This window comes from Dialister sp., from assembly GCF_036343215.1.
GTDB lineage: Bacteria > Bacillota > Negativicutes > Veillonellales > Dialisteraceae > Dialister.
Genome location: NZ_JAZASU010000001.1, coordinates 1 through 57,671 on the forward strand (window position 1 = coordinate 1; position 57,671 = coordinate 57,671).

General features: G+C 44.8%; 55 protein-coding genes and 1 other annotated feature (1 of these 56 running past the window's edge). Of the genes, 52 read left to right on the top strand and 3 right to left on the bottom strand.

Annotated elements, in window-relative coordinates; genetic code table 11:
* From VZT47_RS00005 to rplT, 18 genes are all read left to right on the top strand, one after another.
* Positions 1 to 1,409, top strand: a 1,409-nt coding sequence (locus VZT47_RS00005; protein ID WP_330222932.1) for a cobaltochelatase subunit CobN, incomplete at its 5' end; no start/stop codon positions are given.
* The gene (locus VZT47_RS00010) at positions 1,387 to 2,460 is read left to right on the top strand and encodes a radical SAM/SPASM domain-containing protein (RefSeq protein ID WP_330222933.1); all 1,074 of its coding nucleotides are present in this window, start codon (positions 1,387 to 1,389) and stop codon (positions 2,458 to 2,460) included. The genes VZT47_RS00005 and VZT47_RS00010, both read left to right, overlap by 23 nt.
* Entirely contained in the window at positions 2,457 to 3,485 is a 1,029-nt protein-coding gene (locus VZT47_RS00015) for an ATP-binding protein (protein WP_330222934.1), read from the top strand. Before VZT47_RS00010 ends, VZT47_RS00015 begins: the two co-directional genes overlap by 4 nt.
* The gene (locus VZT47_RS00020; protein ID WP_330222935.1) at positions 3,475 to 5,403 is read left to right on the top strand and encodes a VWA domain-containing protein; all 1,929 of its coding nucleotides are present in this window, start codon (positions 3,475 to 3,477) and stop codon (positions 5,401 to 5,403) included. The genes VZT47_RS00015 and VZT47_RS00020 overlap by 11 nt, the downstream gene beginning before the upstream one ends.
* A gap of 217 nt (positions 5,404 to 5,620) precedes the next feature.
* Positions 5,621 to 7,249 carry a hypothetical protein gene (locus tag VZT47_RS00025; RefSeq protein WP_330222936.1) on the top strand — a complete coding sequence of 543 codons (1,629 nt, stop codon included), beginning with the start codon at positions 5,621 to 5,623 and terminating at the stop codon, positions 7,247 to 7,249.
* A complete protein-coding gene (locus VZT47_RS00030) occupies positions 7,246 to 8,895 on the top strand; it encodes an ABC transporter ATP-binding protein (RefSeq protein ID WP_330222937.1) in 1,650 nt (549 codons plus the stop codon). Before VZT47_RS00025 ends, VZT47_RS00030 begins: the two co-directional genes overlap by 4 nt.
* Positions 8,864 to 9,736: an energy-coupling factor transporter transmembrane component T family protein gene (locus VZT47_RS00035; protein WP_330222938.1), complete on the top strand. Its 873-nt coding sequence runs from the start codon at positions 8,864 to 8,866 to the stop codon at positions 9,734 to 9,736. Before VZT47_RS00030 ends, VZT47_RS00035 begins: the two co-directional genes overlap by 32 nt.
* Entirely contained in the window at positions 9,733 to 11,148 is a 1,416-nt protein-coding gene (locus VZT47_RS00040; RefSeq protein ID WP_330222939.1) for an outer membrane protein assembly factor BamB family protein, read from the top strand. The genes VZT47_RS00035 and VZT47_RS00040 overlap by 4 nt, the downstream gene beginning before the upstream one ends.
* A 57-nt stretch (positions 11,149 to 11,205) precedes the next feature.
* A complete protein-coding gene (locus VZT47_RS00045; RefSeq protein WP_330222940.1) occupies positions 11,206 to 12,918 on the top strand; it encodes an ABC transporter ATP-binding protein in 1,713 nt (570 codons plus the stop codon).
* Positions 12,919 to 13,029: 111 nt separating this feature from the next.
* On the top strand, positions 13,030 to 14,679 hold the full coding sequence (locus VZT47_RS00050) for a phospho-sugar mutase (RefSeq protein ID WP_330222941.1): 1,650 nt from the start codon (positions 13,030 to 13,032) through the stop codon (positions 14,677 to 14,679).
* A gap of 151 nt (positions 14,680 to 14,830) precedes the next feature.
* Entirely contained in the window at positions 14,831 to 15,562 is a 732-nt protein-coding gene (locus VZT47_RS00055) for an amino acid ABC transporter ATP-binding protein (RefSeq protein WP_330223151.1), read from the top strand.
* A 15-nt stretch (positions 15,563 to 15,577) separates the two neighbouring features.
* Positions 15,578 to 16,270: an amino acid ABC transporter permease gene (locus VZT47_RS00060; RefSeq protein ID WP_330222942.1), complete on the top strand. Its 693-nt coding sequence runs from the start codon at positions 15,578 to 15,580 to the stop codon at positions 16,268 to 16,270.
* A 104-nt stretch (positions 16,271 to 16,374) separates the two neighbouring features.
* The gene (locus VZT47_RS00065; RefSeq protein ID WP_330222943.1) at positions 16,375 to 16,896 is read left to right on the top strand and encodes a hypothetical protein; all 522 of its coding nucleotides are present in this window, start codon (positions 16,375 to 16,377) and stop codon (positions 16,894 to 16,896) included.
* Positions 16,897 to 17,044: 148 nt separating this feature from the next.
* Positions 17,045 to 17,248, top strand: a binding site (T-box leader).
* Positions 17,249 to 17,333: 85 nt separating this feature from the next.
* The gene (gene thrS, locus VZT47_RS00070; RefSeq protein WP_330222944.1) at positions 17,334 to 19,241 is read left to right on the top strand and encodes a threonine--tRNA ligase; all 1,908 of its coding nucleotides are present in this window, start codon (positions 17,334 to 17,336) and stop codon (positions 19,239 to 19,241) included.
* A gap of 1 nt (position 19,242) precedes the next feature.
* A complete protein-coding gene (locus tag VZT47_RS00075) occupies positions 19,243 to 19,677 on the top strand; it encodes a HutP family protein (RefSeq protein ID WP_330222945.1) in 435 nt (144 codons plus the stop codon).
* A gap of 91 nt (positions 19,678 to 19,768) precedes the next feature.
* A complete protein-coding gene (infC, locus tag VZT47_RS00080; protein ID WP_330222946.1) occupies positions 19,769 to 20,350 on the top strand; it encodes a translation initiation factor IF-3 in 582 nt (193 codons plus the stop codon).
* A 15-nt stretch (positions 20,351 to 20,365) separates the two neighbouring features.
* Positions 20,366 to 20,563, top strand: coding sequence for a 50S ribosomal protein L35 (gene rpmI / locus VZT47_RS00085; protein ID WP_008858952.1), 198 nt, complete (start codon positions 20,366 to 20,368; stop codon positions 20,561 to 20,563).
* Positions 20,564 to 20,581: 18 nt separating this feature from the next.
* Positions 20,582 to 20,932, top strand: coding sequence for a 50S ribosomal protein L20 (rplT, locus tag VZT47_RS00090; RefSeq protein WP_330222947.1), 351 nt, complete (start codon positions 20,582 to 20,584; stop codon positions 20,930 to 20,932).
* A 135-nt stretch (positions 20,933 to 21,067) separates the two neighbouring features.
* On the opposite strand, the gene fba is transcribed toward rplT, so the two are convergent.
* Complete coding sequence (gene fba, locus VZT47_RS00095; protein WP_330222948.1) at positions 21,068 to 22,000, bottom strand: class II fructose-1,6-bisphosphate aldolase; 933 nt, start codon at positions 21,998 to 22,000, stop codon at positions 21,068 to 21,070.
* Between the two features lie 316 nt (positions 22,001 to 22,316).
* On the opposite strand from fba, the gene VZT47_RS00100 reads away from it, so the two are divergent.
* From VZT47_RS00100 to VZT47_RS00150, 11 genes are all read left to right on the top strand, one after another.
* A complete protein-coding gene (locus VZT47_RS00100) occupies positions 22,317 to 22,808 on the top strand; it encodes a YajQ family cyclic di-GMP-binding protein (protein ID WP_330222949.1) in 492 nt (163 codons plus the stop codon).
* A 9-nt stretch (positions 22,809 to 22,817) separates the two neighbouring features.
* Positions 22,818 to 23,933 (top strand): cobalt-precorrin-5B (C(1))-methyltransferase CbiD, encoded by a 1,116-nt coding sequence (gene cbiD, locus VZT47_RS00105; RefSeq protein ID WP_330222950.1) that lies wholly within the window; start codon positions 22,818 to 22,820, stop codon positions 23,931 to 23,933.
* Positions 23,918 to 24,544 carry a precorrin-6y C5,15-methyltransferase (decarboxylating) subunit CbiE gene (gene cbiE / locus VZT47_RS00110; RefSeq protein ID WP_330222951.1) on the top strand — a complete coding sequence of 209 codons (627 nt, stop codon included), beginning with the start codon at positions 23,918 to 23,920 and terminating at the stop codon, positions 24,542 to 24,544. Before cbiD ends, cbiE begins: the two co-directional genes overlap by 16 nt.
* 1 nt (position 24,545) lies before the next feature.
* Positions 24,546 to 25,130, top strand: coding sequence for a precorrin-6Y C5,15-methyltransferase (decarboxylating) subunit CbiT (gene cbiT, locus VZT47_RS00115; protein WP_330222952.1), 585 nt, complete (start codon positions 24,546 to 24,548; stop codon positions 25,128 to 25,130).
* Positions 25,130 to 25,906, top strand: a complete 777-nt coding sequence (cobM, locus tag VZT47_RS00120; RefSeq protein WP_330222953.1) for a precorrin-4 C(11)-methyltransferase — start codon at positions 25,130 to 25,132, stop codon at positions 25,904 to 25,906. Before cbiT ends, cobM begins: the two co-directional genes overlap by 1 nt.
* 38 nt (positions 25,907 to 25,944) lie before the next feature.
* Positions 25,945 to 26,997 carry a cobalt-precorrin 5A hydrolase gene (locus VZT47_RS00125; RefSeq protein WP_330222954.1) on the top strand — a complete coding sequence of 351 codons (1,053 nt, stop codon included), beginning with the start codon at positions 25,945 to 25,947 and terminating at the stop codon, positions 26,995 to 26,997.
* On the top strand, positions 26,994 to 27,683 hold the full coding sequence (gene cobJ, locus VZT47_RS00130) for a precorrin-3B C(17)-methyltransferase (protein WP_330222955.1): 690 nt from the start codon (positions 26,994 to 26,996) through the stop codon (positions 27,681 to 27,683). Before VZT47_RS00125 ends, cobJ begins: the two co-directional genes overlap by 4 nt.
* A complete protein-coding gene (cobK, locus tag VZT47_RS00135) occupies positions 27,680 to 28,498 on the top strand; it encodes a precorrin-6A reductase (protein WP_330222956.1) in 819 nt (272 codons plus the stop codon). The genes cobJ and cobK overlap by 4 nt, the downstream gene beginning before the upstream one ends.
* On the top strand, positions 28,467 to 29,126 hold the full coding sequence (locus VZT47_RS00140; protein ID WP_330222957.1) for a precorrin-8X methylmutase: 660 nt from the start codon (positions 28,467 to 28,469) through the stop codon (positions 29,124 to 29,126). The genes cobK and VZT47_RS00140 overlap by 32 nt, the downstream gene beginning before the upstream one ends.
* Before the next feature lie 237 nt (positions 29,127 to 29,363).
* Positions 29,364 to 30,368: a FecCD family ABC transporter permease gene (locus VZT47_RS00145; protein ID WP_330222958.1), complete on the top strand. Its 1,005-nt coding sequence runs from the start codon at positions 29,364 to 29,366 to the stop codon at positions 30,366 to 30,368.
* Complete coding sequence (locus tag VZT47_RS00150; protein ID WP_330222959.1) at positions 30,368 to 31,165, top strand: ABC transporter ATP-binding protein; 798 nt, start codon at positions 30,368 to 30,370, stop codon at positions 31,163 to 31,165. The genes VZT47_RS00145 and VZT47_RS00150 overlap by 1 nt, the downstream gene beginning before the upstream one ends.
* A 110-nt stretch (positions 31,166 to 31,275) precedes the next feature.
* Here VZT47_RS00150 and VZT47_RS00155 read toward each other — a convergent pair whose 3' ends face one another.
* Positions 31,276 to 32,202 carry an ABC transporter substrate-binding protein gene (locus VZT47_RS00155; protein WP_330222960.1) on the bottom strand — a complete coding sequence of 309 codons (927 nt, stop codon included), beginning with the start codon at positions 32,200 to 32,202 and terminating at the stop codon, positions 31,276 to 31,278.
* Between the two features lie 120 nt (positions 32,203 to 32,322).
* Positions 32,323 to 33,312 (bottom strand): sirohydrochlorin cobaltochelatase, encoded by a 990-nt coding sequence (locus tag VZT47_RS00160; RefSeq protein WP_330222961.1) that lies wholly within the window; start codon positions 33,310 to 33,312, stop codon positions 32,323 to 32,325.
* Between the two features lie 419 nt (positions 33,313 to 33,731).
* Here VZT47_RS00160 and VZT47_RS00165 point away from each other — a divergent pair, with 419 nt between their 5' ends.
* The 23 genes from VZT47_RS00165 to pheT all read left to right on the top strand — a co-directional run.
* Positions 33,732 to 34,760 (top strand): rod shape-determining protein, encoded by a 1,029-nt coding sequence (locus VZT47_RS00165; protein WP_330222962.1) that lies wholly within the window; start codon positions 33,732 to 33,734, stop codon positions 34,758 to 34,760.
* A 2-nt stretch (positions 34,761 to 34,762) separates the two neighbouring features.
* Positions 34,763 to 35,674: a rod shape-determining protein MreC gene (gene mreC, locus VZT47_RS00170; RefSeq protein ID WP_330222963.1), complete on the top strand. Its 912-nt coding sequence runs from the start codon at positions 34,763 to 34,765 to the stop codon at positions 35,672 to 35,674.
* Positions 35,674 to 36,165 carry a rod shape-determining protein MreD gene (gene mreD, locus VZT47_RS00175; protein WP_330222964.1) on the top strand — a complete coding sequence of 164 codons (492 nt, stop codon included), beginning with the start codon at positions 35,674 to 35,676 and terminating at the stop codon, positions 36,163 to 36,165. The genes mreC and mreD overlap by 1 nt, the downstream gene beginning before the upstream one ends.
* Positions 36,162 to 38,030 carry a penicillin-binding protein 2 gene (mrdA, locus tag VZT47_RS00180; protein WP_330223152.1) on the top strand — a complete coding sequence of 623 codons (1,869 nt, stop codon included), beginning with the start codon at positions 36,162 to 36,164 and terminating at the stop codon, positions 38,028 to 38,030. The genes mreD and mrdA overlap by 4 nt, the downstream gene beginning before the upstream one ends.
* Positions 38,030 to 38,881: an AAA family ATPase gene (locus VZT47_RS00185; protein WP_330223153.1), complete on the top strand. Its 852-nt coding sequence runs from the start codon at positions 38,030 to 38,032 to the stop codon at positions 38,879 to 38,881. Before mrdA ends, VZT47_RS00185 begins: the two co-directional genes overlap by 1 nt.
* A gap of 5 nt (positions 38,882 to 38,886) precedes the next feature.
* A complete protein-coding gene (gene rodA, locus VZT47_RS00190; protein ID WP_330222965.1) occupies positions 38,887 to 40,005 on the top strand; it encodes a rod shape-determining protein RodA in 1,119 nt (372 codons plus the stop codon).
* Positions 40,006 to 40,013: 8 nt separating this feature from the next.
* Positions 40,014 to 41,909, top strand: coding sequence for a TIGR03960 family B12-binding radical SAM protein (locus VZT47_RS00195; RefSeq protein WP_330222966.1), 1,896 nt, complete (start codon positions 40,014 to 40,016; stop codon positions 41,907 to 41,909).
* A complete protein-coding gene (locus tag VZT47_RS00200) occupies positions 41,890 to 42,612 on the top strand; it encodes a TIGR03936 family radical SAM-associated protein (RefSeq protein ID WP_330222967.1) in 723 nt (240 codons plus the stop codon). The genes VZT47_RS00195 and VZT47_RS00200 overlap by 20 nt, the downstream gene beginning before the upstream one ends.
* Positions 42,612 to 44,024, top strand: a complete 1,413-nt coding sequence (locus tag VZT47_RS00205) for an Rne/Rng family ribonuclease (protein WP_330222968.1) — start codon at positions 42,612 to 42,614, stop codon at positions 44,022 to 44,024. Before VZT47_RS00200 ends, VZT47_RS00205 begins: the two co-directional genes overlap by 1 nt.
* A gap of 12 nt (positions 44,025 to 44,036) precedes the next feature.
* On the top strand, positions 44,037 to 44,360 hold the full coding sequence (locus VZT47_RS00210) for a thioredoxin family protein (RefSeq protein WP_330222969.1): 324 nt from the start codon (positions 44,037 to 44,039) through the stop codon (positions 44,358 to 44,360).
* Positions 44,361 to 44,481: 121 nt separating this feature from the next.
* Positions 44,482 to 44,733 carry a type B 50S ribosomal protein L31 gene (locus tag VZT47_RS00215; protein ID WP_008858969.1) on the top strand — a complete coding sequence of 84 codons (252 nt, stop codon included), beginning with the start codon at positions 44,482 to 44,484 and terminating at the stop codon, positions 44,731 to 44,733.
* A 112-nt stretch (positions 44,734 to 44,845) separates the two neighbouring features.
* Positions 44,846 to 45,928 carry a peptide chain release factor 1 gene (gene prfA / locus VZT47_RS00220; protein ID WP_330222970.1) on the top strand — a complete coding sequence of 361 codons (1,083 nt, stop codon included), beginning with the start codon at positions 44,846 to 44,848 and terminating at the stop codon, positions 45,926 to 45,928.
* A complete protein-coding gene (gene prmC, locus VZT47_RS00225; protein WP_330222971.1) occupies positions 45,918 to 46,793 on the top strand; it encodes a peptide chain release factor N(5)-glutamine methyltransferase in 876 nt (291 codons plus the stop codon). Before prfA ends, prmC begins: the two co-directional genes overlap by 11 nt.
* Positions 46,790 to 47,830, top strand: a complete 1,041-nt coding sequence (locus VZT47_RS00230) for an L-threonylcarbamoyladenylate synthase (protein ID WP_330222972.1) — start codon at positions 46,790 to 46,792, stop codon at positions 47,828 to 47,830. Before prmC ends, VZT47_RS00230 begins: the two co-directional genes overlap by 4 nt.
* Positions 47,831 to 47,930: 100 nt before the next feature.
* Positions 47,931 to 48,383, top strand: coding sequence for a ribose 5-phosphate isomerase B (gene rpiB / locus VZT47_RS00235; RefSeq protein WP_330222973.1), 453 nt, complete (start codon positions 47,931 to 47,933; stop codon positions 48,381 to 48,383).
* Entirely contained in the window at positions 48,376 to 48,930 is a 555-nt protein-coding gene (locus tag VZT47_RS00240; protein ID WP_330222974.1) for a TIGR01440 family protein, read from the top strand. The genes rpiB and VZT47_RS00240 overlap by 8 nt, the downstream gene beginning before the upstream one ends.
* A 228-nt stretch (positions 48,931 to 49,158) precedes the next feature.
* Complete coding sequence (glyA, locus tag VZT47_RS00245; RefSeq protein WP_330222975.1) at positions 49,159 to 50,397, top strand: serine hydroxymethyltransferase; 1,239 nt, start codon at positions 49,159 to 49,161, stop codon at positions 50,395 to 50,397.
* Positions 50,398 to 50,574: 177 nt separating this feature from the next.
* Positions 50,575 to 51,669 (top strand): efflux RND transporter periplasmic adaptor subunit, encoded by a 1,095-nt coding sequence (locus VZT47_RS00250; RefSeq protein WP_330222976.1) that lies wholly within the window; start codon positions 50,575 to 50,577, stop codon positions 51,667 to 51,669.
* A 2-nt stretch (positions 51,670 to 51,671) separates the two neighbouring features.
* Positions 51,672 to 52,382 carry an ABC transporter ATP-binding protein gene (locus tag VZT47_RS00255; protein ID WP_330223154.1) on the top strand — a complete coding sequence of 237 codons (711 nt, stop codon included), beginning with the start codon at positions 51,672 to 51,674 and terminating at the stop codon, positions 52,380 to 52,382.
* Positions 52,379 to 53,593 carry an ABC transporter permease gene (locus tag VZT47_RS00260; RefSeq protein WP_330222977.1) on the top strand — a complete coding sequence of 405 codons (1,215 nt, stop codon included), beginning with the start codon at positions 52,379 to 52,381 and terminating at the stop codon, positions 53,591 to 53,593. The genes VZT47_RS00255 and VZT47_RS00260 overlap by 4 nt, the downstream gene beginning before the upstream one ends.
* Before the next feature lie 167 nt (positions 53,594 to 53,760).
* A complete protein-coding gene (locus VZT47_RS00265) occupies positions 53,761 to 54,897 on the top strand; it encodes an acyl-CoA dehydrogenase family protein (RefSeq protein ID WP_330222978.1) in 1,137 nt (378 codons plus the stop codon).
* Between the two features lie 545 nt (positions 54,898 to 55,442).
* A complete protein-coding gene (pheS, locus tag VZT47_RS00270; protein ID WP_330223155.1) occupies positions 55,443 to 56,456 on the top strand; it encodes a phenylalanine--tRNA ligase subunit alpha in 1,014 nt (337 codons plus the stop codon).
* A gap of 19 nt (positions 56,457 to 56,475) precedes the next feature.
* A protein-coding gene (pheT, locus tag VZT47_RS00275) for a phenylalanine--tRNA ligase subunit beta (RefSeq protein ID WP_330222979.1) crosses the window boundary here: on the top strand, positions 56,476 to 57,671 show its beginning. 1,276 nt of this gene lie beyond the right edge of the window; 1,196 of the gene's 2,472 nt are visible here — the first part of the coding sequence; the start codon lies at positions 56,476 to 56,478; its stop codon lies off the right edge, out of view.

Genomic DNA, 57,671 nt, shown 5'->3' on the forward strand with positions numbered 1-57,671 from the left:
AAACTGAGGGTACCGAATCCTGGAGAGCAAAGCTGAAACAACTCCTTGATTTTGTAAGTACTGAAATTTATCCCCGTATTGCAAAGACTACTCAGGAACTTGATCATACACTGGATGCGCTGGATGGCCGCTATGTGGAACCGGGGCCGTCGGGCTCCCCAAATGCCGGTGGGGTCAATCTGCTCCCGTCGGGCAGGAACTTTTATGGCGTAGACCCCAGAACAATGCCTTCACCTGCAGGCTGGCAGCTTGGCGTCAAGCTGGGGGACCGCATGATTGAAAAGTTTATTGCAGATCAGGGGAAATATCCGGAAAATATCGGTATGGTTTTGTGGTCCGGCCCCAATATGCGCTCCTCCGGTCAGGATATCGCCGAATTCCTGTACATGCTTGGCGTGAGACCGGTGTGGCAGAAGGGCAGTCTCCGGATTAACGGTCTTGAAATCATTCCATTGAAAGAACTGAAACGGCCGAGAATCGACGTAACCGGCAGAATCAGCGGTCTTTTCCGTGATACCCTGCCACAGTTGGCAGAACTTATGGATGATGCAGTTCTCCTTGCTGCATCCCAGGATGAATCGGATGAAGACAATTTTGTCAGAAAACATATCAAAGAAGATACGAAACTTATGACCGATGAAGGCGTTGATGCAGATGATGCATGGCGAAATGCGGCATTCCGTATTTTTGGCGATGCTCCCGGAACCTATGGGGCAGGGGTCAATACAGTCCTTGATTCCAAGAACTGGCAGAATGAGAATGATCTGGCCAGCATTTATGTACGCTGGGGCGGACATGTCTTTGGCGGCGGCAACCGGGGTACTTTCAAACCGGAATTGTTCAAAAAACGTCTGGCTTCCCTTGACCTCACTGTCAAGAATGAAGAAAACCATGAAAGCAATATTTTGAGCTCTGATGACTACAATGCTTTCCATGGCGGCATGATTGCTGCGGTCAAGAGCCTTGGCGGGAAGACACCTCAGTCTTATGTAGGCGACAGTACCAATCGTTCTGCGGTAGGTGTAAAAACTGTCCAGGAAGAAATGAAGCGGGTATTCCGCACGGAATCCATGAACCCGAAATATATCGAAGGCCTGATGAAGCATGGATATAAGGGCGCAACAGACTTGGCAAACCGTTTGTCCATCAGTTTCCAGTGGGATGCAACCAGCGGTGTTATGGATGACTGGATGTATGACCAGTATGCGAAGAAATATGCACTGGATCCGAAAATGCAGCAATGGATGAAGAAAGTCAATCCATGGGCTCTTCAGAATATTGCAGAAACACTTCTCGAGGCTGACCAGAGAAAGATGTGGAATGCAAATGATGAAATGAAAGATGAACTCCAGCAGCTTTATCTTTCTGTAGAAGGTGAACTGGAAGATGACGGAGATGACGACGAATAATCTGCCGCCTATCCGGATGCTTGTGCTTACCCTGACCGGACGATGCAATTTTGCCTGTCGCTACTGTTATGCATCTGAAGTGGATCAGGTGGATATGGACGATGATATCGCCTGTAAAGCAGTGCTAATGGCAGGTGAATCAGGAGAGCGTTTCCTCCTCCAGTTTTCCGGTGGCGAACCGCTGTTACGTTTTCCGCTAATCAGGAAACTTGTGAATCTTGTGGAGACCCATCATTTCGATGCACAGATGCAGGTGCAGACGAATGGTTCCCTTTTGACAAAAGATATTGGCCGGTTTCTCTTTGATCACAATGTGGGGATCGGTATCTCCTGTGACGGAAGACCATCAGTCATGGACCGGACAAGGATTATGAAAGATGGCAGTTCTTCTTCCAAGGCAGCTGCTTTCGGCTTTAGAAATCTGGCACAGCAGGGAATTGGGACCGGGGTGACCTGCGTCGTTACTGACGATATGGTCAAAGAACTTCCCGGAATTGCAGATATGGCTCATTTCTATGGTAATGTCCATCAGGTAGGATTTGATATCCTTCGTGAACAGGGGAGAGGAAGTACTCTCCATGAGCCGTCGGCAGAAGAAATGACCAAAGCTCTGGAAGCTGTTTACAAAAGAATGCATATGCTTGAACAGGTAACCGGCAGGCACATTCATTTTACACAGGAAGACCGGGTTTACCGGCTTGCCCATACCGGGAAATATGATTTTCCCCAGTGTTATGCTATGAATGGCGAAGCTGCCTTTATCGATGTACATGGTTATATTTACGCCTGTTCTTCCCTTATGGGAAGGGAAAAATACCTGCTCGGGACTGTCGATTCCGGCAGGGACCCTGAAAAAGTGAGGGAGGTAGGCGCATTTATAAAAACGGCAATGAAAGAGTGCCGCAGTTGTGAATATTTTCCCCTTTGCGGGGGCGGTTGTTTTTCCCGTTGGCTTGATAGGGATGGAAACGTCCGGCTTTCCAAGGCCGAGTGCGCTATGAAGAAATTCTTTATCAGGAAATATCTGGAAAAGCAGAAGGAGGATTTATGAAAAGACAGGGAACATTCCCATTTACTGCCATTATAGGGCAGGACACAATGAAAAAAGCACTGGTTTTAAATGTAGTTAACCCGCGTCTGGGCGGCGTCCTCATTCAGGGGGAAAAAGGAACCGCAAAGTCTACTGCCGTTCGTGCGCTGGCTGATCTCCTTCCACCAAGAAAATGCATAAAAGGCTGCCGTTTCCATTGCGATCCGGATGACAGGGCAAACTGGTGCGATGAGTGTCATGAAAAATACGATCATGAAGAACCACCGGTTGAAATGCTTCCGATGAAAGTGGTAGAACTTCCAGTCAGTGCGACTGAAGACCGTGTTGTTGGTACGCTGGATATCGAAGCGGCTATTCGCGAGGGCAAGAGGTCTTTTGAAACCGGTATTCTGGCTGACGCAAACAGAAACATTCTGTATGTCGATGAAATCAATCTGCTGGATGACCATGTAGTCGATGTTCTTCTGGACTCTGCTGCTATGGGCATCAATACGGTTGAACGTGAAGGTATTTCTTATTCCCATCCGGCTCGTTTCTCCCTGGTAGGGACCATGAACCCTGAAGAAGGGGATATCCGTCCCCAGCTCCTTGACCGCTTTGCCCTTTCTGTAAAAGTAGTGGGCGAACAGGATCCTGAAAAACGCGCTGAAATCATCAAGAGAAGACTGGCTTATGAAGCCGATCCGGAACCGTTCCTGGAACAGTGGAAGGAAGAACAGGCCAAAGAAGTACGTCGTATCGAAAGAGCCATGAAGCTCCTGCCTCAGGTTACCGTCTCCAATGATATCCTTCTTCTGGCTGCCAAGATTTCCATTACCCTTGGCGTTGATGGTCATCGTGCAGATATCACTCTGATTAAAACAGCAGAAACTATTGCCGCAGTTGCCGGTCATACGGAAGTTACAAAAGAAGATATCCGGGAAGCATCCAGACTTGCACTGCCGCATCGTATGAGACGCCGTCCATTTGAAGAACAGACCCTTGACTGGTCTGATGTGGACAAGGTCATTGACGATGAAGCGTAACGTATTTCCTTTTGCTGCTATCTGTGGAATGGAAAAAGCCAAAGAAGCCATATTGCTTGCCTTGATCAATCCTTATGCAGGCGGCCTTCTGCTTTCGGGGGAGAAAGGGACAGGCAAGTCTACACTGGTTAGAAGTGCCCGTGAATTGATTCATACGCCATGGGTGGAAATTCCGATCAGTATCACCGAAGACAGGCTCTTTGGTTCTATCGACACAGAAGAAGCTATCCGCAGCGGCCATAAAAAGCTCCTTCCCGGGCTTATCGACGAGGCGGATCAGGGAGTCATTAATATTGATGATGTGAATCTTTTGAGAGACGATCTTCTTTCGGCTGTTTTAAACATTCGCGAAGCCGGTGGGTATCGTTTGGAACGAGATGGTCTTTCTGAGCAAAGAGATACACAATTTACAGTCCTTGCGGTTATGAATCCGGAAAGCGGTACGCTTTCTGCTTCTTCCCTTGACCGTTTTGGCCTTTTTGCCTCTACCGATGAGGACATGGACGATGATACCAGATTGGAAATCATTCGGAGAGTCCTTGAGTATGAAAGAGATGGCATCGCATTCCAGAAGAAATGGGAAGCCGAAACAGAAAAACTGCGCAAACAGCTTGCGGATGCCAGGGAAGCATTGAAGAATGTAGAAGTTTCTCCGGCCATGATTCAGCTGGCGGCAGTATATACTCTGAAAGCCCATGTGGCCGGACACAGGGCAGATATTTACCTGATTGAAGCAGCTAAATCGGAAGCGGCTCTTCAGGGCAGGAAATATGTGCTTCCAAAAGATCTCGAAAAGGCGGCTGAATTTGTTCTTCCACATCGTATGAGAAAGGCGGAGGACTCTCAGCAGAGTCAGCCGCAGGAAACCGAGCAACCTCAGAATCAGCCTCAGGAGGAAGAAAACAATTCCCGGGAGGAACAGCAGAATCAGCCGGTACCGGAAAATGAATTCAGTCATCCGCCGGAAGCCCAGCCTCCGCAGACGGATACGGAAGATGCTGAAGACGGGAACGATCAGCAGAATCTTGAAAACTCGCAGCTTTCGAATCCTCGTGGACAGAGCCGCGAAAGAATCGATGATGCCGATCTCCGTGTGCAGCTCCCGCCTATGTGGATTGAACCTTCTAAAGACCGGAAACCAAAGAAGGGCAGCGGTAAACGCAGCCTGACCATGACGGACCTCATGCAGGGCCGTTATGTAAGAGCGGAAATGCCGAAAGCAAAAACTTCGGATATCGCTTTCGACGCTACGCTTCGCGCTGCTGCACCATATCAGAAAGCAAGACCCTCTAATGGCTGTGCTGTAGTGATTCGTAAAGAAGACCTCCGGAGTAAGGTTCGTGAGAAACGGACAGGTAACATTTTCCTTTTCGTTGTGGATGCCAGTGGTTCCATGGGCGCAAGGGAACGTATGAAGACGGTAAAAGGAGTTATTTTCAAAATCCTTCTTGACGCTTATCAGAAGCGTGACCGTGTCGGCATGGTGGCATTCAGAAAGAAACAGGCGGAAGTACTTCTTCCTGTCACCCGTTCCGTGGATTTTGCCCAGAAAAAACTGGCGACAATGCCGACCGGTGGCAAGACACCGCTTGCAAAAGGACTTTTGAAAGCGGAAGATGTGCTTGATATGCTTTATCGGCAGGATGCCAATCAGGATCCCGTCATGATCCTGATTACCGATGGTCGCGCTACGAGCCCTCTGAACAAAGGAACCAATCCGGTTACCGATGCCCTGGAGGAAGCAAAACGTATTGGCCGACGGAATATTCCGGTTGCCGTCATTGATACGGAATCCGGATTTATCAAGCTGGGGCTGGCGAAAAAGCTTGCCAAAGCCATGGGGGCCTCTTATTTCCAGGTTGACAAAATTACGGAAGATCAGCTGCTCCATATCTGGAGAACTGCGGCAAATATGTAATTTCAGATGGATATCAGAGTTCCCGGCAATTGTTTTATGACAGGAATTCAATCCGGAATGGTATAATATTTATAAGGTTCATTCCTGAAGTCCATTCATTTTGATACAGCTATCCCGGTACATTACTGTACCGGGAGTTTGCTGTCTTATAATCAGGTTTATTTGATATGTATTTTTAAAAATCCGGAGTCGAAGTATTTCCTGTACTGAGGTAATTATGACCAGAAAATTGATCCTGCTTCTGGCAGCCATAATTTTATATTTCTGCTCTGCTTCGGAAGCAGCCGGGGAGCCTGTACGTCTTAACCTTCAGTATCCTTACAGTTTGAATCCTGAAGAAAAGGTGGAAGTTTATCCGGGAAGTACCCAGCTGCTTTATGTTTCCATAGAAAATTTCAATAATTCTGATGAATTGCCGGTACATACTGTGATTTCTTTGCCGAAGGGACTGACTGCTAAAGACGGAAAGGGGTGGCTCCTGATAGACGGAGGTCACCAGATTGTAGTGAATCGTCGTCTTCCGGCAGATTATGGGCAGGATTTCGAAGCCATTCCCGTTGAGGCATCTCCTGACGTTTCTGATGGCAAGATTACGGCTTACCTCGAAGGGGACAACTTTAAAGTAGCGGCTGAAGGTGAATTTGAGGTCGGTAATCCTGCGAAAGGTATGTCATCTGCCCCCGCAGTTAAAGAATCCTGGTATATTCAGGGAACGGCACTACCGGTGGATGAATCAGGAAATACAGATTCCCGGCAGTCTCCGGGAACTATTGTGGTTCCCGATGTGACGCTGGAAAACATGAAAACAAGGCTGACCGGAGGTTCTGCAGCTGACTGGACGGCCCTGATGGCTAAACCGGTATCTTATATTCTGTTCGATATGCGAAACCCTCAGAAAGATCAGGTCACTGTTCATTTTCGAGCTGAACTTGTCGACCGTGGGACAGGAGAAAAATGTATCGGTCTTATTTCTTCCACCGGTGAGGAAGGTGCGGCATTTAATGACGGAGACAGTCAAGGAACGGAAGCCCAGTTCTTTCTGAATGGAAACAAGATGCAGACCGTGGTCATTCCAATCTATGCAGACCCATTTTCAATTAATGAAGGGGATTATGGTCTCAAAATCACATTGAATGACGGCGATGTGGATAAGGTTACCGAAATACCTCTGACTGTCATAAAAAGCAGAAATGTGGGAATTGTGTCTTTGGGATTTGCATTATTCTGCCTTCTGGTCGTCATTTTTTCGTATAAACGGATCAGACGGACAATTATCCGCATCGGTGCCCGGGGAGATATAGCGGTTTCTCTTTTTGCGGCTATGGCATTTGGGAGCGTAGTCGTTCCGGTCACACTTTTAGGTGATTTTCTTCATGTAATTCTGGGACCATTTTCCGGCCTTGTGACGGGCCTTTTGAGCGGGGTTCTCCAATACCTGCTCCTGATTTCCCTTCTGGTGCTGTTTCGGAAACCCGGGATCGCGGGATTGTTTTACATCATACGGTGGCTATTGTCCGCAATCCTGTTCGGGAGGGTTACGCCGGTCGGCATTCTTTTATGCGCTGTATCTGTGGTAGTCATTGAAACGGTTTTACGGATTTCGGGATTTTACAGGAAACAGGAAATTTCCTTCCGGTTTGGTATTTTCCTGTCTCTTCTGATTGGTATTTGTGATGCAGGTATTACATTCATCAATATGCAGCAGCTTATGCTTTTTTACCGTATGTACTATGCTGACTGGTTTGTCGGATTGTATATGGTAATCAATGGGCTGCTGTACAGCACGATAGGAAGTTTCCTTGGGTTTAAAATGGGAAGCCGTTTGAAACAGGTGATGGGATCATGATGGTTAATATTCGGGATTTTTCCTGCCGGTATGAATCGAGAAAGACCCCTACTCTGTCGCATATAAGCTTTTCAGCAGATGAAGGGGAAATGGTGCTGATCGCCGGACTTTCAGGCTGCGGGAAATCGACTCTGATTAAGGCCGTTACCGGTCTTCTCGATCATGTGCAGACCGAAGGACATATTTATCTTAATGACAAAGATACTGCCAGTCTCAGCGCCGAGGATATCGGCCTCATTGCCGGTACCGTTTACCAGACGCCGGATGATCAGCTTTTTGCTATGACCATTGAGGATGAAGTGGGATTTGCCTTGGAAAACAGGGGAGAAGATAAAGATAAAATCCGTTCAGAAGTCAAATATGCACTGGAAAAGGTAGGACTCGGCGGGATGGAGAAAAAGAGTATCTATGCTCTTTCCGGCGGGCAAAGGCAGCGTCTTGTGCTGGCTTCCATTCTGGTGACTCACCCCAGACTTTTGATCCTGGATGAGCCTGTCAGTCAGATGAATCCCCAGGGAGTTCAGGATTTTATCAGGCTTCTTCTTGAACTGAACCGGAAAGATCATATGACTATCCTTATGGTGGAACACAGGGTAAATGAGCTTGCCCGGTGGTTTCCAAGGCTTTGCGTCATGCATGAGGGTCATTTCATTTATGATGGTCCTGTCGAAGAGGCATGGAACAGGATTGAAAATACGGAGATATATGGACTGAGGGAACCGCAGGCGGTCAAGCTCTGCAGAAAACTTGGTCTCAAACCTGCCACTTCCGATCTGGATCGACTGGCGGACATGATTCAATCTGCGTCCATTCACCTGCTCCCACATATAAAAAAGGAGATTTCCAAGCCTGATCACCCATTTATCTTAGAGGGAAAAAACATTCATTTTACGTATCCCGGTACGGATAATGAAACACTTCATGGTCTTGATTTAAATATTCGCCAGGGAACCATTAACGCACTGATGGGATTTAATGGTGCAGGGAAATCCACGCTCCTTGACATCCTCGCAGGACTTGAAAATCCTACATCCGGACAGATTCTTTTCCGTGGAAAACCGGCGGAAGAGGGTAGAAATCATGTGGGATTTATGAGGCAGGAGGCAGACCTGATGCTGCTTGCTGATACAGTAGAGGAAGAACTGACCTGGAATAACCCCGATTTTTCGGAAGAAGAGCTGGTGGGACTTCTTGAACGGCTACATGTCAGTCAGTATAGAAAAGATTTTCCTCTTGCCCTTTCCAAGGGGCAGCGCCTTCGTGTCGTGTTTGGCGCAATGCTGGCCAGAAAAGATAATGAACTGCTTCTTCTGGATGAACCAACTACGGGGCAGGATCAGAAGAGCCTTCATGAAATAAAAGAAATGCTTTTATATGCGGCTTCTGAAGGAAGGACCATATTTATCTGCACTCATGATATTGAGCTGGCGTCGGAACTGGCGGATGAAGTATTCGTCATGAAGGCCGGAAATTTCATTGCTCATGGTTCGCCGCATGATATTTTTTCAGACAAAAAGTTAATGGAGGAAAGCGGTCTTGCCTTTCCCCCAATGATGGAACTTTCAGAAAAGGTTGGCATAGAACCCTGCATTACTATCGGGGAGGTGATGAATCATGTCGTTCAGACAGACCTGGGAGGGAGGTAATGGTAATTCTTTTATTTCCACACTGGATGGGAGGACGAAACTGTCCATCCTGTTCCTGTATGCTATCCTGATGATTGTGGTAGACAATGCAAGAACTCTTTTTGTCCTCTTTACACTGACCCTGATTTTTCATTTTCTCGGCAAGACTCCGCTTCATCGATGGAAAATCCTGTCTGTTTTTCTATTAATGGGTCTTTGGGGGTCCATTTCCAGCCAGGCCCTGTTTTTTGCCCAGAATCCAAGGACACCTCTTCTTATGCTCATATCCCCGGACTTTCCTGTCCTTGGAACATTGACGAAGGGGCTGTATATCTATAAAGAAGGAATTATTTACGGCGCCATTCAGGGAATGCGTACGGTTTCCATGATTTCTCTTGGACTTCTCGTATGCTGGACAAGTGATCCCAGAAATCTTTTGAAAGCGCTCAGGGAATGGCATTTATCACCGCAGGCATCATTTATGCTTGTTACGGCTATTCGCTTTTTCCCGATTTTAGCAGCAGAAGCAGGGGAAGTTATGACGACTCTGCAGCTCAGGAGCAATTCTACGGGGGGAAGACATCAGGTTATACGTCACGTGCCCTATATGCTGAAACCTCTTATGGCAAGATGCCTCAGGCGTTCACAGACATTGTCCCTGTCAGTAACCAGCAGAGGATTGTTTCTGGCAAAGGAACAGAAAGGAGATTTATGGCAATGGAAGGAAAAATATGCCTGTCTCATTCTGTTTTTATTTACTCTTTCTGTGGGACTGGGCAAACTTCTTTACGGTCTGTCGCTAAAGGGAATTTATATAGGCGCATTCCGATTTGTTTATGACTGGGCGAAGCTGTATCTATGAAAAAATTAAAGACATGGATTATATTTCTTATGATGGGACTTACCTGGGGAATCCTTTTCTGGCTGACCGGCAGCAAAACACCCTGGATGATGTTTACTCCCCAGGATAAAGATTCCGGGATTATTGTCAGTCTCGGAGATATGGCTGGGCGGAATTATGATCGTATGGGATTTGACGGAGGCCAGATTCTTTATGTGAAAAACGATGGAACCTGGCTTGTGGGGACGGCAAATGGGGAGCTTCGCCATATTTCCGGAGAGGGAAGCGAACTTTGGAGTCATTCAGTGGGCAGCGGCCTCATACGTTCCATTGCCTTGAGTCCTGACCAGAAAACCATTTATGCCGGTGAAAAAAGTCCCGATGGCTATCTGTATGCAATCAGCGTAAAATCCGGGGATGTACTATGGAAATTCAGAAGCTATGACGTCATTGGCGGTGAACCTGATATCCGGGCAGATCCTCAGGTCATTCATATTTCCATCGACCAGAGTGGAAATATATATGCGGCGGCTTACCGGTTTACCGTGAATCCGGATGGTCAGCGCTCCTATATCAGTCGTATTCTTTCTTTTGACAAGGATGGAAATCTCCGCTGGCAGTTTCCCGGGGAGAAAAATATGGACGCCTGGGTCAACTGGGGAGATGTATCTGATCAGGCCGGGCGTTATGCATTTGGTACCGCTAATTATGATAAATCCAAAATTGAAAATTTGGAGTATAATAAAAACATATATGTTTTAGATTATAAGGACGGAAGCCTGGTTCACGAAGAAGCAATACCTAAAGCAGAACGGTTCATGTCAGTGACCATGAGAAATGGGCCGTCCTATTCTCCGGATGGGAAATATCTGACTACCATGACCAGCGATGGCCGGGGGATGCTTTTTGATGCTGATGGTCATCTGCTTTGGACAAGAACAGTTGCAAAAGCCAAAGAAATGAACGGGACCTGGTTCTTTGCGGCCGGCAGGGATGCCATGTTTGCGCAGGAGGGCGTTCTTTTTGGCACGATCAATACATTCAGCCGGGACAACTGGCAGATGCCTGCCCCTGTGATTCATCCTTCCAGCAACAGCCTTTTTCTTTTCGACAGGGATGGAAATTTCAAGTTCAAATATACTGCCAGGGCAGAAATTGAAGAGATTGCTCCTGCTTCCGGTGTCGCAGCGCTGGCTGTTGGAAGAAATGTGAGAAATCATAATTACAGTGCCCATGGAGCAGAGATTATCAGTCTTAAAGATGGTTCCAGACTTAATTTTTACCATACAGCGGGGCCGCTTCAGAGTATTGCCATATCCGATGACGGGCAATGGGTTGCGGGTATCGAGGTTCCAGCAGTAACTCCCGAAGGGAGCCTTCTGGGGGCTTATCGGCTGCACTTGTGGAATCGGTTCGAAAACAGTAAAGGTTGATTTGGATGGGAAGTGCTTTTGATGGTTAAACGATTTTTGCGATATTACAAGCCATATATGACTATACTGATTGGTGTCATTATTGGCACTTTCATCATGGCCGGACTGGATCTGATTTTCCCTATTGTGGTCAGAAATCTGATTAATGAGGTTCTTCCTGACAAGGACATGCACCGGCTTCTGATAGGGTCAGCTGTTCTTCTGGTGCTTTATATTATTAATTTCCTGGTTCAGTTCGCCGTTCAGTATTATGGACATATTATGAGCGCTTCCATAGAACATGATATGCGTCGTGATCTGTTCCGGCACATTGAAAGCCTGTCTTTCCATTATTTCGATAATGAAAAGACAGGGCAGTTATTATCACGCATTACAAGCGATATAACCGAAATCAGTGAACTTTCTTTCCGGGGCCCGAATGATGTTCTTCTCTGCGGGGTCATCATGGCAGGAACTCTGGTCGTCATGATCTTAATGAACTGGAAGCTGGCACTTCTGATTGGTGCGCTCCTTGTGGCAAAAGCATTTCATACGGTCTCCATCAATAAAAAGATGAAAGGCGCTTTTCGCAAAAACAGGGCTGTGGCCGGAGAGGTGGCGGCGAGAGCGGAGGAAAGCCTGTCAGGAATCCGTCTCGTAAAAGCTTTTGCAGAAGAAGATTTCGAACTTGCAAGGTTTGAAGAGAAAAGTAAAGATTTAAGAAATACGAAATTCCATTCCTATCGGCTGGTCGGATATTTCTCCGGCAGCATCAATTTCTTTACCAATTTTATCAATGTAGTCGTCATTCTGGCAGGGGGCTGGATGATAACGAACGGGGAACTGGCGCTGTCAGATTTCGTGGCATTCCTTCTCTATGTGAATATTTTCATGAGGCCTGTATTCCGGCTCACCATTCTGGCTGAAGTATACCAGCGCGGCATGGCAGGATTTCATCGTTTTGAAGAAATCATGCATACAGAACCATCCATTAAGGATCCGGAAAAACCGCTTCTGCTTGATACCGTAAAAGGTGATATCGGATTCCATGACCTTTCCTTTGGCTATGACCCGGGAAACCTCATTCTCCATCATCTTGATTTTGATATTCCTGCCGGGGAGACCGTAGCCTTCGTAGGTGAGACAGGAGCAGGAAAGAGCACCCTGGTAAGCCTTCTGCTTCGTTTCTATGAACCCAGTGAAGGGGTTATTTCTCTGGATAATCATGACTTGAAACTGTTTAATCAGCAGGATCTTCGCAGGAAAATCGGAATTGTGCAGCAGGACGTATTCCTCTTTGGTGATACCATTGCTGAAAATATTGCTTATGGCAAAGAAGGGGCGACAGAAGATGAAATCCGTCGTGCAGCCAAACTGGCGGCAGCGGATGAATTTATCAGTGCTCTGCCCCATGGCTATCAGACCAAAGTAGGGGAGAGAGGCGTCAAGCTTTCCGGCGGCCAAAAACAGAGAATCGCGATTGCCCGGGTATTCCTTAAAAATCCGCCGGTCGTCATTTTCGATGAAGCCACTTCTGCCCTGGATACGCAGACGGAAAAAATGGTGCAGACTACTCTGGATAAACTGGCTAAAGACAGGACAACCATTATTATCGCTCACCGGCTTTCCACGGTCAGAAATGCGGACTGCATTTATGTACTGGATCATGGCCATCTCATTGAAGCCGGCAACCATGATCAGCTGATGCTGAAGAAGGGGAAATATTTCGAGCTGTATGAAGCACAGAAGAAGAAAAAGAATTCTCCCGCTGGTGGTGCTTCTGAAAATTGAAGAAAATGATAAAAACAGGATTCCATGGGGAGTCCTGTTTTTAAATACTTGTCCATAGGGGTCATTAAAATGTTATAATAAAATATATTTCTATAAAATGAGAGGTGTACCATGGATTATCTGGAAAAATATCATGACTGGCTGAATTGGGCTGACGAAAGCACAAAGAAAGAACTTTCTGCTATTTCTGATGATAAAGAAATCGAAGACCGTTTTTATAAGGATCTTGAATTCGGTACCGCAGGACTTCGCGGCATTATGGGGGCCGGCACAAACCGGATGAATCGGTATACTGTGGCTAAGGCATCCAGAGGATTGGCCGATTATCTGAAAGCCCTGTACCCTGCTGAATTGAAACGGGGAGTAGTCATCGCTTATGATTCCCGCCTTCATTCTGCTGAATTTGCCAGAGAAGCGGCAAATGTATTGACTGCATCCGGTATCCCTGTGAAGCTTTTCAATGAACTGGAACCTATTCCGGTGCTTTCTTTTTCCATAAAGCATTTCCATGCGCTTGGAGGAATCGTAATTACAGCCAGTCATAATCCTGCTGAATATAACGGCTATAAAGTTTATGGCGAAGATGGCGGTCAGCTTGTTCCTGATAAGGCCAATGTACTGACAGATTATGTAGAAAGAATTACTGACCTGCCATCGATTGATGATCGTGGAAATGATAAACTTCTGACTCTTCTTGGACATCTGACGGTGCAGAATTTTATAGATGCAATTTTCAAAGAATCTTACTATAAGGGAAATCCGCCGGCCCTTTCCATCGTTTATACGCCTCTTCATGGAAGTGGAAATAAACCGGTCCGTTATATTCTGACACAAGCCGGCTTCACGGATGTTCATATCGTTGAAAAGCAGGAAAAACCGGATGGTACATTTCCTACTGTTATTTCGCCAAATCCGGAAAATGAGGAGGCTTTGGCTCTGGGCATCAGACTGGCCGGGAAGGTGAATGCGGATATTGTGATAGGCACGGATCCTGACAGCGACCGCATTGGAGCTGCAGTAAAACACAAAGAAGGATATACTTTAATTACTGGAAACCAGATGGGGGCCCTTCTTACATATTTTGTCCTTTCTACCAGAAAAGACAGACTTACTCCGGCATCCACTCTCGTTAAGACCGTGGTTACCGGAGAACTTGGTGCGGATATCGCCAGAAGTTTTCGCATTCAGGTAGTGGAAACTCTGACAGGTTTTAAATATATTGGTGAGAAAATCAGCCGGTGGGCAGCTGATCATACCCATGAGTTCGTATTGGGGTATGAAGAAAGTTACGGCTACCTGGTTGGCACCCATGCACAGGATAAGGATGCTGTTGTTTCTGCCATGTTGATTTGTGAAATGGCTGCCTATTTCAAAGAAAAGGGAAAAACACTGGAAGACGTACTTGCGGAACTCTATAAACGGTTTGGATATTATTATGATAAGAGTGTATCCTATACACTGAAAGGGAAAACGGGGCAGGAAAAAATTCAGGTTATCATGGAATCCCTGAGAAAGCTTGATGCCTCAAAACTTATTCCTGATATCGAAGAAACTATCGATTTTGAAAAAGGTATAGGAGACCTTCCCAAAGAAAATGTAATGAAGTATCGGCTCCATTCCGGTGGCTGGATGGCGATTCGTCCCAGCGGTACGGAACCGAAAATCAAATTTTACTATTCTTTGAAAGGAAATAACGAAGAGGAAACACTGAAACTTTTCAATACCTATAAATCTGTCTGGGAAAAAGAATTTTCACTTTAATCAGCAGTTTGGAAAGCCGCACGACTTCGTGCGGCTTTTAATTTCGAAATATACAGTTTATGCACTGATTCGTTGACTAAACTGTATATTTATGCTAAAATTTTGAATAAATAGAAGGGTGTGAGATAAAGTGGCAGATGATAAAAAAATCATTTACGAAATAAAACATTTACAAAAATCTTTTGGAAAGGTCGAAGTACTGAAGGATATCAGCATGCAGATTGAAAACGGGGAAGTATGTACCATTATCGGGCCATCCGGCTCTGGTAAGAGTACACTTCTGCGCTGCCTGAATCTGCTTGAAAAGCCTACAGGAGGAGAACTCTGGTTTGAAGGGAAAAAGGTCAATGAGAAAACGGATGTCAAAATGCTCCGGCGTGACGTGGGCATGGTATTCCAGTCTTTCAATCTTTTCCCTATGTTTACTGCTCTTGAAAACGTCATGTATGCACCGGTACATATCAAAAAGCTTTCCCGTTCCCAGGCAAGGGAGGAAGCCATGGAACTCCTGAATCGTGTCGGACTGGCAGACCGGGCTGACTATTATCCGGGGGAACTTTCAGGTGGGCAGCAGCAGCGCGTAGCCATAGCCCGGGCACTTGCCATGAAACCGAAAATGCTTCTTTTTGATGAACCTACTTCTGCTCTGGATCCCGAACTGGTAGGAGATGTGCTTACTGTTATGAAAGAAGTTGCTCTTGCCGGGATGACGATGGCCGTAGTCACTCATGAAATGCAGTTTGCCCATAGCGTTTCCAATCATGTGGTTTTCATGGATAAAGGCTATATTGTAGAAGAAGGAAATCCGGAAGACATATTTACCCATCCAAAAGAAGAAAGAACGCAGCTGTTTCTGAAGAGACTGCTTCATGCTGATATTTAAGGAGATGACACTTTTATGGACATGGTCATAGATACCGCTGTCAAATATAATGCCATATTTATGGCAGGTGTTAAAATAACGATTATTATTTCTGTGCTTTCCTGTTTTTTCGGCCTTCTTCTGGGTATTGTCCTGGCGTTTATGAAAATTTCGGGTATTAAAATACTTCAGGCAATTGCTGCCGTTTATGTCGAAGTCATCAGGGGGACTCCTGTACTTGTTCAGATTTCACTGGTTTTCTTTGGACTTCCCTTTTTGGGAATCCATTTTCCCAGTTTCCAGATTATGGGAGTTGATTTTGAAAGACTTTCGGCCGGTGTTCTGGCGCTGATCATCAATTCCGGAGCTTATGAATGTGAAATCGTGCGTTCAGGTATTCAATCCATCCCCAAAGGTCAGCTCGAAGGGGCCATGTCCCTTGGTTTTTCCAAGTGGGAATCCATGATCCGAATCATTATCCCTCAGGCTATCAGAAATATTCTTCCTGTGATTGGTAATGAATTCGTTACCCTGATCAAGGAATCTTCACAGGTCTCGGTCATCGGTATGGCTGATCTCATGTATACGGCTACCACTATTCAGGGAATCAGTTTCCAGCCATTCCCGCCGCTTGTTATTGTGGCACTTTATTATTTCATCATGACCTTCTTTGTATCCATGTGTCTGCGTGTACTGGAAAGACATATGAAAGTCAAAAGTGTGAGATAAAAAAGCGGGTTGAATTTGCTTCAACCTGCTTTTTTTATGCTTTTCTTTTTAGCACATTTTTGTAGTATAATGAGGCGGAAATATTTGTACAAAAAGGAGTCGTTATGGCAGACTATAATTTTGATAAGCTTGTTGGCGAAGCAGGCATGGAAAGCAGTTATCGAAATCAAGTAGATGAAGCTTTAACAATGACGGAAGCAGAAAAGGTTTTGCAGGGTTTATCCATCCGTTTTTCTATCACCGACGGGTACAAAGTCGATGGGGGAGGACAGTTCGACTATGTTTTTAATCTGGGGAAAAAGACCTGGGAAAGAACGGATTGGCGCAGTGGTATACCTTTAACTTCGTCGGGAAGCCTGAAAGATGATTCAATAAAGAAATTTATCGATGCTGCTGCTTTTGTTCTTACGCTGAAACAAAAACATTTTGTTACAAATACAAAATCACTGGAAATTAATACGGATGCTTTCGAAAAGGAAAAGTATGGTCCCATTAAGCGGCTGACTCGCTGTGAATTGAGAATGGATGACCGTTTCTTCCGATGGGTTCCTGAGTCGGACAGGGATTCGCCATTCCCTGAACTATACGAGGCATTACAGGAATTGAGAAATTCAACCGGATTCTGATGCGGTACTCTTATATCCGGTGTCAGCTTGTACAGGATTCATTCCGGTGTCTGCAAGCTGAAAAATTTTCGATGATAATTTTATGGGTTTTGCTCTATTTTCCTCTATTTTACTTGACAAAAATGGTTAATGGCGATATAGTAATTTCGTAAATGCAATGAATAAGACACGATAATTCCGACTGGCTTTTCAGAGAATCTGCATTTGGTGTGAGCAGATAGTTCATCGGTTTTGTTACCACTTGTGAGCAGAAAGATCGAAATCTTTCCGGCTGGCTGACGTTAACGGCCAAAGAGTAAAGCATGATGCTTTAATTTGGGTGGAACCGCGGAATTGAACTTTCGTCCCTTAGAGGGACGAAAGTTTTTTTATTCAATTGATTTCGAAATAACTGTCCCGGCAGTTGATGAAATCAGAATTCAGAAAGGAAGATTTTCATGGTTACAATCAAGTTAAAAGATGGTAAGGAAAAGCAGTTTGAAAAGGCTGTACCCCTTTTTGAGGCAGCTAAAGAAATTTCCAACAGCCTTGGAAGGGATGCCCTGGTGGCAGAAGTCAATGGCAAGCTGACTGATCTGCGTGACCCGGTTACTGACGGCAGCTTTGTTGAATTCTTTACAAAAGAAGATAAGCAGGGGCTCTTTACGTTAAGACATACCGCTTCCCATGTCATGGCCCAGGCTATTCAGCACCTGTTCCCGGGAACGAAATTTGCTATCGGCCCGGCTATTGACGAAGGATTCTATTATGATCTGGAATCCGACCATGTTTTCAGCCAGGATGATTTTGCTGCCATTGAACAGGAAATGGCTAAAATTGCAAAAGCCAATATCCCGCTGACAAAGAAAGTTGTCAGCCGCGATGAGGCTTTAAAATTCTTCCAGGAAAAAGGTCAGGACTATAAAGTCATGCTCATCAACGATCTTCCGGAAGACGCACAGATTTCCCTTTATGAACAGGGGGATTTTACTGATCTTTGCGCAGGACCTCATATGAGATCTACAGGGAAAGTAAAAGTATTCAAGCTCATGTCCGTGGCCGGCGCTTACTGGCGTGGTGATTCTAATAACCAGATGCTCCAGCGAATTTATGCTACCGCTTTCTTCAAGAAGGAAGATCTTGAACATTTCCTCTTCGTCAGAAGCGAAGCAGAAAAGAGAGATCATAGAAAACTTGGCAAGCAGCTGGATCTCTTCTCCTTCCATGAAGAAGGTCCGGGATTCCCGTTCTTCCATCCAAAGGGAATGATTCTTAGAAACCAGCTCATGGATTATGAAAGAGAACTGTTCAAGGAATTCGGTTATGTGGAAATCATGACACCGGTCATCCTTTCCAAGAAACTCTGGGTACAGTCCGGTCACTGGGATCATTACAAAGAAAATATGTATTTTACCAAGATCGATGATGAAGATTATGCTATTAAACCGATGAACTGCCCCGGCGGAATCCTTTATTTCAAGACCCAGCATCGTTCCTATCGTGATCTTCCGATGAGGGTCGGTGAATTTGGTCTCGTTCATCGCCATGAACTGAAGGGTGCCCTTCATGGACTTTTCCGTGTACGCTGCTTCACCCAGGATGATGCCCACATTTTTATGACTCAGGAACAGATGAAGGATGAAGTCATCAAATGTATGTCCATGTACCAGAAGATGTACGGCGTATTCGGCCTTGATTATCATGTAGAACTCTCCACACGTCCTGAAAATTCCATGGGCAGCGATGAATTGTGGGAAATTTCCACCAACGCTCTCCGCGAAGCTATTGAAAAGACCGGTGTACCTTATCAGATTAATGAAGGCGATGGCGCATTCTATGGTCCAAAACTGGACTTCCATGTCCAGGATTCCCTTGGACGTACCTGGCAGTGCGGCACAATCCAGATGGATATGCAGCTGCCCGAAAGATTTGATGTAAATTATATCGGTGAGGATGGAGAAAAACACCGTGCCGTCATGCTTCATCGTGCAGGATATGGTTCTCTGGAAAGATTTATCGGTATCCTGATTGAACATTTTGGCGGAGCATTCCCGGTATGGATTTCCCCGGTACAGGTCAAGGTTATTCCGGTTACCGAAAAGCACCTGGATTATGCAAAAGCAGTAGCATCAGCAATGTCCGAATCCAATATCCGTGTAGAAATGGAAGAGGCCAATGAAACCCTGGGTTACAAGATCCGCAAGGCCCAGATGGAAAAGGTTCCTTACATGATTATTGTTGGCGATAAGGAAGTCAAGAGCCGTACCGTAGCTATCAGGAGCCGTAAGGATGGCGATGTGGGTTCCATGCCGCTGCCGATGTTTGTGGCTAACCTGATTCACGAAATCAAGAGCAGGGAATATTAATATGCAGAGAGAGTTTCAGAGTGCCGATGTAGCCAGGGCTGCCGTTCGTATGGCACTGTCAGAAACCAGAGCGGACGAAAATGAGCTGCGCAGCCAGCTGGCGGCTCAGGGTATCCGTTCTGTGGCTGTAAACTTTGGGGGAAAGTTTACTGATATTCTGCCCAAAATTTTTGAATCAGCTATCGTGGCTGCCCAGAGGCAGCATGTTATTTCTGATACCCATGTAGGGGATGGTTCTGTGCTTGGCGCTATGGAATCCGCTATCGAACAAATCAAGCTCATGGCCATTGGAATGAATGTGGGGGGCAAGATCGGAATTGCCCGTTGGAATGAACATCTCTGTGTAGCTATTTTCGTGGGAGTGGGGGTTCTCCATTTTAATGAAGTAACTATCGGGATGGCCCATAGAGTATTAAGAAATGACTTGACAAATTAATGCCCTTGATGTAATATATTTCCTGTGATTCATTGCAAGCAGAAGTCATCCGCTTCTCACCCTACAAGGCGAAAGTTACTAGGGTTTACGTATGGACTTGGGGCGGACGGCGTATGCTGTCCGCTTTTTACTTGCAATAGTTTCTTTTTCGGAGGTGAAAAGAATAGGTAAGGAACTCAGTATCAATGAACAGATTCGCGCCAGAGAAGTGCGGGTTGTCAGCGATACAAATGAACAACTGGGGATCATGACTCTTCACGAAGCAATTCGTATAGCAGAAGAAAAAGGACTTGATCTCGTCGAGGTGGCGCCTAATGGCCGCCCGCCGGTATGCCGTATCATGAACTATGGCAAGTACAGATACGAACAGCAGAAACGTGATAAGGAAGCCAAGAAGAAACAGAAGGTATTTCAGATTAAAGAAGTTAAACTCCGTCCTAACATTGAGGATCATGACTTCTTTGTAAAACTGAAAAATGCCCAGCGTTTCCTGGGTGATGGCAACAAAGTGAAGGTAACCATTATGTTCCGGGGCAGAGAAATGACCCACCCTGAACTGGGACAGGAAGTTCTCGATCGTTTTGCAAAAGAGCTCGGTGACTCCATTGTTCGCGAAAAACCACCGAAATTAGAAGGACGCAACATGACCATGGTCATTGCGCCAAAAGCATAAAAAGGAGAGATTGTCATGCCGAAAATGAAAACCCGTCGCGCTGCGGCAAAGCGTTTTACTGAAACAGGTTCTGGTCAGTTCAAGAGAAATAAAGCCTTCAAGAGCCATATCCTTGAAAAGAAGTCCCCAAAGAGAAAGAGAAACTTCAGAAAAGCAGCACTGGTTTCCAAATCTGATTACAAACGCGTAGCAAGACTGCTGCCAAACGGCTAATAAGGAGGATTTTTAAGAATGGCTAGAGTAAAATCAGGCGTTACCGCTCATGCAAGACATAAGAAAATTCTGAAACTCGCTAAAGGTTACAGAGGTGCTCGTCATACCCAGTTCAGAAAAGCAAACGAACTGGTAATGAAGGCGCTCTACTATGCAAGAAGAGACCGCAGATCCAAGAAGAGAGAATTCCGCAAGCTTTGGATTGTCCGCATTAATGCTGCCGCTCGTCAGAATGGACTGACTTACAGCAGACTGATTGCCGGTTTGACCAAGGCAGGCATTGAAGTTAACCGTAAGATGCTTTCCGAACTCGCTATCAGCGATCCGGCAGGCTTCACCAAAATTTGCGAAGCTGCAAAGAACGCTTAATCAAATTAAGACCGGTTCTCAAAGGGAACCGGTTTTTTTATACCTGAAATGGGTTCACATGGGTTTATTACAGAAACAAAAAACAGCTGTCCGGGAAATCAAGTTTTCCAGGCAGCTGTTTTCTTAACTTTAAAATTAAATGGTATGAGCAGAGCCTACTACGGCCTCAATTTTGTGCATAACCATCTGCTTGACCGCTTCTCTTGCCGGTTTCAGATAATTACGGGGGTCGAAATTGGAGGGATCTTTGCAGAGTGCTTCACGGACAGCGCTTGTCATGGCCAGACGGATATCGGTATCGATATTGATCTTGCAGACCGCCATGGTAGCTGCCTTTCTGAGCATATCTTCCGGTACACCTTTGGAACCTTCGATTTTTCCACCGAATTCATTGCACTTTTTAACAAATTCAGGAATAACAGTCGATGCGCCATGAAGTACGATTGGATAATTCGGGAGCAGTTTGCCCACTTTTTCCAGTCTTTCATAATCAAGGTAGGGATCACCTTTATATTTATAGGCGCCATGACTCGTTCCGATAGCAATGGCCAGCGAATCACAGCCGGTTTTTTCAACAAATTCCGCAGCTTCTTCCGGGTCTGTAAAAATGGCATCTTTTGCGTCAACACTGACCATATCTTCTACGCCCGCCAAACGGCCAAGTTCTGCTTCCACAACCACGCCTTTATCATGAGCGTATTCAACAATCTGTTTTGTGACTTTTACATTTTCCTCAAAGGAATGTTTGGAACCATCATACATGACAGACGTAAATCCACCATCAATGCAGGCTTTGCAGATTTCAAAAGAGGAACCATGATCCAGGTGCAGGCAGGTTGGGATTTCCGGATAGTCCTGAAGGGCAATTTTAACAAGCCCTACAATATATTCCTGCCCGGCATATTTCCTGGCTCCTTCGGAAGCCTGGAGAATGACCGGGGATTCTTCAGCTTTTGCGGCTTCCATAATCCCCTGAATGATTTCCATGTTATTGACATTAAAAGCACCGATAGCATAATGGCCTTCATAGGCCTTTTTAAACATTTCAGTTGTTCCAACGAGCGGCATATTCATACCTTCCTTTCATAGAAATTTATTTTATGTATGCATGGCTTTGGCAATATGCATAATTCATATTTATTATACTTGAATAAAATTTATATTTCCATAGTGTTTTCTGATGAGATTGGACTTTAAATTTCCGAAAAGGGGAATTTACAGCATGCTGCGGGTCTATCATTTTCATTTTTCGTAGAGAATTTCAACTTATTCTTTCAAATTTTAATTAAGAGCGGTTATTTTCAGCTATATATGGTAAAATGATATGGTGTAATAAATTGCGAGATTACATATTTTATTTTTCTGACCGTAGCAGGAGGAAACTATGGCAAAAGATTATTCTTTCGATGTAGTATGCCGCACAAATCTGCAGGAAGCTGCCAATGCAGTGAACCAGGCATCCAGGGAAATAGGAACCCGTTATGATTTTAAGGGATCCAGGAGTTCCGTGGCTTTGGAGGATGGAAAAATAACCCTGATAGGGGATGATGATTTCAAATTGAGACTGGTCCGGGATATCCTGAATACGAAACTGGTAAAACGGGGAATTTCTTTAAAAAATATTAAGGAACAGAAAAAGGAACCGGCTGCAGGAGGCACAGTCCGGCAGGTACTTGAACTGCAGAATGGTATTTCATCTGAAATGGCAAAGGATATCGTTAAACGGGTGAAAGGTTCGAAAATCAAAGTTTCCGCCAAAATTAACGGGGATGAAGTCCGGGTCAGCGGAAAAGATAAAGATGATTTACAGGCTTGCATTGCATTCCTGAAGCAGCAGGATTTAAATGTAGAGCTTCAGTTTGTCAATTACAGATAAAGGATATTCATGAAACCAGAAGAAATGATAGGGAAAGTTCTCCGGGAAGGACACACGACCGGGGCTACAGCGGCTGGCGCAATGAAGGCCGCCATTCTCGCGTTGAAAGGAGAATTCCCGCATCAGGTTACCGTGCTATCCCCCCAGCGTCAGGAACTTATTATTCCCGTGGAATCTGCTGCTGCGGAGGGAAACAGGGGATCTGCCACATGCCTTAAGGATGCAGGCGATGATTTGGATTGTACCAATGGTACTCCGATTATTGTAACTGTAGAGCTTTCCGATAAACCGGGCATGGAATTAAAAGCAGGAAAAGGGGTTGGCATCGTTACCCGTCCCGGACTTCAGGTCCCGATTGGGAAGCCAGCTATTAATCCCGGGCCTCAGATTATGCTCCGTTATGTTTATGAAGAACTCGTAGGAAGAGAAAGAGGTCTTATAGTTACAGTCAGTATACCCAAAGGCGAAGAACTGGCTAAACAGACTCTGAATCCTGCCATAGGTGTAAAAGGTGGGATTTCTGTCCTTGGAACGACAGGTATTGTAAAACCCATGAGCGAAGATGCTTATAAACGCTCTTTGGCTCCCCAGGTTCCCGTGGTTTGGGCATCAGGGTATCGGACTGCTGTCCTTTGTCCGGGCCGCATCGGTGAAAATGCGGCAAAAATTATGGGAATACCGGAAGGGGCGATTATTGAGACCAGTAACTATATCGGCTTCATGATGGAACAATGTATTGCTCGCGGATTTGACAGAATGCTTCTTGTTGGTCATATGGGTAAACTTGTCAAAGTCGCTTCCGGGAGTTTCCATACTTATAACAGAAACAGTGATGGCCGGATGGAGACCATGGCGGCTTATGCTGCTATGAACGGTGCATCTCCTGCAGTGGTTAGAGAAATCATGGATTGCAATACCACTGATGGGGCGGCTATTATCGTTCATCGCGAGAATCTGGACATGATTTATGGACAGATGGCAGAACGGGCACAGGTTCGTTCAGAACGGTACATTTTTGGAAAATCGAAGGTCGGTATTATTTTTGCCGGCATGGATGGTTCTATCCAGGCTATGAGCAGCCATGCAAAGGAGATTTTGGAAGAAAATAAATGGATCATAAAATAATTGTGGCCGGTATTGGGCCGGGAAGCAGGGATTTCATCCTTCCCAAAGCGTTAAAAGCGATTGAACAGGCCCATTACCTGGTTGGCGGCCGCCGGGCTCTTTCCGATTATGCGCATGAGGGGCAGGAGACTTATCCGATTACAGGAAAACTCACGCTTTTGGCCGAATGGCTTGAAAAAGCAATTATAAAAGATGATGTAGTCGTCATGGTCAGTGGGGATCCCGGCTTTTACAGTCTTCTTCCCTGGCTGAAGAAAAAATTCAGTTTCTGTCCTGTGGAAGTTATTCCCGGAATTTCCTCGGTTCAGGCTGCATTCTGTCTCATAGGTGAGCCCTGGCAGGGGGCTGCCTGGCTTTCCTTCCACGGCCGAATCCCGGATGAACGGGACACGGCTTATCAGTCAGGTAAAAAGCTGGCTTTCCTTACGGATTATGAACATAATCCCTCTTTTATAGCGGATTATCTCATAAAGCAGGGATGGCCCCAGGATACCAAAGCTGCTGCCTGCGAACATATTTCTTATGAGAATCAGCATGTATATGAATCTACTCTGGCCGAGATGACCGGTTTAGAGGGGTTTGGTGAATCAGTAATGGTGGTGATAGGCTAAGATGTACAATTTTGGTATTCAAGATGAGGAGTTTATTCGGGGAAAGGTACCGATGACAAAAGCCGAAATCCGGGCCATGGTTATGGTAAAAGCAAAAATCAGGCCTGATGATATCGTCGCCGACATCGGTGCAGGTACAGGGTCCATTTCCATTGAGGCGGCACTTGCTGCTTCTCATGGAGAAGTGTATTCTATTGAAAGAAATCCGGAAGGAATTCAGCTGATCAGGGAAAATGCAGAAAAATTCGGCTGTGGGAATATTCATACCATTACCGGCTCAGCACCGGGAGCTATGGATGAACTGCCGCCTTTGGATGTGATCATTATCGGCGGCTCCAGTGGGAATATGCATGAGATTCTGAATCGGTGCGAAGACCTGCTTAAAAAGGGCGGGCGTATTATTCTAACTGCCGTAACCGCAGAGACGACCGGGGAAATTGTCAGGGAATTCGATGGCCGGCCTTTCCGATTGGATGGGTTCCAAATGCAGATCAACAGGCTTAGGAAGTTGGGACGTTATCACCTGTATAATCCTTTAAGCCCTGTCTTTATCTTTACTGCAGAAAAAATTGAGGAGGATTTATAATGGGAAAGCTTTATTTTATTGGTGCAGGACCGGGAGATCCGGAGCTGATTACACTTAAAGGGAAAAGACTGATCAGCGAGGCAGATGTCATTATTTATGCCGGCTCTCTTGTTAATCCGGAAGTATTAAAGTTTGGCAAAGAAAATGCTGAAATTTATAATAGTGCTACCATGAATCTGGATGAAGTGCTGGCGGTCGAAATTGAAGCCCTGAAAGCAGGGAAAATAGTGGCCCGTGTGCATACGGGAGATCCTGCTATTTATGGTGCCATTCAGGAACAAATGGATGGACTTCGGGCGGCCGGAATTCCTGAAGCAGATTTTGAGGTTGTTCCCGGTGTCAGCTCCTTCCTTGCGACGGCAGCTGCCCTTAAACAGGAATATACACTTCCGAGTATTTCTCAGACAGTGATCATCACAAGAATGGAAGGGCGTACTCCGGTTCCGCCGAAGGAAAAACTATCTCTGCTGGCAGCTCATCAAGCAACCATGTGCATTTTCCTTTCTGTTCATGCGATTGAGAAAGTCATGGCTACTCTTAAAGAGGGCGGCTACCCTGGTGATACTCCCGTGGCTATCGTTGCGCGGGCGACATGGCCGGATCAGAGAATTTTCCGCGGTACCATTGATACAATAGCCGATATTCTTCACAAAGCAGGCGTAGTTCGCCAGGCTATGATCGTCGTTGGTAAAGTGCTGGATACTGATTATGATTTATCAAAGCTTTACGACAGCAAATTTACTACTATGTTCCGTAAAGGGACTGATGAACAATGAAATATGCCATTATTTCGGTTTCCAGGGCAGGGGCCATTTTGGGAAAGCGCATTAAAGCCGCTATGATGGGGGATATAACCCTTTATGAAAGAATCGGCTCAGAGAGTGGGGAACCGGCTGAATATTTTCAGCGTACTCTGGCACTGACATCTGAAATATTTTCACATTACGATGGTTTGCTTTTTATCATGGCATCAGGTATTGCCGTGAGGGCTGTTGCTCCTCATGTGATAAGTAAAGCCAGTGATCCGGCTGTGCTGGTTATGGATGAATGTGGGAAGCATTGTATCTCTCTTTTGTCCGGACATCTGGGCGGTGCAAATGCCTGGGCCCGGGAAGTCGCTTCTGCTATAGGCGCGGATCCCGTTATTACGACAGCTACTGATGTCCATGAAAAGCGGGCACCTGATGACATTGCACGGCAGCTGATGATGCGGGTATATCCGCTTCCCGCACTGAAACCGGTAAATAGCCTGATTGCGGAAGGAAAAAGCGTCTGCTGGTTTATCGATGAAAACGTTGATGGAGCGGATTCGATTTCTTTTCGATTGGAAGAAAAAGGAATCACAGCGTTCCCGCTGAAAGAAATTGGAAACAGGAAATTTGATGGATCCGTTATCATATCCGATAATACGTATCGGCATGATAAACCTTGTGTTTATTTAAGACCTAAAAATCTGTTTGTTGGAATCGGCTGCAAACGGGGGACACCGGAAAAATTGATTCAGGACGCTTATGAACAGGCTCTCGCGCAATGCGGCGTTTATGGATATCAGGTGGCATCTCTTGCGAGTGTAGATCTGAAAGCTGATGAAAAAGGTCTTCTTGATTTTGCTTTTCATAAAAATCTTCCCATTCATTTTTATAAGGCTGAGGAACTTAGAAAAATAACGGAAGATTATAATCTTGATATTTCTAAATTTGTTGAAAAAACGATAGGAGTAGGTAACGTATGTCAATCTGCAGCGCTAATGGAATCGAAGAAAGGGAAAACGGTTCTGCCGAAGACAAAATTTGCCAGTGCAACTGTGGCGATAGCAAGGGGATTATCCGGGTCATCGGAATTGGACCCGGACATAAGGAAGAAATGACTTTTAAGGCAGTTGAAGCCATGAAGGATTCTGATATTATTGTTGGATATAATACCTATATTGCCCTGGTTCGCGATATGATTCAGGGGAAAGAAGTTGTAGGTAATGGCATGCGGCAGGAAGTCGACCGCTGTCAGAAGGCAGTCGACCTTGCTGTGGAAGGGCATAAAGTGGCTGTTATTTCTTCCGGAGATCCCGGTGTTTATGGGATGGCGGGCCTGGTCCTGGAACTTCTTCAGAAAGTGCCGGAAGAAAACAGACCGGCATGTGAAATCATTCCGGGGCTGACTGCCGCCAATACTTCTGCGGCCGCTTTGGGGGCTGCACTTATGCATGATTATGCAGTCATCAGTCTTTCTGATCTTATGACTCCCTGGGATCTGATTAAGAAGAGAGCCCGCCTGGCGGCAGAAGGGGATTTCGTTATTGCCATTTACAATCCAAAGAGCCGCGGCCGTGCGACATATCTTGACCAGATCAGGGACATCGTCCTCCAATTCCGGAAGCCTGAAACCCCGGTAGGAATCGTCAGAAAGGCGGGCCGTCCCGGTATGAACTGGACCATTACTACCCTTGAGAAACTTCCGGAGGCACAGGTGGATATGCAGTCTACTGTAATTATTGGAAACAGTAATACCTATGTGGCTGATGGAAAGATGATTACGCCAAGGGGGTACAGGGTTTGATCTGGATTATTTCTGGCACTCAGGACGGGAGAGAAATAGGAGCGGAACTGGCAGATCGGGAAATGAGCAAACCGGAAGCTGAGCGAAGGGAAATACTTATGACCGTTGTCAGTCAGTACGGAAAAGTCCTGGCTCAGCATGAGGGGCTGGATATTGAAGTGGGTCGTTTTAAAAAAGAAGATATGATCCAGGTCATCAGGGAAAAAGGAATTTCCCTGATCCTTGACGCCAGTCATCCTTATGCGGCAATTGTTTCGGAAACGGCATCGGCAGCATGTGAAGAAACAGGTATAGATTATGTCCGCTATGAAAGGGCAGAATATCCGCTGCCTGATTATGATAAACTTTATCACGCAAAAGATGAATTTGAAGCGGCCGATCTGGCAGGTATACTGGGTGAAAGCATCCTTTTGACCACAGGTTCAAAAACCCTTTCCACTTTTGTTCACGCAAAGGCACTGCAGGGTAAGACGATCTGGGCACGGGTTCTTCCTTTATCCAGTGTTATCAAGATGTGCGAAGACCTCGGTATGAAGGCAAAAAATATTCTGGCCCTCCAGGGACCGTTTTCCTATGAAATGAATCTTGCCATGATTCATGATTATCACGCAGACGTCATGGTAACAAAGAATGGCGGCCTGGTTGGCGGTAGTGATACGAAACTCAAAGCTGCCATGGATGCCGGAATTTCAGTCATTGTTATTGATAAGCCAAAAGCAAAAATTACAGGAGTTCCGATTTTTGATACGGTCGAAGCCGTTTTGAACTATATGGAGGAACATTATGGATTTCATAAAGAACCCAAGAGCAATTGAAGAAAAGAGCATGGATCTCATCGATCCTTTTATCAGTGATATAGACCTTACTCCGGAAGAAGTGACCGTATATTCCAGAATGATTCATGCATCCGGAGATGTGGATTATGGACATCTGATCCAGACCAGCAAAGGAGCAGTAGAGGCCGGTATTAAAGCTCTGGCCGGGGGCTGCAACATTTATTGTGATGTGAATATGGTCAAGGCCGGTATTAACAAAAGAGCACTGGCAGCTCTTGGCGGCGATGTATTCTGCCGCGTTGCTGATCCGGAAATTGCTCGTATCGCTAAAGAAAAAAATATTGCCCGGTCCATGGCAGCCATGAATTCCTTTGGAACCGATCTGAACGGCTCCATTATTGCTGTCGGAAATGCTCCTACCGCCTTGTATGAAGCTATTCGTCTGGTGGAAGAGGATGGAATTAAGCCGGCACTGATTATCGGCATACCGGTTGGTTTTGTAGGTGCTGCCGATTCTAAGGAACAGCTCGTCAGAAGAGCGCCCTGTCCGTTTATTACTGTTCGTGGAACAAAAGGTGGGAGTTCCATTGTTGCATCCTGTGTTAACGCTCTGATGTATAACCTTGTGAAAAGAGACAATATGCTGTACGTACAGGGAAAGAAATAATTTATTATTTTGAAATAACATTTATTTTAGCTTTCAACGCCCTTCATAATTATTTTGTGATGGGCGTTTTTGTAATTTATTTTCATTTCTTATTGTATTAATATTGGGAAATGATATAATTAATTAAAGCTGATAGTATTGATGCTGTTTAATTAAAGAAATGCAAATGAGTCAAAGGATAAATAAGCTTTTTTTAATTTAAATTACATCATATGTTGCTTTTAAGGAGTGATGCTGATGAATGAGAAGCAAAAGGAGACAGGGAAAAGCAGAGGTCTAAAGGTTTTTATTATCTTTATCTTTGCGGTATTCACTGTTTTCGCCATGGTTTACAGTTTGTTGTTTGGCTCAGCTGATATTTCATTTTCAACAATTATTCACACACTCGCGGGAAATGTGGAATCTACCGATGAAATGGTCATTTGGAATATCCGGTTCCCAAGAAATATTGTTGGTGCTCTTGTGGGTGCCAATCTGGCTGTATCCGGGGCTATTCTGCAGGCAGTGATGAAAAACCCGCTGGCAGATCCGGGGATTGTAGGCGTATCAAGCGGTGCCGGTCTTGCCGGTGTCATGATGCTGATTTTCATGCCCGAAGCATCTCTGCTTTTGACTCCGGTAGCTTTTGTGGGTGCCATGCTTTCAGCTGCGGCAGTATATGCTCTGGCCTGGAAGAATGGTATACGTCCAAGTCGAATTATTTTGGCCGGCGTTGCTGTCAGCGCATTCCTGGGTAGTGGTATTTCCGCGCTTCTTGTATTTTATTCTGATAAAGTACAGGGGGCTCTGCTTTGGATGGTAGGCGGTCTTTCCGCAAGAAGCTGGCCACAGGTTGAGGCGCTTTTCCCTTATACCGTACTTGGACTTATCCTTGCTCTTGCTGGCTGCAAAGCTTTGACCATTTTAAGTTTAGGCGATGAAACGGCCCGGGGTCTTGGCGTTCCGGTAGAAAAAGTCCGTTTTTCCATGACTGCTGTAGCGGCCCTTCTTGCTGCCGGTGCCGTAAGTATTGCAGGACTCATTGGTTTCGTTGGACTTGTCGTTCCACATATCGTAAGACTTATTATCGGTACTGATTATAAATATGTAGTGCCGGGATCAGCCATTCTTGGAGCAGGTGTCCTTGTATTTTGTGATACTCTTGGACGAGTATTGTTCTCTCCTATTGAGATACCTGCGGGCATCATTATGGCATTTCTGGGAGCCCCGTTCTTCCTGTTCCTGTTAAGGAGGAGTGCATAATGGATGATATAGCGATTAATATTTCAGATATTCATGTGTCTTTTGGAAATCATCACGTTTTAAGAGGCGCGAGTGGGGTCATTAAGAAGGGAAGCATTTGTACTTTCCTTGGTCGGAATGGCTGTGGCAAATCTACACTTCTTAAAGCTGTCACGGGGAACCTGAAGCCGCAGAAAGGCTCTGTGGAAATTGCAGGAAAGCCTTTGTCTGCATATTCTACAAATGAGTTATCGAGAGTGGTTGCGTTCCTTCCACAGTTCCATGACGTTCCAAAGGATATGACTTCAGAGGAACTTGTTTCCTGCGGGCGATATCCTTACCAGCACTGGTGGACCGGCGTGTCAACCAGGGACCGGCAGGTGGTAGCTGAGGTCATGGAAAAAACAAATACAAGTCATCTGAAGGATCGTTTGGCTGCCAGCCTGTCCGGTGGCGAAAGACAGAGAGTATGGATTGCAATGGCTCTTGCTCAGGAGCCGAAAATCCTGATCCTTGACGAACCTACGACTTACCTGGATATCTGTCATCAGCTTGAGGTTATGGAACTTGTATCAAAGCTGAATAAAGATGAAAATCTGACGGTAGTCATGGTTCTTCATGAAATCAACCAGGCAATCCGTTATTCTACTGACGTACTTGTGGTAGAAAACGGGATCATCCAGCGCCATGGTCCTCCGATGGAAGTTATGACGCATGAAGCTATTGCGGAAGTGTTCAATGTAGATGCAGACATAGAGATGCGTCGCGGACGCCCGAGCATTGCCATTAATGGTCTCCTCGATAACTCGACGGATTGATGTTTTGTTGTATTTTGATTCGATCATTAAATTACAGTAAAATAAAAAGCTATGAAATCAAATGCACTTGGTTTCATAGCTTTTTTTATTGTAAAGAATAAAGTTATTGATTACTTTTCATAGGCCAGAGAATAAAGTTTTTCCATGGCATCTGGGGTTTTTACCCCTGGGTTCATAAGGAAAAGTTCCTGTTCAAGGAAGTAGACTTTATTATTCTGAACGGCCTTGAGGTGTGCCCAGGCAGGATTGCTGCGCATGGATTTATCAAGCATCTTGTTGATTTCATTCTTTTTGCCCATGGTTACGATGTAGATGATATCCGGATCATCTGCGGTAATCTGTTCGAGAGAATAGGGAACCGTTTTGCTGTCAAGTCTCATATCTTTGTGTTTTGTAATGACATTGTCCATTTTGAGCATTTCAACCATGGAAGCACAAATGGAATGAGGAGTTTCAGCTGTTACGGCTTTATCGGTAGCCCGGAGTACGGCGACTTTGGCAGGTTTCTGTTTTGCAGCTTTATCTTCAATTTCTTTAATACGATTTTCGTATGTTTTGATTACGTTATCGGCTTTTTCCTGCTTGTTGTAAATCTGTCCCATAAATTTCAAAAGAGGAACATTATCTTCAATCCCTTCGTACTGAATAAGTACATAGGGAACATGGTTGCTTTTCAGGAGGGATTCCAGTTTGGAGTTCTGATTCTTCTCACCAAGGACAAAATCAGGCTTCATCCCGACAAGCGTTTCCATATTGATATTCTGCACATGGCCAAGGGTTGGAAGAGATTTGGCTTCTTCTGGAATTGGGCTTGTTGTTTCAGGTCTGGCAACTGAAGTACCGCCTATGGCATAAGCCATATTCAGCAGTGGGGCGGAGAGGGTGACAATACGTTTAGGGGCAGCTTTTAATTCTACTTTCTGATCTTTATAAGTATAGGTCAGGCCATTACCGCTGCCGGCATTTTGGGTTGAACCGCAGGCGGAAAGGGAAAAGCACAAAGCGCCGGCTGCAAGAAGAGCTAATAATTTTTTCATGATTTGCTCCTTTATTTCATAAATTAATGTATGTATGAAAGAAACCCCTTCGCCGAGATGACGGAGGGGAAATCTTTCTTAATGAAGAGATAAATCATCTCTTACATATCATATCATAAATTATTTCTGGAGTGCATCAAGAGCTTCGGTTGCACGATCAACATAGAGACCGCGGATGTTAGCGTTTTCGCCAAGGCCATGGATGTAGGTCTTTACGTTGAAGCCTTCCTTGGTCAGGATGCTCTTATGGGAATCCGGTTCATCACCAGCCATATCGTTGTTAGCATGGTCGCCTGCAACCATCATGATCGGCATAAGGGTTACATTCTTGTAGCCGCCAGCTTTCAGCTTCGGGATAACGTCTTCCAGATTCGGACGGCCTTCAACGGAGTAAACAAATACGCCTTCCATGCCGAGTTCCTGGATACGGTCCTGAATTACGGAGTAATAAGCATTGCCCGGATGCGGAGTGCCATGAGCCATAATCAGGGTAGCATCATGTTTGCCCATCTTCGGGAACTGGGAGGACAGAGCTTTCAGGAAATCAACAACCTGATCCGGTTCACCTTCGGTGCCCTGGAAATACATCAGTGGGGTAGCAAGGGAAATCTTCTTGAAATGCGGCACCTGCATCTTGGTTACTACAGAGTCGTAGCTGTATTCCATGCCCGGAATGACATCGAGGGATACAACTGCTACACGAGTGTAGCCTTCATCCTGCAGTTTTTTGAAAGCTTCTTCCGGGGTCATCTTTGTGATGCCTTCGTTAGCTTTTACACGGTCAATAATGATGTGGGAGGTATATGCTTCAAATACCGGAACATCAGGATGAGCTTTCTGGATAGCTGCTTCTACAGCATCAATTGTCTTATTACGAGTGTCTGTAAAGGTAGTACCAAAGGTCATTACCAGGATAGCATCTTTATCTGGCGCATTCTTCATGGCCGGGTTTTCAGCAGTCCATACGCCTACGGTGGAAGCTTCGCGGAGAGCCGGGGTTACATCCTTAACTTCCGGGTTCAGTTCATAAGCGCTGGCAGTCATGCCCATTCCCAGTACGCAGAGAGCAGCCATAGATGCGGTTAAAACACTTTTAAGACTTTTTTTCATGCAAAATCACTCCTTTGAAAATTTCCTGAAACTCAGGTTTTTGTACAGTCGACGGATGATAGCCTTTTTAAATCAGTTTCCTGAACTCGGGTTCATCTTGTCTGTACTTTGCATAACTTGATTCTAGTACAACATTATCTGAAAGTCAATTAAATTTTTAAGAAATACTAACTTTTTTCGCATTTAAATTAATCTATTGGCTCTATAAATTAATAATTTATTTGAAATATGGAAGCCCTTGATTTTATATTTTTATCTACGGAAATATTTTAACCTGACACTCATGCTTCGATATTTGGAGAGAAATATGCACTTTTCCCGGCCGGCTGCTGCACACTTGAAATCTTGTTTATTTAACTGTATTCGATATCATTATCATGGTATAATGATATGAAAACTTTAAAAAGGTGGTATGTATTATGTTTTCCGGAATATCAAATTATCTTGGCCTGGATATGGGTTCGTCTCAGGTGCGTATATACCAGAAGGATAAAATTATTTTATCTGAATCTTCTGTGGCAGCGGTAGATAGTATTTCCGGTACGGTTCTTGGATTTGGCACCGACGCATTGATTCGTTTTCATAGTGCTCCGGAAAATTATTACCTGAAGTTTCCTGTCCGGAATGGCGTTATTTCCGATTATGATATGACGAAAGCAATGCTTCGTTTTTTTGTCAGCAAGGCTTTGCATCGTTCTGTCAGCCGTCCTGTAGTTATGGCGGCAATCCCTTCAGAAATCAGTTCTGTAACGAGGCATGCCCTTGTGGATGCACTAGTTCATGCAGGAGCTCAATCTGTTTATCTGATTCCATCCCCGGCTGCCGCTGCGATCGGATCAGGCATGAATCTTGAAATTCCATCTGTTTCTGTTTCCCTGGTGCTGGGAAGGGATGTTTCGGATGCCGGGATTTATAGCTGCGGCGGGATTGTCAGCCAGATTGGAGCTTCTTTTGGCGGACATAGCATAGATCTGGGAATCTGCCAGCATATCCAGAATAAATATAATATGTTTATCGGTCTGGATCAGGCGGAAAAACTGAAATGCGAAGTTTTATCTCTCGTGCGAAAGACGGAGAATCATGTATTTACAGTTCGTGGGCGCAGGCTGACTGATGGTGTGGAGGTGGTCGTTGAAATCTCAGTGACTGAAATGGCTTCTGTTATGCAGCATCTTATGAAACCTGTGGTTCACCTTATTAAGCAGCTGCTGCATGGTGCTACCCCGGAAATGGCTGATGATTTATTGAAACAGGGACTGCTTTTGTCTGGAGGAAGTGCCCGGATTGACGGAATCTCCGAATGGCTTTCTTATGAATTGGGGATTCCGGTTAAGGTTCTACCTGAACCGGAAAGTATCATTGCAAAAGGCTGCTATGATGCATGCCTTCTGGAACATGAACATTCCATGCTGATAGAAAATGGTGAAAAATATTACGGGGGAACATAACCTTGATAATCTTTGATAAGAAAAAAATCATAAGCGTCATATTGCTGTTTGCATTTATGGCTGTCTGCGGCTGGTTTTGGAGACATCGGGAGTATATTCCTTTTGTTTCGCAACCCCTGACCACGGCTGCGGCTCCTTTTGAGTATGGTGTTAGTCGCGCTGCGTGGGCTGGTGAAAACAGCATTGATATACTTAAAAATGTTTTTTCCAACTGGAATGAACTGGATCGGCTTCGTAAGGAGAATGAGAGCCTTAAAACAGAACAGAATAAGTACAGTGAGATACTGGCAGAAAATATACGGCTTCGGGATCTTCTTAATTTCAAGCGTGGATATACAAGTTATCATCTTTCCGGAGCTTCTGTGATTGGAATGGATTATGGCGGATGGACTCATACAATCCTTATAGACCGTGGCACCGACAGCGGATTGCAGAAATACATGCCCGTTATTGTACCGGGGGGCCTTGTTGGATTTGTCAGTGAGGTATATATGAATTCATCCAGGGTACAGCTCCTTCTGGATCCCCGTACTACTGTAGGGGGAATTGTACAGAGACCGGCATCTCGCGTCGTTTCCATGGTGACAGGAAACAGTGGCAATCCCGGGTATATGGCCTTTATCTCTCTTCCTAAAGAAGCAGATGTTATCAAAGGAGATACCATAGTCACTTCCGGTTATGGCGGTGTTTATCCCAAAGGGGTCGTTATTGGTACAGTAGAAAAAGTTGATAACGAAGGATCTGACGGGACCCAGTCGGCAGAAATCAAACCTGCGGCAGATTTTTCCCACTTGGAGGAGGTATTTGTCATTACAGACCATATCCAGAAAGTAAGGCCTGAAAGCATCATTGTTAAGCCACCCAAAATCGAACCGCCCATGAATCCGAACAAGCAGCAGGCAGGTGACAAATAATGGCTGGCTATAATTTGGTGATACTGATTTTCTCCATTTATCTGCTTCAATCTTCTTTGATGCCTTTTTTATTCAATGGTGTATTTCAGCCGGATTTATGTCTTGTTATTGTTACCTTGTCGGCAATCATGCTTGACCGGAGGAGTTCTTTGATTCTTGCTTTTGCGGAAGGATTCCTGCAGGACATCGTGATTGGCAATATGTTTGGGCTTCATCTTCTTCCCTATCTGGTGATTGCCCTGCTTTTGCTTGACTTTGGCAGAAAAAGATACAATCGGCATTGGTATGTTTCTATAGCGGTAGTTGTGATTACGACGATTGTTTATTTTATAATTTCCGGACTACTTATCAGATTGTCCGGTATTCATTCTTTTTCATTTTATTCCTGCCTGTATACTATCCCTGTAACAGCGTTCATGAATGGCTGCTGTGCTTTGATTTTTCATAATTTGATGCGTGTTATTAAGAAGGAGGAGGAGAATCTTTGGTGAAACGCCACGTTCCTTCCATTCTTGGCAGTCTGGTCAAAGATAAAGAGGAATCCAGATATGTCAGGATGATTTATGCGGCAATTATTCTCCTTCTTGTGCTTGGCATCCGCTTGTTCTGGATGCAGATCATCGAAGGCAGTTATTATAGAAATGAGGCAGATGGTAACAGGATCAGGCATCTTCCACAGTTGGCATCAAGGGGAGTCATGTATGACAGAAATGGAGTCATTCTGGCCGGGTCCAGGCCTGCCTATAGTATTATTATGCCTGTGGACAGAAAAAAGAACAGCCTTGACGAGGAAGAACTGACTCGTTTGTCGTCCATGCTTAATAAATCAAAAGATGATTTGAAGAAAAAAATCGAAGATAACAAGCTGGCTTTTGGGGCTATTTATCTCGCAAATGATGTGGGTATTGATGTAGCTACGCTAATTGAAGAAAAAAAGGACGAGTTCCCTGGAATAGAAATTGAGGTAAATCCGCTAAGAGTTTATCCTATGGGAGCTGCAGGAGCGCAGATCCTGGGTTATGTTGGTGAGGCAGGGCCTGATGACAGGGATGCAGAAGGAAATCCTTATAAAACGGCCACCCTCATAGGGCGCTCCGGTCTGGAAAGGCAGTATAATCAGTTCCTTGAAGGAAAGAATGGCACCAGAACGATTGAAGTCAATGCTTCCGGGCAGCCGGTCCGTTATGTGGATGGTGAAGCTGCCGTATCCGGCAATAATATACGCCTGACTTTGGATGCGCATCTTCAGCAGGTAGCAGAAGATGCTATTGACAGGCAGGCAAGGAATCTGGCTGCTGCCGGTGTTTTTACTACCGGGGCTTCTGCAGTCGCAATTGATCCCAATACGGGTGCTATTCTGGCTATGGTCAGCTGGCCCAGCTACGATCCAAATAAATTCAGTAAAGGCATTTCTTCAGCCGATTGGAAGCAGATTATTGAAAATAAAAATCATCCTATGCAGAATCGTACGATTTCCGCCATGTATCCGCCCGGCTCTCTTTTTAAAGTTATTACAGGTGCAGCTGCGCTGGAATCGAAGGTGACCACGCCAACTGAAAGGATTTTTGATAGTGGTAAACACTGGCTTGTTGATAAAAGAAATTCGGAAGGAGAAGCTTTCGGATGGATTAATTTTTATGATGCAATCCAGAAATCAGATAACGTTTACTTTTATGAAATGGGCCGCAGACTGGGCATAGATCGTATTTCTGCAATGGCAGAGGAATTTGGTCTTGGAAGAGCAACTGGTATTGATTTGTCCGGTGAAGCGGATGGTAATGTGGCAAGTGAACAGTACAAACTGAAAGTATTTCATCAGGACTGGTATCTTGGGGAAACGATGGATGCCGCTATTGGCCAGAGTTTTAACCTGACTACTCCAATCCAGATGGCCATGGTCTATGCTTCTATAGCAAATGGGGGATTTCGCTACAGACCATATCTGGTTAACCGTATCGATAAGCTGGATGGTACTCCTCTTAAAATTTATTCTCCGGAACAGACAGGGACGCTGCCGGTTTCTAAAACAACACTGGACGATATTCATAAAGCTCTCCGTATGGTTATGACCAAGGATGGGACCGGAGGTCTTCTATTTTCAGATTATCCTGTTCCGATTGCGGGGAAGTCTGGTACGGCTGAAACGAATGGCCTGGATAATGGATGGTTTGTGGCCTATGCGCCTTTTGACAAACCGGAAATCGTTGTTCTTTGTATGTTTGAACATAGCGGCTTCGGTTCCGAGTCAGCTGCACCGGTAGTTAAGCAGATTATGAATGCCTATTTCCATTTGGGTGACTTTGCGCCTGCCAAAAATCAGGATACGAAGACGAGTAAAAATGGGGGGAAGGAATGATGGCTGCAATATTTTCTATTGCCTCTGGAAAAGGCGGCGTTGGGAAGACTCTCATAACAACATCCTTTGGCATTCTGCTATCTCGCCAGGGGAAAAAAGTTATCATGATCGACGGAGATATGGGGCTCAGAAATATGGATCTGGGGCTGGGTGTTGAAAATGAATGTCTTTATAATATCTATGATGCTGCACAGGGAAAATGTTTTCTGGAAGAAGCGATTATACCGGTTTCGAAAAATCTTGACTTCTTGCCTGCTTCTCAGAACGATTCCTGGGACACGGTATTTCCTTCTGCTTTTGATACAGTCCTTGAGGATATACAGAATTCCTATGATTTTATTCTGATTGATTGTCCTGCCGGGCTGGGGAAAGGAATAGAAACTGCGTTTTCTCTCTCTGATCATGTTGTTCTTGTGATTGCCCCTTCCTGGGCTTCCCGCAGAAATGCAGATCGGCTGAGAACCATGGTGAAACCTCAAATTTCTGCCCATTTTGTCCTGAATCAGTTCTCTTATGTGAATGACAGGCAGATTGGTTTTGATGATATGCTGGAAACAGTGGATCCTGATTTATTTGGAGGTGTGCTTCCTTATTCGGAAGCAGTTAATCAACTGTCTCATTTTGGACATATGACAGAACTTGACAATGATTGCGCTTTCTCGAAGGCCCTGGCATATATATTACGAAGCATTCTTGAGGACAAAGAGTTTCCTGTAACCCGCTGGAAGAGTCTGGTATGTCAGGGAGATAAGGAAAATGAAAAAATTTTGAATGGGCTTCCCCTTCGTAAATCACATTACGGACTCACCTGGAATTCCGGCAGTAAAGTTTATAGACGTCGGAGGAGATGACATCCATGAATCTGATTCGTTACTGGCGTCGTATAGACAGTACGCTGCTCCTGACAGTTTTAGGACTGGGAATCATATCTCTTATGATTATTTCCAGCGCCACCCATGCTAATATCGGTCATACGGGCCAATATGATTTTCTCATGAAGCAGGGAATATTTCTGGCAGGCGGTCTGGTTATAGCGGGGGCTTCTATTTATTTTGATTACAGAAAGCTCTTAAAATTTATTCCGGCCCTATTTGTGATTAATCTTGTCATGCTTCTCGTTGTTAAATTTGCGGGGGCCAGTGCCCTTGGCGCTCAAAGGTGGATTCAAATTGGCCCATTTACACTGCAGCCATCTGAATTTGCGAAATTGATCATGATCATATGCCTGGCCAGACTCCTTTCGAGAGGTCGTGATAAAGGTGGTTACCGTACCTGGAAGAGCTTGATTCCGGTGGCGGCCTTGATGTTCGCTCCCACATTATTGATTTTTATTCAGCCGGATCTTGGAACAAGTCTTGTTTTTGCATCTATAACATTCGGTATGCTTTATATTTGTGGACTCAATATGAAACTGGTACGTCATGCCCTGATAGCCCTGGTTGTAGTGTTTCCACTGATCTGGTTTTTTGTTCTTCACAGTTATCAGAAGATGCGTATTCTTGTTCTCTTTAATCCCAGTGTGGATCCATATGGTTCCGGATATCATGTTATCCAGTCAAAAATATCGATTGGCAGTGGGGGATTTCTGGGGCAGGGACTATTTGAAGGAACTCAGAGTCAGCTCAATTTTCTCCCTGAAAATCACACGGATTTTATTTTTTCCGTTATTGGTGAAGAACTTGGGTTTATAGGAGCTGTATTTGTGCTTTTTCTGTATTTCCTTCTGCTTTACAGGGCTCTAATGATTTCTCGTTCTTCGGGGGACACTTTTGGAAGTCTTCTTGCCTGCGGTATTTTTTCAATGTGGCTTTTCCAAATTTTTATTAATGTTGGAATGACTCTTGGCATTATGCCGGTAACGGGTATTCCCCTTCCTTTCATGAGCTACGGCGGCAGTGCCCTTTTAATGAATCTTTTATGCGCAGGATTATTAATGAACATTTACCTGCGGCGAAAAAAATTGATGTTTGATTAGGAGTAATTATGAATCCAGTAAAAATTGACCCTGTGTGGCTTATGCATATCCAGAAGCCGGCAAGATATATTGGCGGTGAATGGAACAGCGTAGTAAAAGATCATGACCGGATCGATGTGAAGGTGGCTTTAGCTTTTCCGGACGTTTATGAAGTGGCCATGAGTCATTTGGGATTGAAAATTATTTACAGCGTCCTTAATGCCAGAGAAGATACTTTGGCTGAACGGGTTTATGCTCCCTGGGTGGATATGGAAAAATTGATGAGGGAAAAGCAGATTCCCCTCTACACACTGGAGTCGAAGTGTCCGGTAAAAGACTTTGATGTCCTTGGATTTACCATGCCTTTTGAGATGTGCTATACAAATATTTTGAATATGCTTGATCTTGCCGGTATTCCTAAGCTATCCAGAGACAGAACAGAGGAAGATCCCCTTGTCATCTCCGGTGGTCCATGTGTGTATAATTCGGAACCGGTGGCTGATTTCTTTGATGTGTTCTTTATAGGGGAATCAGAAGAGGCCATCAGTGAGATGGCTGATATTGTTAAAAGCTGGAAGAAAAATGGGAAACCGGGAGGCCGAAAATCTGTTATCAGAGAAATTGCGTCTATCCCGGGCTGCTATGTTCCAGGCCTGTATAAAGTTTCCTATTATGAAAATGGTATTTTCCGTGCTGTGCAGCCTTTGGACGATGGTATTCAGTTCCCTGTCAAAAAGAGAGTTGTTAAGGACTTTGAAAATGTCCATATAGATGATAAGCCGATTCTTCCCCATATTGAAATCGTTCATGACAGAGCTGTTCTTGAGATGTTCCGCGGATGCAGCCGTGGATGCCGTTTTTGTCAGGCTGGCATGATTTACAGGCCGGTTCGGGAAAAGAGTGAAAAGAAACTGCAGGAAATTGCTGATACTTTAATCCGAAATACCGGCTATAATGAGATTTCATTGATGTCCTTGTCTTCGGCTGATTATTCATGCCTTCCGGAGCTTGTGGATCATCTGCTTGAAACTTTTAAAAACAGGCGTGTTTCAGTAAGTCTGCCATCACTAAGGGTAGATTCTTTTTCTATAGATATAGCGAAGAAAATCCAGCAGGTCAGGAAAAGCGGACTTACACTGGCACCGGAAGCAGGTACACAGCGTCTTCGTAATGTTATTAATAAAGGTGTCACCGAAGATGATATTATGGGGGCCTGCAGCAATGCTTTCCGTAATGGCTGGAGCAGGGTGAAGCTTTATTTCATGATGGGGCTTCCAACTGAAACCGATGAAGATTTAAAGGGGATTGCTGATCTTGCTTATCGAATTCATGATCTCTATCATGAGATTCGTGGTCGTTATGATTGCCGTATCACGGTCAGTGTGGCCAGTTTTGTGCCGAAACCTTTTACCCCGTTTCAGTGGATGCCGCAGTGCAGTGTGGAGGAAATAGAAAGAAAACAGCAGTACCTGAAGAGTCTCTTTAATAATAAACATATTAAATTGGCTTACCATGATGCTGAAACAGGTTATCTGGAAGCTGCTCTTGCCCGTGGAGACAGGAAGTTGAGTAAAGTCATTTTGAAGGCCTGGGAAAAAGGCTGCAAGTATGACAGCTGGACAGAGTTTTTCAATTACGATGCATGGATGGAAGGCTTTAAAGATTGCGGAATCGATCCTGATGAATATGCTGCTCGTAAAAGAGATGAATATGAAGCGGAGCCCTGGGACCATATCGATTGCGGTGTAACAAAAGATTATCTCAGAAAAGAATGGCGTATGGCACAGAGAGGGATCCTGACAGGAGACTGTCGTCATCTGCCCTGTAACGGATGTGCCGTTTGTCCGGATCTGTCTGTGAAACTGGTAGATCATAAAGAGGAGAACATACATGAGAAGGCTGTTTTTGTCTATCACGAAAGGTGAGGAGCTTCGCTTTCTGGGGCACCTTGATTATTTGAGGACTCTTGAGCGGGCCGTTCTGCGGGCTGGTATTCCTGTGGCATTTTCGGAAGGTTTTAATCCACATATGAAGCTTTTCCTGGATTCAGCTTTGGGAGTAGGAGTGACTGCGGACCCCCTGTATCTCGCTATGGGTCTTGAGGGAGATATGGCGGTAGAAAAGGTAAAGAAAAATTTATCGTTGCAGCTGCCAAAGGGTATTCAGATTCACAGTATTGTTGAGGCACAGGATAACTGGCCTAAATTTGTGGCCGTGTTTAATGAAGATGCCTATGAAATGGAAGGCCCTGTATGTGAAGGATTTGATGAACAGGTGGCCGAAAAGGCTTTGAAATCTCTTGAGTTATTTAATAATCTTCCTTCATTTCTTTATAAGAGGGTAACCCCAAAGAAAATTCGTGAAATGGATGTAAAGCCTATGATTCTTGAACCTATGAAATGTTCGTTCCATAATAGGCGGGCTCATCTGACTTTTTCCCTGGTGCGGAGTATGACCGGTACTGTACAGCCGAAGGATATATGGAAGATGCTGGCAGAGTCCTTCGATATGCCCTGGATTCCGGGGGAATTCATCTGCTCCCGTACCGGTACCTATCGCAGGGTCAGGGGGAAAAGGCTGACTCTTGAGGATCCTGGCGTATTTGATGGATTATTGAAAGGAAAGTAATGAAACAGCTTCTGCTAAGCGTACGCGCTGAAATCTCTACATTGGCTTTTCTTGATAATGGGGTATTGGACGATCTGATCGTAGAATCTTCAGATGATGAAGATATAGTCGGCAGGGTTTATAAAGGCGTTATCAAAAATGTAGTGCCTCCGTTAAACGGAATGTTTGTGGATATCGGCATCGGCCGTAATGCATTTCTGCGTACGAAGGATATTGTACTGAAGCAGCCTCACACGGAAGGATCCTCCATACTTGTACAGGTCGAGAAAGACAGTACAGAAACAAAGGGGCCACTGGTGACTGAAAAGGTCAGTTTTGCAGGTAGGTATGCGGTGGCTTTGTGGGGGTCCGAATATATTGGTATTTCCAAAAAAATCAGGGATGAATCGATACGCAGCCGCCTGAAAAGATATGCCGCGGAGATATGTCCTTCCGGCTTTGGGCTTATAGTCCGCACGGCTGCTGAAAGTATATCCGGAGAAGTCTTTAAGAACGATTTGATGTCTCTCAGGCATATGGCTGAAATCGTAACGAGACGATTTAAGCTTGAAAAGGGGCCATGCCTGCTGTATCGGGACGGGGATCTGGCGGTTAAAAGCGTCCGTGATTATCTCTCTGATGATGTGGATTCCCTGATTGTGGATGACCAGAAGACTTGGGAACGGCTGCATACTATGGCGCAGGATGAATTGCCGGCATATGCAGAAAAGATAAAACTCTATGACAATAAAGATGTTCTTTTCTCAAAATTTCATGTCAAAGAGCAGATGGAGGCACTTTTCCTGCGCTCTGTGCTGCTTGAATCAGGAGGATCACTGGTTATAGACTACACAGAAGCGTTGACTGTTATTGATGTCAATTCCGGATCTTTCAGAAATAAAAATATTCCCCATGATGAACTTGCTTTTTTGATCAATAAATCAGCAGCACATGAAATTGTCAGGCAGATTCGATTGCGCGGCATTGGCGGAATCATCATTATTGATTTTATTGATATGAAAAAAACGGAAGAAAAGGAAGAACTGCTTCGTATTTTGCAGAGAGAGGCTGGCAAAGACAGAGTTAAAACCGTGGTTTGCGGAATGACGTCTCTGGGTCTTGTGGAAATGACCAGAAAAAGGACATCCCACCGGTTATGGGAATATTATTTTGATATCTGTCCTTATTGCCACGGAAACGGGAAAGTGCTTTCTGTCAAGGCTGCTGCGGAACGGATCATGGAGGACTTGGAAAGCAGGAGAAAAGCAGGACCGTTCAAGGATGAAATAGAAATCCGATGCAATAAAGAGGTGGCAGATTTTCTAAAATCCGCTGATCTTCGGAATCGGCTTTTCAAAATTGCAGGCCATGCTGTGTCTCTGGAAGGAGATTCCATGATCGGCAGAGAAATCTATTCTATTTTAATGAAGTGAGCAGGAGATAAAATGATCAGGAATATTCACTCACAATCGGATATGGATGAGGAATTTCTGGAAAAGAAAGGATTGATCCTGCTTGAACTGGCAGCAGGATGGTGCAGACCCTGTCAGCTTATGGAGCATGCTTTCTCCGGCGTGGAAGAAAAATTTGGCGGTAAAATCCGTCTTTGTCGGATAGACGTTGATGAACTCGAAGAAACCGAATCCCTCTTTAATTTGCAGGGCGTCCCCACGTTTATCCTTTTTGATGGAGACAGTGAACTGGGGCGAATTATAGGGTTCCGGCAGGAAGAAAAATTCTTCGAAGATATCGACAGATTTTTGCATTGATCCGATGAGCTGAAGGAATTGAAAATTTATTTTAAAAATATATTTTTAATTCTTGCAATACACAAACAGGTTTGTTATAATAGCAAAGAATTCTCTATGTATTTGAAGTGAGGTGCAACAAGTGAAAAAGGGTATCCATCCGGATTATCATCCAGTCGTTTTCCGCGATATCGGTGCTGACTACTCTTTCCTGACCCGTTCTACAGCTACTTCCAATCAGACTGTGAAATGGGAAGATGGTAATGAATATCCGCTGATCAATATTGATATCAGCAGCAAATCCCATCCATTCTATACAGGACAGCAGCGTTTCGGGAAGGCTCGCGGCCGTATCGAAAAGTTCAACAAACGTTACGGCAAAACATCCGACTGAGAAGCAGGGCGCAAGCCCTGTTTTTTTAGTGCCCCCTGTTATACCTTTCCATGATATACTACTAAAGGTAGTCCTGTGATTAATTTTGAATCATTATGAGGAGTGTTATTATATGCAGAAGAGTAAGCTTGATGGAATGGAAGCCCGATATATAACGCTGGAAGATCAGTTGAGTGATCCTTCTGTTATTGCTGATCAGAATAAATGGCGCGCCCTTTCCAAAGAACATGCGGAATTGGGAGAAATTGTCGCCAAATACAGGGAATATAAAGATGCGATAAAAGGCGCAGAGGATGCTTTGGAAATCCTGAATGATAAAGATCAGGAAGATCTACATGAACTGGCAAAAGAAGAATTAAAGGAAAATGAAAAACGAAAGGAAGAACTTGATTTTGAAATTCATAAGATGCTGATTCCCAGGGATCCAAATGATGGAAAGAACGTCATTCTTGAAATCCGTGCAGGTACCGGTGGGGAAGAAGCGGCCCTTTTTGCTGCGGACCTTCTGAAAATGTATATCAAATTTGCTGAAAGAAAAGGCTGGAAACTGGAAATTGCAGATGCCAATGAGACAGATCTGGGTGGTTTCAAAGAAGTCATCTGTACCATTGATGGAGAAAATGCCTATTCTATATTAAAATTTGAAAGCGGCGTACATCGCGTACAGCGTATACCTGAGACCGAAAGCCAGGGCAGAGTCCATACCTCTGCCGTTACTGTGGCAGTCCTTCCTGAGGCGGCTGATGTGGACATCGATGTAAAAAGAGAAGATTTGAGGATTGACGTTTACCGTTCTTCCGGTGCCGGTGGTCAGCATATCAACAAAACGTCCTCTGCCATTCGTATTACCCATCTTCCTACAGGAATCGTAGTGACCTGCCAGAATGAAAGAAGTCAGAGGCAGAATAAGGAAAAGGCTCTGCAGATATTGAAATCCAGATTGTATGATAAAGCCTTGAGAGAATCAAAGAGCAAAGAGGCGGCGGACAGGAAAAACCAGGTCGGCTCCGGAGACCGTTCTGAACGGATCCGTACATATAATTATCCCCAGGGAAGAGTGACCGATCATCGCATCAATATGAGTATTTATCAGCTGGATGATTTTATGAATGGAAATATGGACGCAATTCTTGACAGGCTGATGGAAGACGATCTTGCCAGACGAATGAAAGAAGGAGAAGCCAATGGCCGCTAATACCATTTGGACCATAAAGAAGCTGATAAACTGGACGACACAATTTTTTAAAAAACATGGTATAGAATCCCCCAGACTGGATGCCGAGCTGCTTCTGTCCCATGTTCTTCATAAATCCAGAATTTATTTATATACTGATTTCGACCTGATTGTGAATCCTTCAGAACTGGCGCAGTATCGGGAATATATAAAGAAAAGAATCAGTGGTTTTTCTACTGCTGCAATTATCGGCGAAAAGGAATTCATGGGAGTAACGCTCAAAGTCAATGAACACGTTCTGATTCCGCGGCCTGATACGGAAACCTGGCTGGAGAAAGTAATTCAGTATCATCGAAATGAACCGGGATTGACAGTTGCGGATCTTGGTACCGGAAGTGGCGCGATTCTTTTAAGCTTTCTTTATTTCTGCAGAGAAGATAGAGGCGTGGGAATCGATATTTCTGAAAAGGCTCTTGAAGTAGCCAGAGAAAACAGCAAAAATCTAAAACTGGATGACCGGATAGAATGGAGACAGGGAGATTTTCTTTCTGCATTAGGGAAAGATGAGCTTTTTGACGGTATTCTTACCAATCCGCCATATATTCCGTCATCGGATATCAAAGACCTTGATTCTGAAGTTTTACATGAACCTCATCTGGCCCTGGACGGCGGGTTTGACGGTTTGGATTTCTATAGAAGGCTGGCGAAGGATTCCGCTTCATTTTTGAAACCTGGAGGATTTCTGGCTGCAGAATTTGGTATCCATCAGGCTGAAACAGTGCTGGAACTGCTGAAATCTTCAGGCCATTTTGTATCGTTTGAGGTGATTAAGGATTATGGCGGCATCGATCGGGCCTTGTATTGCAGAAAGAAGCTTGAATCATGATTACGGAAATTATCAAAACGGATGAATCCTATTATGTGAAGAAAGTTTTCGAACTTGGAAAAATCCTGAGAGATGGGGGACTTGTCGCATTCCCGACTGAGACCGTTTACGGTCTTGGCGGTAATGCCCTGGATTCGGACGCTTCCCGAAAAATTTACGCTGCCAAGGGACGTCCATCGGATAATCCCCTGATTGTTCATGTATCTTCTTCGGAAGAAGTGATCCATTATGTAAAAGAAATAAGTCCGCTTGAACAAAAATTAATGGATGCTTTCTGGCCCGGTCCATTGACAATCGTATTTCCAAAGGAAGATATTATTCCTTCAGAAACTTCCGGCGGTCTCTCCACAGTAGCCATAAGATGCCCTGAAAACAAGGCAACCCGGGCTTTAATCAAGGCTGCCGGCGTACCTCTGGCAGGACCCAGTGCAAATATTTCCGGAAGGCCAAGTCCCACCACTGCAGAAGCCGTATTTCATGATATGAATGGAAAAATTCAGGCTATTGTTGATGACGGCCCCTGCCGGATTGGATTAGAATCAACGATTATTGGGATAGAAAATAATCAGATAGTTATTTACCGGCCTGGCGGAATCACACTTGAAATGCTTTCTTCTTTTGCCCCAACAGTGGTGGATCAGGCGATTCTGGAAGCGGGAAGTCATCCGAAGGCTCCGGGAATGAAGTATCGCCATTATGCACCTGCAGCACCTTTGACTGTATATACCGGCAATCAGGAAAAAGTGGTTCGCAAAATTTTAACATATACGACTCTTTCTGATAAGAAGTATGGATTTCTTGTAAGCAGGGAAACAGCGGAAAAACTTCCTGATGGCAGTCCTCTTTTCATTTGGGGCAGCCGTGATGATAAGGAGAGCCTGGCCCATAATCTTTTTAACGGACTTCTTTACTTTAATGAACATCCGGTAGACCAGATCATTGGAGAAGGCACCGACTATAAGGGGCTGGGGCTTGCCATTATGAACAGGATGACGAAAGCTTCCGGCTATCATATTGTCGTGGTGAAAAAAGATTAAAGGGGCATACTCGGAAGTACATTTTGACCTTTACACACTTTCGTATTCTGATGTATACTGTTTTTAGTTGATTCATGCTTTTATCGGAGAGGTGACTTTTATGAAAATTGCGATTGCCAGTGATCATGGCGGTTTTGCTTTAAAGGAATCTTTAAAAAAGCATTTGAGTGAAGAAAATGTTGAGTATATCGATTGCGGGACTGATTCCGAGGCGTCTTGTGACTATCCGGATTTCGCTCAAAAGGCTTGCAGGCTCGTACAGGACGGAAAGGTGACTTATGCCGTACTGATTTGTGGAACCGGTATCGGGATGTGTATTGCTGCCAATAAAATGAAGGGAATCCGTGCTGCTTTGTGCAGCGATACTTTCTCGGCCCATTTTACGAGAGCTCATAATGATGCAAACGTCATGACTATGGGTGCACGCGTAGTTGGACCGGGACTGGCAGAATTCATCCTTGATGAATTCCTGAAGACTCCTTTTGAAGGCGGTCGTCATGCTAGAAGAATTGGAAAGATTGCCGAAATAGAGAAGGCTGAGTGCCATGTATGAAAATTTACAAAAGGAAACAGCCTGCGCCTTTAATGAACTTTGTGAAGCATCCGAATTCCGAGAAGGAAGCCTGATCGTTATTGGCGGCTCATCCAGTGAGATCCGTGGTGGTCATATAGGTAAAGACAGTTCCTATGAAGTGGGAACTGCCGTGGTTACGACTTTGATGAAGCTTGCGGAAGAGAAACATCTTGAGTTGGCTTTTCAATGTTGTGAACATTTGAACCGGGCTCTTGTTATGGAAAGGTCGGATGCGGAAAAACGGGGATATGGGGTAGTGACTGTTGTTCCGTGGCTCCATGGCGGCGGCGCTTTTGCCACGAATGCCTATTATCATTTTAAGGATCCTGTGGTGGTAGAGGAAATAAAGGCCGATGGCGGGCTTGACATAGGTCTTACTATGATTGGCATGCATCTTAGACGGGTGGCTGTACCGGTTCATCTTAAGAATAGCAGAATCGGAGAGGCCATTGTTACGGGCGCTCGTACCAGGCCTCCTCTGATTGGCGGGGAAAGAGCCCGCTATAAGCGGGAAGACCGGATTTAATTTTCTTTCAGCTAAATATTTGACTCAGAGTGGAGTCAGTCGGAAGGAATTATCCTTTTGGCTGACTCCATTTTTATTTGTCATTCAGGGGAGATGTATTGCCTGTGGATTCGTGTTAAAATAATAAAGAAGATTATTTGGAGCAAATAGCCAATAATCACATGGTATCAAAGGGCATATGAATCATTAATGTTGTATTGCTGTTGTAATGGGAAGGGAGCCAGATTTATGAATCATTTGAAAGATGACAAGGCTGTGTATGAGGCAATCCAGGAAGAATTGAACCGCCAGAGAAATAAACTGGAAATGATTGCTTCAGAAAATATTGTCAGCTATGCAGTTATGGAAGCACAGGGAAGTGTCCTGACAAATAAATATGCAGAAGGGTATCCGGGAAAGAGATATTATGGCGGCTGCGAATATGTAGATAAAGTGGAACAGCTTGCCATTGACCGGGCAAAGGAACTTTTTGGCGCTGATCATGTCAATGTACAGCCCCATTCCGGCTCCCAGGCCAACTTTGCTGTTTATTATGGCCTTTTAAAACCGGGCGATGTCATGATGGGCATGAATCTGACTGATGGGGGTCATCTGTCTCACGGAAGTCCTGTAAACATTTCCGGAAATTATTTCAAGGTTATTCCTTATGGCGTAAGGAAAGAAGATGAACTCCTTGATTATGATGCCATGGAAAAAACGGCAAAAGAAGTTCATCCAAAACTGATTATCGGTGGTACCAGCGCTTATTCCAGAATCATCGACTTTGAAAAGATTGCGGTTATTGCTCATGAAGTAGGAGCTCTTTTCATGGTCGATATGGCCCATTTTGCCGGACTGGTAGCTGGCGGCGAGTATCCGAGTCCTGTGCCGTGGGCTGATATTGTAACTACCACAACTCATAAGACCCTTCGCGGACCCCGTGGCGGCATTATCATGTGCAAAGAAAAATATGCGAAAGCTATTGATAAAGCGGTATTCCCAGGTATGCAGGGCGGTCCGCTGATGCATGTTATCGCAGCAAAGGCAGTTGCTTTCGGTGAAGACCTGAGTGATGATTTCAAAGAATATGCAAAGCAGATCAAGAAAAATGAAAAAGTTCTTTCCGATGAACTGCAGAAGGATGGAATTCGTGTTGTTTCCGGCGGTACCGATACCCATGTACTCCTGGCTGATATGAAATCCATCGGCATTACCGGTAAAGTTGCACAGAATGTACTGGATGAAATCGGTATTACTGCTAATAGAAATACCATTCCGTTTGAAACCCTTAGCCCATTTGTAACCAGCGGCATCAGACTGGGTTCCCCGGCTCTTACAACCCGAGGCCTTAAAGAAGAAGACTTTAAAGAAATTGCCGATATCATTGCCACTGTCCTGAAAGCACCGGAAGATGCAGCAGTTAAGGCTGCCTGTGCTGAAAGAGTTCATGCTCTTTGTGCTAAATATCCACTTTATAAAGATTTATAATTTGCAACATAAAAGGTCCTCCTGCGGGAGGACCTTTTTGAATGGTTTGATTGCATGAAATAAAAGCTGCCAATTTCTGATTGTTTACGTATCGTCCTTTTTTTCATCGTCATGATATAATAAAACAACAGAATCAAAAAAATTATATTATATGATTTATTTTATAAGGAGGATATTATGAGGAATAAGAAAATATGGATTATCCTCATCATTGTTATCATATTGGCCTGTGCTGGAGGATGGTACTGGTACAGTCAGAAAAACAAGGTACAGAAGCAGAATTATACTTTGGGTTCAGTGGGCAGGGATAATATTATGCTTACTGTAGATGCTACGGGAACTATTGAGCCCGATAACAGTGTTGAACTTTCAGCAACTGCTTCCGGTACACTGGAAAAAGTATATGTGAAACAGAATGAAACTGTAAAAAAGGGCCAGGTATTGGCAATGATTGAATCCAAAGCCCTCACATCTACAATGAAACAGACCCAGAATACTCTTGAAAACAAGGAATCCTATTATAACAGGTTAAACAGGCTTTATGAGCAGGGCGCTATTTCTTATCAGGAAATGGATAATGCCCGCCTTGATTTCAAAAATGCCCAGGCCGCTTACGATAAGGCCCAGGCTGATGTTAATGATACCATTATTACTTCTCCAATGGATGGAACGGTCATTGGTGAACCTATGAAAGAAGGGGAGACCGTATCCCAGGGCCTTTCCAGTCAGATGGTTATTGTCCGCGTTGCGGATTTAACTGCCATGAGGATTGAACTTCTTGTGGATGAGACTGATATCGGCGAAGTGAAAAACGGGCAGGGAGTAGAGTTTACTGTTGACGCCTATCCAAATAAAACTTTCCATGGTGTAGTAACGGATATTTCCAAAAAGCAGTATTCTTCCAGCTCTTCCTCCAGTTCCTCTTCCAGCTCCGTCGTTTATTACACGGTTTATGTGGAAATCAATAAGGATGAACTGGATGGGCTTTATCCTTCCATGACTGCCAGGGCTACGATTCATGGCAGAGAAAGCGGCAATACCCTGGTGGTACCGGTTACTGCGATTCGCAGTGACACAGAAGGATCCTATGTCTATGTCAATAATCATGGGAATTTGAGTAAATCTTATGTGACTACCGGAATTTCCACCGATAAGGAAATAGAAATTCTTGGTGGTCTGAAGGAAGGGGACGAAATTGTTGTAAGCGGCACAGTTTCACAGGAAAAGTCCACTCCCACCAATAAGAGAAATCGGCCGGGTCCGAGGTTCTGATGATGGCAAATCAGGATAATGCGCCGACCGTTATACGCCTTCGCGGCATCGGGAAAAGTTATTATATCGGTACCGAAGAAGTACCGGTATTGACTCATATCGATCTGGATATTGAAAAAGGCGAATTTGTTTCCATCATGGGGCCTTCCGGTGCCGGGAAGTCTACCCTGATGAATATTCTTGGCTGCCTGGACCGTCCTACGAAAGGATCATATATGCTGGATGGCAGAGAAGTAGCCAATCTGAATGACAGTGAACTGGCATATACGAGAAATCGTAAAATTGGATTTGTATTTCAGAGTTTCAATCTGCTCCCGCGCCTGTCGGCACTGGATAATGTCATTCTGCCCATGATTTATGGGAATCTTTATAAAGATGAAAGAAAAGAACGGGCTGTTGCCATGCTTGATTCTGTAGGTCTTGGTGAACGTATTTACTATATGCCGGCAGAAATGTCCGGCGGCCAGCGTCAGCGCGTTGCCATTGCCAGGGCACTCATTAATAATCCTGCTATTATTATGGCCGATGAACCGACAGGCAATCTTGACAGTAAATCGACCAGAGAAGTCATGGAAATTTTCTCAAAACTTTATGAGGATGGGAAAACCATTATTCTGGTTACGCACGAGTTAGATGTGGCCCGTTATGCTACGAGACACGTTATTCTGTCTGATGGTCACATCAGTAAAGACATCAGGGGGCCGCTGCCATGACGAATATATATTTCGAAAGCATACTTATGGCCTGGGGCTCTATAGTCAGCAATAAAATGCGATCACTTTTGACCATGCTGGGAATCATTATAGGTGTGGCAGCTGTTATTGCGCTGATGTCCATCGGATATGGGGTCCAGGATAAAATTACAAGTGATATTTCCAGTCTGGGTTCAAATACGATTACCGTTACTCCGGGAACCGGCAGAAAACCCGGTGTCCGGGCAGCCGCAGGTTCTATGCAGACTCTGACATACAAGGATTATCTTGCTATTAAGAATCTCCCCAACATCACTTATGCAGCACCTCTTGTGAATAACAGCTATCTCCTGGTGAGTGGGAATAAAAACTGGACGACCAGAATTTATGGCTGTACGGAAGATTATGCCAGGATTTCCAGCCTTTTCGTACAGGAAGGGAGATTCTGGACCACAAAAGAATACAGCTCACGGGCCAGAGTCTGCGTTATAGGCAAAACGGTGGCCGCAGGACTGTTTGGAGAGGAGTCTCCCTTAGGCCAGAAGGTTCGCATCAATGGGGATCCTTTTACTGTTATCGGTCTTCTGGAGGAAAAAGGATACTCCTTCATGGATCAGGATGACCGCGTATTGATTCCGTTCACTACAGTTCAGGAACGTATGCTTCATATCACCTATGTGAATAATATAGTCATTACATCTGATAATGCTGATGATTTAAGCCAGATCGAATCAGATGTGACGAGCCTCCTCAGAACCCGGCACCGCATCCAGACGGGAAAGGAAGATGATTTCTCTATTTCCAATTCCCAGGACCTGATGGCTGCCATGAAGTCCACCACGCAGACATTGACTATCTTCTTAGGCAGTATTGCGGCTATTTCCCTCCTTGTCGGCGGAATCGGCATTATGAACATTATGCTTGTCTCGGTCACTGAGAGAACGAGAGAAATTGGTATCCGGAAAGCTCTGGGAGCTACTTATACCATGATAATTGTACAGTTCCTGATCGAGTCTGTTACAGTAAGCGTGGCAGGCGGCCTGATTGGCGTATTGCTTGGAATAGGCGCATCCAAAGTCATTCCAATGTTGACAACCTTATCCACGGTTCTTGCGGTGACACCTATTTTAGGTTCATTCATGTTTTCGGTATTGATTGGTCTTGTTTTTGGACTGTATCCTGCACAGAAAGCGGCGAAATTGAATCCTATTGATGCACTCCATTATGAATAAGTCATGGGATTTTTGCCTTCTTAATCCTTTTCATTTTGTGAACATTTTATGGCAGTAGAGAATCATCTGATTTCTTGATATAATCTTAATTGAGAAGATAATGATTTTATATTATTAGACGGAAAGATGCTGCCAGGCAGTATCGGGACTTATTTAAAGGGGGAAAAATGGACTTTTCAATTAATGAAGAACAACAGGAACTTATTTCACTGGCTGAAACTATTTCTAAAAATGAGATAGCTCCCCGGTCATTGGAGATTGATAAAAGCGGCGTTATGGATGAAGAACTGCTCCATACTCTGAAACAGTCCGGCATGACTCAGTTGTCCGTTCCGAAGGAGTACGGCGGTGCGGGACTGGATCTTTTGACTATAGCCATGATTGCTGAACAGCTGGCAAAAGGATGCGCCGGAGTAGCTACTGTCTGTGCTGCCAATTCACTGGCTTCATTCCCGATACTGATTGCCGGTAATGATGAACAGAAAAAGAGTTATTTTGACTGCCTGAATCAGGGGGGGATGTCCTGCTTCGCACTGACAGAACCCGGTGCCGGATCTGATGCCGGTGCTGTTTCCTGTCGTGCCCGCAAAGTGCATGGCGGTTATGTTTTAAATGGTACGAAATGTTTTATCACCAATGCTCCTATTGCAGATAAAATTACATTGTTTGCCAATACCCGTGAATCTGGTGGTATCCGTGGTCTTACTGTATTCCTGGTAGATAGAAATACTCCGGGGATCTCTATTGGCAAAGAAGAAGATAAGATGGGGATTCGTGCCTCTGCTACTTCGGAAATTATTTTTGATAACTGCTTTATCCCTGCTTTTGCCAGAATCGGCAGGGAAGGGATGGGATTCCGTCTTGCCATGGAAACACTGGAAAAGTCCCGGCCTGTAGTGGGCGCTATTTCGGTTGGCATTGCCCAGGCTGCTCTGGAAAATGCAATTCATTATGCTCACCAGAGAAAACAGTTTGGACAGATGATTGCTTCTTTTGAAATGGTTCAGCAGATGATTGCTGATATGGTGACTAAAACAGAAGCTGCCAGAGCTCTTGTGTACAAAGCCTGCTGGATGCAGATGAAGGGCGACAAGAAAGCCGGTCTGTTTTCTGCCATGTCCAAATGCTTTGCTTCAGATGCAGCTATGGAAGTTACAACTACAGCTGTACAGGTTATGGGTGGTAATGGTTATTCCCGGGAAAATCCAAATGAAAAATATATGCGTGATGCCAAGATCATGCAGATTTATGAAGGCACTAACCAGGTTCAGCGTCTGGTCATCGCGAATGCGGCTATGTATTAATCAATTTATTTCATTTTCTGTTTGACTTTTTAAATAGTGATGTTAAAATAGTCTTATAACTTGAAGCGATGAAGAAGAAAGAGTCCTGGAGAATTCTCTCAGGGATCCGGTGATAGTGGGACACCGGAAGAAGGATCGGGACTTGATTCACTTTGGAGCTGCCAGTTGAATGGAGTAGGCTGGACGTAAGGCTGCGTTAAAGCTTTCGAGTACAAAATCAGGGTGGTACCGCGAATGACTTCGCCCCTTCAGGGGCGAAGTTTTTTTGTGTTTTAATTAATGACAGCTGCTTTTGTACCGGCTTTTAACGGTCTTCACTTATATTTTCAGGAGGTATTGTAATGGAGAACAAGCTTGATGAGCTGAAAGCCAAAGCTCAGGAATTACTTGAAGTCTGCAATGACGGAGCAAAAAAGAAAGAAACCCTGGATTCTATCAAAGATGGGATGACGGCTTTTCTTAATGACATTAAAAAACTGAACAAGGACGATAAAGTGTCTCTTGATTCTCTTGCTGATCAGGTGAGAAATAAAATTGTATCCTTCATGACGGAAGAACTGAATGAGCTCCAGGAAGATGCAAAGAATAAAATCGCCGGTTCCATGGATGAAAAGACCCTGCAGGATACAAAAGTATTCTTTCTCGGAAAGAAAGGTAAACTTACTGCTATTCTTAGAGGAATGAAAGATGTTTCTGCGGAGCAGCGTCCTGTAATCGGCGCCTTGGCCAATCAGGTCAGAGAAAACGTGGAAGCTGCCATTGCCGACAAAATGGAAGAACTGAAGGCGAAGAGACTGCAGCTTAAAATTGAACGGGAAACGGTGGATATTACACTTCCGGCCCGCCACCAGAAAGTGGGTCATATCCATCCTTTGGACAAGGCTCTCCGTGAAATTATGAAATCCTTTGTGCGTATGGGATATTCTGTTGAGGAAGGACCCGAAATTGAACAGGATTACTATAATTTTGAATGTTTGAACCTGCCAAAGAATCATCCTGCCCGGGATATGCAGGATTCCTTCTATATTACTCCGGATATTCTTCTTCGTACTCATACATCCCCGGTCCAGGCCAGGACACTCCGAAAACATGAACCGAATTCTCCAATCCGCATGATCGCTCCCGGAAAAGTATTCCGCTGGGATAACGATGCCACTCATTCTCCCGTATTCCATCAGGTTGAAGGGCTTGTCGTGGACAAAGGAATCAGCTTTGCGGACCTGAAAGGAACACTGGAAATTTTCTTGAAAGATCTTTTCGGCTCTGATACAAAGATTCGATTCAGGGCCAGCTATTTCCCGTTTACTGAACCGTCAGCTGAAGTTGATATTTCCTTTGCCGCCAGAACCGGTGAAGAAGATGGGGATCCTGACTGGCTTGAAATTCTTGGCTGCGGCATGGTTCATCCCATGGTATTAAAGCTGAACGGGTATGATCCGGAAAAAGTCAGTGGTTTTGCATTCGGCATGGGTATTGAAAGAATTGCCATGCTGCTTTATGGGATTGATGACCTCAGAAACTTCTACGAAAATGATGTCAGATTCCTGAAGCAGTTCTAATGGAAGGGAGATAAAATAGATGAACGTTTCTTTAAAATGGCTGGGAACTCTGGTTGATATTAAAGGTTTGGATCCGGATGATATGGCAGAAACCCTGACTGTCGATGGGATTCCTGTAGAGCACGTGATACGCCTGGGCAGCGGTATTAAAGGTGTTGTAACTGGGAAAATTTTATCTGTTGAAAAGCATCCTGATGCGGATCATCTTCAGATCTGCCAGCTCGACGTGGGACAGGATGAACCTGTACAGATTGTAACCAGTGCGGGAAATGTAGCTGTTGGGCAGATTGTGCCTGTTGCTTTGAGTGGTGCCCATGTCCCTGCTGCGCATGATGCAAAGGCTCCGGGCGGACTTCGTTATGGTGATATCAAAATCAAGGCAGGAAAACTTCGTGGGGTTAAGTCTGCAGGCATGATGTGCTCTCTTGGCGAACTTGGCATGGATTCCAATCTTTTCCCTGCTCTCAACAAGGATGGCATTCTGATTCTGCCGGAAAATACGCCGATCGGCATTGATATTCATAAACTGTATGATCGGGATGATATTGTTTATGAAATGGAATTGACTGCGAACAGGGCGGACTGCTTCAGCATGATCGGTATGGCGCTTGAAGTCGGGGCAATTTTTGAACGCAAAGTCAACCTTCCGGGAATTAAAGTGAAAGAAGAGAGTACACCAATTCAGGGGAGAGCTTCCGTCCATATCGAAGACCCCGCTTACTGCAAACGTTTCTGTGGCAGGCTCCTTGAAAATGTAAAAATCGCTCGTTCCCCGGAATGGATTGAAAACCGGCTTCGCAGTAACGGAATCAGACCAATTAATAACGTTGTCGATGCTGCCAACTATGTGATGCTCGAAATCGGACAGCCTCTTCATACCTATGATTATGACAAAGTGGCTGGTCACTCCCTGACCTGCCGTCATGCGCATGAAGGAGAAAGTATTGTTACGCTGGACGGGCAGTTAAGAAATCTGAATCCTTCCGATCTTGTCATTGCTGATGGTGATGATAAAGCTGCCTGTGTTGCCGGTGTCATGGGCGGCTTTGATTCCGAAGTAACAAAAGATACAAAAAATGTATTACTTGAAGCAGCTGTATTTGATTCAGCTTCCATCAGAAGAACATCCCGTCGGCTTGGCCTCCGTTCTGAAGCTTCCGGCCGTTATGAAAAAGGCATTAATCCGGCAAGATCTGAAATGGCGATTAACAGGAT

Coding starts and splice junctions, on each gene's coding strand:
- prfA (WP_330222970.1), top strand. CDS start 44,846: ATGCAGAAGAGTAAGCTTGATGGAATGGAAGCCCGATATATAACGCTG.
- VZT47_RS00060 (WP_330222942.1), top strand. CDS start 15,578: ATGGACATGGTCATAGATACCGCTGTCAAATATAATGCCATATTTATG.
- thrS (WP_330222944.1), top strand. CDS start 17,334: ATGGTTACAATCAAGTTAAAAGATGGTAAGGAAAAGCAGTTTGAAAAG.
- VZT47_RS00030 (WP_330222937.1), top strand. CDS start 7,246: ATGATGGTTAATATTCGGGATTTTTCCTGCCGGTATGAATCGAGAAAG.
- pheS (WP_330223155.1), top strand. CDS start 55,443: ATGACGGAAGAACTGAATGAGCTCCAGGAAGATGCAAAGAATAAAATC.
- infC (WP_330222946.1), top strand. CDS start 19,769: ATGGACTTGGGGCGGACGGCGTATGCTGTCCGCTTTTTACTTGCAATA.
- VZT47_RS00255 (WP_330223154.1), top strand. CDS start 51,672: ATGGCAAATCAGGATAATGCGCCGACCGTTATACGCCTTCGCGGCATC.
- VZT47_RS00040 (WP_330222939.1), top strand. CDS start 9,733: ATGAAAAAATTAAAGACATGGATTATATTTCTTATGATGGGACTTACC.
- VZT47_RS00050 (WP_330222941.1), top strand. CDS start 13,030: ATGGATTATCTGGAAAAATATCATGACTGGCTGAATTGGGCTGACGAA.
- VZT47_RS00185 (WP_330223153.1), top strand. CDS start 38,030: ATGGCTGCAATATTTTCTATTGCCTCTGGAAAAGGCGGCGTTGGGAAG.
- VZT47_RS00240 (WP_330222974.1), top strand. CDS start 48,376: ATGTATGAAAATTTACAAAAGGAAACAGCCTGCGCCTTTAATGAACTT.
- VZT47_RS00010 (WP_330222933.1), top strand. CDS start 1,387: ATGACGGAGATGACGACGAATAATCTGCCGCCTATCCGGATGCTTGTG.
- VZT47_RS00075 (WP_330222945.1), top strand. CDS start 19,243: ATGCAGAGAGAGTTTCAGAGTGCCGATGTAGCCAGGGCTGCCGTTCGT.
- VZT47_RS00160 (WP_330222961.1), bottom strand. CDS start 33,312: ATGAAAAAAAGTCTTAAAAGTGTTTTAACCGCATCTATGGCTGCTCTC.
- cbiT (WP_330222952.1), top strand. CDS start 24,546: ATGTACAATTTTGGTATTCAAGATGAGGAGTTTATTCGGGGAAAGGTA.
- VZT47_RS00260 (WP_330222977.1), top strand. CDS start 52,379: ATGACGAATATATATTTCGAAAGCATACTTATGGCCTGGGGCTCTATA.
- prmC (WP_330222971.1), top strand. CDS start 45,918: ATGGCCGCTAATACCATTTGGACCATAAAGAAGCTGATAAACTGGACG.
- VZT47_RS00150 (WP_330222959.1), top strand. CDS start 30,368: ATGGATGATATAGCGATTAATATTTCAGATATTCATGTGTCTTTTGGA.
- VZT47_RS00020 (WP_330222935.1), top strand. CDS start 3,475: ATGAAGCGTAACGTATTTCCTTTTGCTGCTATCTGTGGAATGGAAAAA.
- cobJ (WP_330222955.1), top strand. CDS start 26,994: ATGACTTTTAAGGCAGTTGAAGCCATGAAGGATTCTGATATTATTGTT.
- mreD (WP_330222964.1), top strand. CDS start 35,674: ATGGCTGGCTATAATTTGGTGATACTGATTTTCTCCATTTATCTGCTT.
- rodA (WP_330222965.1), top strand. CDS start 38,887: ATGAATCTGATTCGTTACTGGCGTCGTATAGACAGTACGCTGCTCCTG.
- VZT47_RS00025 (WP_330222936.1), top strand. CDS start 5,621: ATGACCAGAAAATTGATCCTGCTTCTGGCAGCCATAATTTTATATTTC.
- VZT47_RS00035 (WP_330222938.1), top strand. CDS start 8,864: ATGTCGTTCAGACAGACCTGGGAGGGAGGTAATGGTAATTCTTTTATT.
- VZT47_RS00145 (WP_330222958.1), top strand. CDS start 29,364: ATGAATGAGAAGCAAAAGGAGACAGGGAAAAGCAGAGGTCTAAAGGTT.
- VZT47_RS00195 (WP_330222966.1), top strand. CDS start 40,014: ATGAATCCAGTAAAAATTGACCCTGTGTGGCTTATGCATATCCAGAAG.
- VZT47_RS00045 (WP_330222940.1), top strand. CDS start 11,206: ATGACTATACTGATTGGTGTCATTATTGGCACTTTCATCATGGCCGGA.
- VZT47_RS00015 (WP_330222934.1), top strand. CDS start 2,457: ATGAAAAGACAGGGAACATTCCCATTTACTGCCATTATAGGGCAGGAC.
- fba (WP_330222948.1), bottom strand. CDS start 22,000: ATGCCGCTCGTTGGAACAACTGAAATGTTTAAAAAGGCCTATGAAGGC.
- VZT47_RS00265 (WP_330222978.1), top strand. CDS start 53,761: ATGGACTTTTCAATTAATGAAGAACAACAGGAACTTATTTCACTGGCT.
- VZT47_RS00250 (WP_330222976.1), top strand. CDS start 50,575: ATGAGGAATAAGAAAATATGGATTATCCTCATCATTGTTATCATATTG.
- VZT47_RS00100 (WP_330222949.1), top strand. CDS start 22,317: ATGGCAAAAGATTATTCTTTCGATGTAGTATGCCGCACAAATCTGCAG.
- VZT47_RS00065 (WP_330222943.1), top strand. CDS start 16,375: ATGGCAGACTATAATTTTGATAAGCTTGTTGGCGAAGCAGGCATGGAA.
- rpmI (WP_008858952.1), top strand. CDS start 20,366: ATGCCGAAAATGAAAACCCGTCGCGCTGCGGCAAAGCGTTTTACTGAA.
- VZT47_RS00230 (WP_330222972.1), top strand. CDS start 46,790: ATGATTACGGAAATTATCAAAACGGATGAATCCTATTATGTGAAGAAA.
- rplT (WP_330222947.1), top strand. CDS start 20,582: ATGGCTAGAGTAAAATCAGGCGTTACCGCTCATGCAAGACATAAGAAA.
- cbiE (WP_330222951.1), top strand. CDS start 23,918: ATGGATCATAAAATAATTGTGGCCGGTATTGGGCCGGGAAGCAGGGAT.
- glyA (WP_330222975.1), top strand. CDS start 49,159: ATGAATCATTTGAAAGATGACAAGGCTGTGTATGAGGCAATCCAGGAA.
- VZT47_RS00205 (WP_330222968.1), top strand. CDS start 42,612: ATGAAACAGCTTCTGCTAAGCGTACGCGCTGAAATCTCTACATTGGCT.
- rpiB (WP_330222973.1), top strand. CDS start 47,931: ATGAAAATTGCGATTGCCAGTGATCATGGCGGTTTTGCTTTAAAGGAA.
- VZT47_RS00210 (WP_330222969.1), top strand. CDS start 44,037: ATGATCAGGAATATTCACTCACAATCGGATATGGATGAGGAATTTCTG.
- VZT47_RS00155 (WP_330222960.1), bottom strand. CDS start 32,202: ATGAAAAAATTATTAGCTCTTCTTGCAGCCGGCGCTTTGTGCTTTTCC.
- cobM (WP_330222953.1), top strand. CDS start 25,130: ATGGGAAAGCTTTATTTTATTGGTGCAGGACCGGGAGATCCGGAGCTG.
- VZT47_RS00165 (WP_330222962.1), top strand. CDS start 33,732: ATGTTTTCCGGAATATCAAATTATCTTGGCCTGGATATGGGTTCGTCT.
- VZT47_RS00140 (WP_330222957.1), top strand. CDS start 28,467: ATGGATTTCATAAAGAACCCAAGAGCAATTGAAGAAAAGAGCATGGAT.
- cbiD (WP_330222950.1), top strand. CDS start 22,818: ATGAAACCAGAAGAAATGATAGGGAAAGTTCTCCGGGAAGGACACACG.